Raw genomic sequence first — 57,671 nt, forward strand, 5'->3', positions numbered from 1 at the left:
TCGCCATGTCCGGACACCGACCCGCCGACCGCTGCCGGTTTGTGACCGACATTCCTTGCGTACCAACACATCCAGACCAGGATGAAAAAGGCTCACAGGGTGACCCTCGATCTCAGCTACGCAGCTCGCTCAAGAATCGATTCAAGTCGATTCAGTACTTCATTCTCTCCGAAGGCTTCCGAGGTGACGATGGCGTCATCAAACTGACCGAATGACCTAGCGGCGAACATGCCACCGGACATCTGACGCAGCACAGCTCGAAGGAGCCCCACAGCGTCATTTGGCACTGGGGCAGATGACGATATGAGTCGCTCCCAATCGAAGCCGCTTGACTGATCAATACTGCCAACGCAAATTGCATTCTCGCGTCGAGTCACTTCTAATGCCAGCGGAAGTTCGGCGGTGGTCAGTTCGATCGCCCCACAGAACCGCAGAACATCAGCGGAGGGCTCAATCTCGGATTCGGCACGACTTCCGGCCGGCAGCACAATGCCAGACTTTTCGAGAGCCACCCAGAGCTTGTCCTGCCCAGCGTTGTAGGCCGCCACACGGTTAGAACGAAGGGTCGGCCGTCCGATCCCCACGATCCAGAGTCTTCCCTGGTAAGAAGGCAGCAACTCGCCTAGAGCAGCCCCCAGAGCAGTCGCAGCTACCACGGCTGCCGAAGCGACAGACTCATCAACTCGCCGCCGCACCTCAACAGAGGTCACACCTACTGCTACCGGGATCTCCGAATCACCCACGAAGCTCGGCCAGTCACGCACAACTTCACGGCGAATGGCGATGCGCTTAGACCACGTCTCACGTGGTGTTGATGGTCGTGTCATGATCTTGGATCGTGGTTGATCGGTTGTCGTTGCGGTTGGTGCCCGATGAGTTGTGGACGTTGGCCGAGCCGTTGCTCCCGAAGTTCGCTGCCCGGCCGCAGGGCGGCGGGACGGCGCCGGTGGACGACCGGGCGGTGTTCACCGCGATCGTCTACGTGTTGACCAGCGGGTGCGGGTGGCGGGAGTTGCCGCCGTCGTTCGGTGTCACCGTGCCGACCGCGCACCGCCGGTTCACCCAGTGGACCGAGGCGGCGTTGTGGCGTCGCCTGCACCAGGCCGTACTGGACGAACTCGGCTCGCGCGGGGAGGTCGACTGGTCGCGGGCGATCCTGGACGCAGCCTCGGTCCGGGCGAAAAAAGGGGCGACATGACCGGCCCGAACCCGGTCGACCGCGGCAAGCCCGGCTCGAAGATCCACGTGGTGTCCGACCGTGCCGGTCTGCCGCTGGCCGTAGGCGTGTCCGCGGCGAACCTGCACGACAGCCAGGCACTCAAGCCCATGCTCATGGCCATCCCGCGCATCCGGTCCCGGCGCGGACCTCGGCGCTTCCGACCGGCGAAGCTGCACGCCGACAAGGCCTACGACATCGACCACCTCCGCCGATGGTTACGCCGGCGCGGCATCGTCCCGCGCATCGCACGCAAAGGCATCGAGTCCTCCGACCGACTCGGCCGACACCGCTGGGTCGTCGAACGCACCATCTCCTGGTTGACCGGCTACCGCCGACTGACCATCCGCTACGAACGCCACGCCGACAACTACTGCGCCTTCCTCACCCTCGCTGCAACACTGACCTGCTTCAAACGACTGGCGAAGATCGCCACATGAGACGTCGTCTTAGTAGTCATAGTGATCACCATTCTCTGTGTTGAAGTGCGGTCCTCGGTTTTGCGACGGGTCATCCTTGAAGGTGTGTCCACCTGCATCGTCACGGATTCTAACAGTGCGCGTGCCGCCGCCCGGGGCTGGGACGTCAAACTCGTAAATCCGACCCGGCTGCGAAGCACCTCGTTTGTCGACGTTCGGGAAAGTCCGGTCAGGCGATTGACCCGTCAGATGCTATGACCCTCTGAACCTGCCTGATGTTTCCAGGACTTCGGTTCCACCTATGATCGACAAAGCTCCACGCGAAGGATCAAATCGTTGAATTCCGGAGGTCCGATGCCATCACTGCAGCGTAGGTGCCACACCGAAGGCTCGATTTCGTCTATCAGCATGCCCGCATACCTGAGAGCGGCATCGATTCCGCCCCCTCGCCGTTTCCATGCATTCCATAGGACGACGTCCGTAGGAACGCGGTTCGTGAGCATTACGTTGGATTCGGGCGGACTGTGGTCCGCCCAGAGCACGAATCGACTGCCTTTAGTCTCACCGATTCGGAGATTTCCTTTCGTGGTCGAAATGCAAATTGCTTGGTCGACTTCTCCAGTGTGTCGCTCAAAGGTGACGCGGAGTGAGCCTCCGGGGCGAACTTGCGGAACAAGTAGGCGCCGGTGGACCTGCATCCCGTCAACATCGATCACGTCGACCTGCTCACGAATGAAGCGCTCGCCGAACTCTTCCATCGAGGCCGTCACCCCATTATTTTCTCTTCAGGTGCCGATGTGGATCCAGCATAGCGTGCTCATCCGGCCAGCGTGGAGTTACCGAGGTGCCGCCCGCTCGTAGTGGCACAGGCTCATGGCTCAACTCCATCGACTCCAGTTCGCCCGTTGTCGGGTTGGTTCGTTGAGGAGCCGAGCCGCGCTTCATTCGTGAAACATTCGCGGCACCGTACTGGTCAGCGGCACTCGGTTCATCGGCCTCGTTCTTCCAGAATCGTGCCCGCACCGTCGACCATGCCGGATTGTCCCCCGATGCTTTAGGGGCAAAGGGGTCATCGCCCGGCTTCCACCGCCCCATCCTGAAAGCGCCGGCACCACCGATGGCCGCGCCGGCCATCGACACGAGCGCGTCGGTCCCCATGCCGACATCGGGCCTTTGGAGCATCAGGTCCGACATGAAACCTGCCGAGCAGTCGGAGCTGGGCAAGGCGTCGCAGGCTCTCTCCAGCAGCATGTACACCTGCTCCTCCAGCAGGAGGCCGAACTCCGCATCCCTCCGATAAGGAACTCTGGGCAGGTCTTCTTTCGCGGCTGTCAACAATTTTCTCATTTCAGGAGCCGATGCCGGAACCTGAACTTCGTTCACGTAATACCTTCGCGCGCGCCGGTCATAGGTAACGACCAGGCCGTCGGCCGGCTTGTAACTGATAAACGGGAGCGTGTCGACGGAGGGGCCGCAACACTTGTCATAATTACGACTACCGCAGCCCGCACCGTCGACGCCGCATTGCCGGAGGAGGCCAGTTGGGTCACTGTAGGTGGTGGGATTGTTATCGGTGTAAGCGTAGCCGGTCCACTGCTGCGAGTTGTTCAAGTCAAGGATGGGATCGACGCTGATGAATCTTCCGGTGGCGGGGTCGTATTTCCGTGCACCGATGTCGGTGAGGCCGGTGATTTCGCTTACGGGTTTGTTGAGGAAGCCGTGTCGGTCGGGCCAGAGAATGCCTTCAACGAGGCCGAGCGGGTTGCCGTACGGGTCGAAGGTGCGTCGACTGACGGCGAAGCCGACGGACTGGACTGCGAGGGAGTTCGTGCCATGCAGGTCGGAGGCGAGGTAGACGGGGTTGGTGCCGGCCACGCGCAGCGCGACGGTGGTGCCGTTGTGGGTGTAGTAGCGGGTGCCGGTGACGGTGCCGTTGGTGGCGCGGGTCAGTTCCTGGCCGGGCAGGTACAGGGTGGTTTTGCCGGGGTCCCGGCGGAGGAGTTGGTTGCCGTCAGCGTCGTAGACGTACTCGGTGGTGCCTTCAGGTGAGGTGATGACGTCGAGCCGGTTCTCCTTGTCCCAGGTGAGGGTCTGCTCGCCGGTGGGCAGGGTGCGGCGGGTGGTGTTGCCCGACTGGTCGTAGCCGTAGGTCGACAGCGTGGAACCCGACGGGCCGGTCGTGGTGGCGTTGGTCAGGGAGTGAGGTTGCGCGGTCTCACTGGCCGGGTGGGTGTAAGTGGTCGTGGTGTCGCCGGTGGTGCCGGGCAGGGCGTGCTGGGTCTGGTTGGTGCGCAGACCGCCGGGTTCGAAGGTCCAGGAGGTCCAGTAGGGGGTGGGGCCGCCGATGTTGGTGTGTCCTTGGGCGGTGGACGGGGTGGCTGCGCAGTCGTCGGTCGCGGTCCATCCGTCGGTCAGGCGGCGCAGCGCGTCGTACTTGTAGCACTGGGTGCGCACCGGGGCCTGGCCCGCGCGGCCCTGGGTGTTGACGGCCTTCGTGACGTTGCCTGCGGGGTCGTACGAGTAGAGGGTGTCGTCGAGTTGGGCGTCGGCGGTCTGCGCGCTGATGTTGGTCTGGGTGAGGCGTCGTGTTTGGGCGTCGTAGTCGTAGGTGAGGCTGGCGTGGTTGTGGCTCGGCCCGAGGGTGTACTGGCGTGCCTCGCCGAACGGGGTGTACAGCGCGTTCGAGACGTAGACGTTGTTGGCGGATGAGGTGATCGTCGGTTTGCCGTGGTTGTTGTAGTTGATGCCCACGGCTTCGCTGACCAACCCGCCGCCGCTGGGGTACTGGACTGCATTGAGCAGACCGGTGGTCGTGTAGCCGTACGAGGTCGTGTAGGTGGCGTTCAGGCCGGTCTCGGCGGCCGGGATGCGGACCAGGACCTTGCCCGGCAGGCCCTGCCCGTTGTAGTGCGTCGGTCCTGAGTCGTATGCCCCGTTCGGGGTGTAACGGGTGGAGTAGTACGGCAGACCAACGCCGTTGGTAGCTCCGTCGTAGCGCCATTCGGCGAGCTTGGTGCCGCTGGTCGAGTCTGCGTGCTCGGCGGTTCTGCGGCCCAGGACGTCGTAGGCGAATGCCAGCGTCTGGCCGCGTGCGTCGGTGGTGGTGAGGACCTGTCCTGCCAGGTCGTAGGTGGTGCTCGTCGTGCCCGCGTCCGGGTCGCTCTGGCTGGTCTTGCGGCCGAGGAAGTCGTAGTCGAACGTCCAGTCGTTTCCGACCGGGTCGGTGATCTTCTTCAGTTGCCCCGCGGGGGAGTACTCGTGGGTGGTCGTCTGGAAAGCACCGCCGGTGACGGTGTCGCCGGTGATAGTCGGCAGCGCGGTGTAGTCGCGGGATTCGGTCTGCCTGCCACGGGTGTCTGTCACGACGGTTCTGGTGGTGCCGCCTTGAGGCGGGAAGACCGTGGTGCGGTCGCCACCGTGCACGGTCCTGGTCTTCCAGGTGGCTGTCGTTCCCTTGTAGGCGGTGACGAGCGTTGCGCGACCGGCACCGTCGTAGTCGGTGACCGCACGGTCGTCGATCTGCGATGCGTTGTAACCGACGAGAGCGGTAGCAGGTGCTCCGGTGGCGGTCCAGTGGTTGTAGGTGTGGCGGATCCGACCGTGGGAGTCGTAGAAGACGTCCTTGCCGACCGTGCCTCCGCCGACGGCGTCCGCTTGGGTCTGGCGGAGCTGCCCGAAAGCGTCGAACAGGTCGATCTTGGTCAGACGGTTGATTCCCGCGCCGTAGTCGACGAAGGTACTGGTGGTGACAGCGAGCGGCCCGTCGTTGCGGACCAGGTACGAGTACGTCTCGGTCGCGGGGTGGGACGCGTTCTTGCTCTGGCCCGGCTTCCACACCGCGATGAGACGGCCGAGGGCGTCGTAGTCGGCGTCGGTGCGGCGGGACCCGACGTCGATGCTGGCGGTGGGGATGCCGCGTCCGGGGTCGAGTTCGATGGTGCTGTTCTGGTTCTTCGGGTTGGTGGTGACGGACTTGGTGAGCACGCCTCCCTCGGCCGGGGTGTAGGCGGTGCTCGTGGTGCGCTGGAGCGCGTCCGTCTTGGAGAGCACACGCCCGGTGGCGTCATAGGTGAGGGTGCCGTTGGTGGCGAACGACAACTGGTCACCTGTGTTGGCGGTGGCGACGTCGGCCCGGGTGGCATCGCCGACGGTGACCTGGCCCAGGGTCGTGTGGTGGTCGAAGTAGGTGCGTGCCGAGGTGAGGATCGACGTCTGAGCGACGCCATCGGCAGGGCAGGTCTGTTGAGACACGGTCGTTTGCGCGACGCGGTCGCGGACCCAGGCGGCCGTGTTGTCCGCATAGGTTGTCCTGGTGCACAGGTCGGGGACACCGGTACCGGATTCGGTGCGATCGGCCAGCCTGCCGGTGGCGTCGTAACGGCTGGTCGTGGTGGCGGTCCGGGTGCCGCCCGCGGCGAGGTCGGTGATGCCCCTGGTGCGCGTCGGCGCGACGATGTCGGCAGTCAGCGCCGGCAGTCCGGTGCGCAGGCGTGTCGCGGTGGTGCCGATGACCGAGAGCTCGTTGATCTTGGTGGACAGACGTGCGCCGCCGTCACCGTTGAACGTCTCTTCTTCGAATGTGGTGTCGGCGAACTTGGCGTGGTCCGTGACGGTCTCGCCGAGTGAGTTGGAGACGGTCGCGGTGCGAAGCCCGCCGCCGGTCAAGGTGTCGCCGTTCATGCCGCGGAAGTAGGTGGTGCGGGTCAGGGTTCGCTTGTCGGCGACGCCGTCGTAGGTGTTGCCGGGGTCGCCGGTGCGCTTCTCGACCTTGCCGTAGCCGCGGTACTGGCCGTAGGTGCGGTGTTCGGGGCGGACGAGTTCAACGTCGTCGTAGTGCCAGGCCGGGGAACCCGGATAGGTGTAGGAGGTGACCTGGGTGGGTGACAGGGCGTTGAGGTCCTGCACCTCGATCTTCTCGACCACGTATTTGTGGAAGAAGTCCAGGGTCGGGTTCTGGTTGAACGGCTGGGTCCAGTAGACCGGGTAGCAGCGCCGGGTGTTGTTGGCCAGGTCGCTGGGAACGTCGTTTTGTGAGCAGTCCCGGGCACTGTAGGTGGGTCTGATCACCGAGCCGGTCTCGGTCCGGATCTCGGTCAGGCGCTTGTGCGCCATCGCGGGCATGTTGTGGTAGCCCACAACGCGGTTGTCCAGCGGCTGGTAGGCGAACGTGACCGGCGGCAACGCGAGCGAACTCGTACCCTTGAAACCCGTGCGGGTGATGGAGGCGAGAAGCAGTTCCTTGACCGTGTCCAGCGCGTTGGGGAACTGATGGACCAGGCGGTACTCGTCCACCTTGACCGGGCCTGCGCCGGTGTTGTACTGCGTCGTGATGGTGGTCAGTCGCTTGGTGGACCAGTACGACGGCGAGTGCAGATTGCACACCGCGCCCGCCTTGCACTCCTGGTCCTGCGGCACGTCCGGCCAGTACTTGGCGTTCTCTGCGTTGAACTTCGTCGGGTCACAATCGAATGCGCCGCCGGTCTGGCAGCGCTCCGCGCCGTCGAACACGACCTGGTTGGGCGCCGCCGTGCCGTAGATCGAATTGTTGACGATGCGCAGGCCGTAGTCGATGCGCTTGAGCGTGCCACCACGGGTGTAGGCCACGCCGGTGGTCTGGTTGTTGGCGCCGTAGCGGTTGGTCTCCGGCGAGTAGTAGTAGGCGGTGACGTTGCCGTGGGTGTCCTCGACGAAGTCGAGGTTCCAGCGCCACGCCTGCATGCACCAGGAGGAGGCGAATCCGCCGGGATTGTGGCATTGGTCGCCCGCTCGGGGCCCGTAGACCGGAATGGTCCAGGCCGAGTCGGTCTGCTCCTGGTTCGTGTAGCCTGGGCCGCGATCACGGCCGAAGTAGTAGCTGACCCCGGCGGTGTTGGTGATCTTCCAATGCTCGCCGCCGTTGGCGCCGTTGGCCGCACCGGTTAGCAGTTCGATCCGCGATCCGCGATCGTTGGCCTCATGCCAGGTGTTCGTGGCCTGTTCGTAGACCAACTCGGTGGATTGTCCGCCGAGGCTCAGGGTGACGATCTGTCCGGCCCAGCACAGGTCGCCGGTCTGCTGCTCCTGCGGCAGCGCCTTGTCCTCGGAGCAGGTGCGGTAGCTGCGTTCGATCGAGCCCGGCGAGTAGCTCCAACCTTGGCCGATCCAGGAGCCCTGGTTGTTGGTCGAGATCGTCTTACCGTCCACAGCGGACGAGCTGTACGACAGTGCGACCGATGGAGAGGCCGAGCTGCCTGCGGCAGCGGGAGGCACCGCGATCGGGTGGCTCCACGAGAACGAGCCGGAGTTACCGGACACCGACCAGGTGCCTGACGGGGACAGCGAGGATGCCTGGAACGTGCCGTTCGCGCCTTCGCCGCCGGCGGTAGCGGCGAACACCGTCGTTTCGGTGGCGACGCGCGCCGTCACGGTTCGCCCTGCGGTGTCATTCGTCGTGGGCAGGGGGGTACGGACCTGGCACTGGGGGACTTCCGGTGTGGTGAGGGCGCAGTCGGGGAGTCGTTCGAGCTTGAGCCGCGCACCGTAGTCGCCACCGACGGCGTGGTGGAACCCGGAGTAGTCCACGCCCACGGACATGCGAGTGTCGGCGCGCTCGGCCGGCTTCACCGCGAGCACCACGCCGGTGACACCGGCTTTCCGTGCGATGTCCTGGTCGGCGACCTCGACGTCGACCTGTTTCTCCTGGCCGCCCTCGACCGCAACCGTCACCGGAAGTTCGCCCGCACGCTGCGGGGCTCCTCCCGCAGAAACCGAGGCTTCGCCGGCGCGCGGCCAGGTCGCGTCGCGCAACTCCATCGGAGCCGGCTCGCGCACCGGGTCTGCCTGTGCCGGCATTGCGAGTTCCACTCGCGGGGTCAGCTTTTCCGGCTCGGGCAACGGAATCTGGGTGCTGCGCACGACATCCGAGCTCAACCCTGCCACCAGGGAGGTGGTCACAACACCGGCGAGAAGCAGGGACAGCACGCGTCTGGATCGCCCCGGCAGAGGCGGGATCACGTTCGACGGGCGCGCGGAAGTACCACCGAGCATGTCTCAAGCCCCCCGGAGAACAGGACCGCGATCGGTCACAGGCCAGCGAACACTAAGACATCCCAAGCGGCTCCGGAACCCTTGCCGTGGACGATCTTCGGTGATCCGCCGGCATGTGAATTCGGTTCACGAACGTTACTTCATCACTATGTGACTTTAACCACACTTCAACAAGTTCTCCGCAGGTAGTCGAGGTGGTTAGGGTCTGCTCCGGCCCGAATCGGGCTCATCGTGGAACCGTCCGGGGGGACCAGTGCGTCCAAGAACTTCTGGCTTCGCCATGCGCAAGCGACCCGCCGTGCTCGCGGCGCTGACCGTCTGCACGCTGGCCGTGCAGACGGTCGTCGGGCTCGCTCCCGCTGCGATCGCCCAGTCCGAGGTGACGCCACCGGTGGCTCCTCAGGCTGCGGACGTCCGCACCGCAGGGGAGAAGACCGCCCTCGTCGAGGCGCAGCGCACCGGTGAGCCGGTGCCGGTGGCGGACAAGCTCACCGAGACCAGCACGGTCCTGGTAAACCCGGACGGCACCTCCACCCTGCGGTCCCACGCGAAGCCTGTGCGCACCAGGAAGAACGATACCTGGCAGGACATCGACACGACTCTCGCACGCGCCACCGACGGCACCCTCGCACCGGCCGCGACGCCGATCGACGTGTCCTTCTCCGGCGGTGGCACCGCCCCGCTCGTGACGATGCGCGAAGGCGGCAAGGAGTTCTCGCTCAGTTGGCCGACGCCGCTACCCGCACCGGTCGTCACAGGGTCCAGCGCGACCTACCCGGAACTGCTGCCCGGCGTCGACCTCCAGCTCACCGCGAACAGCACCGGTTACTCCGAAGTCCTGATCGTGAAGGACGAGCAAGCCGCCGCAAACCCCGCGCTGTCGTCCTTCACGCTCCACGCGGCGACCGTCGGTCTCGATCTGACCAGCACCAGCGACGTACTCAGCGCCACGGATGACACCGGCCAAGTGGTGTTCCAAGGCTCCACCCCCATCATGTGGGACTCGACCAAGGACGAGAAGCGCGGTCCCGAGCCGACCGCGACCGATCCCGGCAGCGGCAAGGTGTCCACACTGGACGTCTCCGCCACCACCGTGGACAACGGGGCGTTGACGACCGCAGAACTCACGATCAGCCCCGACGCCGAGGCGCTGCGCGGCGAAGACGTCCAGTACCCGGTCTACATCGACCCGCTGATGTCCCGCCACCACGACGGGTGGGCCGAGGTCACCAGCAACGGTTGGTACTACTGGAACGCGAACATGGACGCCCAGGTCGGTCTGTGCGGCAACTGGACCGGCTGCGGCGGCAGTTGGGTCGCCAGGTCGTTCTTCCGCTTCTCCGCCGACGAACTGCGTGAGCGCAACGGTCGCGAGCCCGTGCTGTTCGGTGCCATGATCTACGCCGTGCAGAAGCACGGTACCTCGTGTACCGAGGACTACCCCGTCTCGCTGTACCAGACCGACGCATTCGACTCGGGTACCCGCTGGCCGGGCCCGAACGGCGGTGTGATCGACACCCAGTGGTCCCACGCCGGAGTTGAGTGCGGTGGTACGGGCGCCGTGGCGTTCAACGCCTGGTCCCCGGCCGCCGGCATCATCGCGAACAACTGGGACCACCTGCACGTCGGGCTCCGCTCTCCGAACGAGAACGACCGCAACCAGTGGAAGAAGTTCGCCAACAACCCCTACTTGGACGTGCTGTACGCGTTTCCGCCCAACCCCGCCACCGGTCTGTCGGTGGGCAACGCGGTGACCTGCGGCGGCAAAGTCATCACCCCGATCACCAAGCCGACGCTGTACGCGACAGCCACGGACAACAACCACTCGCCGCTTCCGCTGGAGCTGTACTACGAAGTCTGGACCGCCGACGGCACCACGATGAAGGCCAACACCGGTTCCTCGCCACCGACGGTCATCTCCTCCGGTAGCCAAGGCGCGTGGATCACCAACAACCCCCTGCCCAACGGCAACTACGCCTTCAAGGTCGCGGTGAAGAACCAGTTCCCCGGCGACCCCGGCAAGAATTTGTGGGCCGGGCCCTGGTCGGACTGGTCCTACTTCACCGCCCGCCCCAACCCGATCACCGCCACCCCCGCGATCACCAGCGCCGACTACCCCGCCGGATTCTGGGGCCGCCCGCAGAACCTGCCCGGCACGGTCACCTTCGACGCCAAGGGTGCCGCGAACATCGTCGGCTTCACCTACACCTTCAACGGTGCCGGGACCGAAGTCGTGCCCACCGCCAACGACTGCGACTACAATCGCACCTTCGGCACCACGGGCGGCTGGGCGGCCAACAACGGCGGTAAGGCCACCATCACCCTGCCCGCGAGCATGAGCCCCGGCTACCACACCGTGCACGTGCGCAGCTTCGACGACGCACACAAGCTTTCGCCGGAATCACAAGCCTACCGCTTCTACGTAGCCCCGTCTTACGTCGCACCCGCGCCCACCCAGCGGATCGAAGCGGAGACCGTCACCACGACGGGCACGGTTCCCGGCACCGTGACCATCGACGCGATCGCTTCAGGCGGCAAGTACGTCACCGCCACCGCATCGACCAGTGGCACCACCGACCGCATCCGATTCCCGTTCACCGTGCCGGCAACCGGCTACTACAACGTGGATATGGGCATGATCGACGGGACTACGCTGCCGGACAGCGCCGAGTACGAACTCGACGGTCGGTGGGTGGGCAACGTATACAGCCCTACCGCCGCGCAATCGACTGTGGTGGACAAGCAGGTCGCAAGTGCACACCTGGCCGCAGGACAACACGAACTCGCTGTCAAGATCACCAAGAAGCCCGGATCGACGGCGTCGACTTTCAAGGTGGGCATCGACTACATCGACCTGTCGCCCACGGTGAGGCTCGACGCCGAGGCCCTGCCGGTCGTGTCCAGCGACAAGCCGTTCGTGCACGTGATCAACACCTTGCCGTGGAACAGCAGCGCTCAGCGTCGGTTCGAGGGTGACGGTGTCGGACAGTCGTTCACGCTCAAGGTGACCGTGCCGATCGAAGCGGACTACGCCATCGGCGCAGCGATCACCAAAGCCGACCACTACGGCAATTACAGCGTCAGTGTCGACGGCACCCCCATCGGCAAGACCGACGTCACGCCGGTCGACGGGTACAGTCTCGCCGCCACAGCGACCTTCGTCGGGCTGGGAGGTGCGCACCTGAGCGCGGGCGAGCACGACATCACCTTCCGCACGGTCGGCACGCACCCGAACTCGACGCAACTGCGCTACCGCATCGGCTTGGACTACCTGACGTTCCAGCCGGTCAACAACGTCACCACGTCGAGCTTCATCGACGCGATGAACAACAAGGGCATCGCCGACGACGGCTCCGGCAACTTCGGTGACAGCGGCTACTCCCTCTCCACGCAGACCCTCGCCACCGCCGGACTCGCGCCCGGCAACACCGTGGCCATCAACGGTGCCGTATTCACCATGCCGATCCCCAACTCCGGGACCGGAAACGACAACGTCATCGCGATCGGCCAGACCATCCCCTTCCCCGCTGCCCAGCAGGTCAAGGCCAACTCCGTCGGGTTGCTCGTCCTCAGCACCTGCGGCACCACCAAGCCTGCCTTCGGCACCATCACCTACACCGACGAAACCACGTCCAACCCGTGGTTCCCCGAAGTCGGTGACTGGGTACAGCCGATTCCGCAGGACCACACCGGCATCACCCTGCCCTACCGCAACTACAAGCTGACCAGGCAACCGCAGCACCAGCCGGTGATCCACCCGATCTTCGTGTCCGCCGACCCCACCAAGACGATCAAGTCGATCACCTTGCCCAACTACGGCAGCGCACTGCTCGACCACGACTGCGACACCGAATTGCACGTCCTGGCCATCGCACCCCGACCGATCGACACCGGCTGGATCGGAAGCTGGGCCGCACCGGCCGACGCGGCGACCGTCCCTCCGGACGGCCACGGCTTCGGCAACAAGACCCTGCGCACAGTTCTGCACCCCACCGTTACCGGTGGCCAAGCGCGGGTGAAACTCTCCAACGCCCTCAACAACGCTCCCGTCACCATCGGTGCCGCCGCCATCGCCGCACAGAGCGGAACCGACTCCGCCACGACCACCGGCACCGCGCTCAACTTCGCGGGCAGCGCGTCGGTAACCCTCCCCGCCGGTGGTGAAGTCTTCAGTGACCCGGTTACCTTCCCCTCCGGTGGGAACGGCAATCTGGTCGTGAGCCTTCACCTGCCGAACGCGATCGCGCTCACCCCGGTGCACGGAAACGCCACCGCACCCACCTTCCTCGCGTCCGGCAACACGGTGACCAACACCGACGGCACGCCGTTCACCACAACTTTGAACGACAGCTACTTCGTCACCGGTGTCGACGTGTCGACACCGGACACCAGTCACGGCACCGTCGTCGTCCTCGGCGACCATCTCACCGCCACTGCACCGCCTGGCAGCACCCAACGCGACACGTGGGTCGACCAACTGCCCGGCAAACTCGCCGGTGTCGGGGCCACGCTCCCCGGAGGCCTGGTCAACGCCAGCCGTGCCGGCATCCCCGACGCCGCCCGCTGGCGCCTCGACGACAACACCGGCACCACCGCCCACGACACCATCGGCAGCAACCACGCCACCCTCCACGGCGGCACCAGTTGGAGCACCGACCACAACGGCTCCGTCACCCTCAACGGCACCACCGCCTACCTGGGAACCGCTGGCAAGGTCATCGACACATCCAAGAGCTTCAGCGTCTCCACTTGGCTCAAGACCAACTCGGCCGGATGGCAGACCGCCATCACTCAGGAAGGCTCCCAGTACAACGCCTTCCACCTCGGTTATGACGGAGACCAGCGGCGCTGGGCGTTCTCCGTCCTGCCCGAGGACAGTGCCACTACGCCGGTACGCCGCGCCTACTCCGACAACGAACCCGCAAGCGGCACTTGGTACCACCTCACCGCTACCTACGACCGCACGACAGGCACCATGCGGCTCTACGTCAACGGAAGCCTCGAAGACACCGTTACCGACGCCACCGCCTTCCCTTCCAACGGCCCCCTCACCATCGGCCGTGGAAAGCACGCCGGCACGTACATGCACAATTTCAGTGGCAGCGTCGCCGACGTCCGTGTTCACCAAAGAACCCTGAGCCCCGCCGATGTCCAACACACCTACCGCACTACGGGCGTCGGAACTCATATCGGAGCACTCACGGCAGCCAACGCCACCAATGAACTCCACCGCACCGCGCTCGCCGCGCCCAACGTCCGTACCGTCATCGTCGCCGCAGGAGCAACCGACATCCTCAACGGTGCCACCGACACCGAGGTCCATACCAGTCTCACCCGACTGATCAAAGAAGACAATCCGGGTGCCCTCAAGCGCCACGCCCGCTCCAACGGCGACGTCATCCACGTCATCCTCACCACCATCCCACCCTTGGGCCTGGCGGCTGACGACCCGCGAGAAATCCACCGCCGCAACCTCAACCACGCCCTGCTCGCCGCCAACCCACACGATCTGGGAGCGGACTACGTCGTCGACTACGACGCGGCCGTCCGAGACTCCACCAACCTCAACAACCTCGCACCGCAGTACCTCACCAACGGCGCACCCAACGCGGCCTACCACAGCCAAATCGCCCAATATCTGGCGGACGCGGTCAACGACTTCCCGCCCAGGGCTGAACTCTGAACTCGATGCGGTCCCTGAGCGGCTAGTTCAGAATATTTTAGTTCGCTAAAAGGCGATGACGCTCGCGCTTCGGTACAGTCGGCTTTGATGTCATCCTGAGAAAGGAATCGCTGTGTCATAGTGCGATTCCCGGTCGCTGAAGGCTGGGTTAGTGCTGCGTCCGGTTGGTGTGCTGGGGGAGCATGTGGGAGCGGGTTGTGGGAGCAGTATGGGAGCCGTTAGGCGAGTCGGACGGCGCTGAACCGGGCCCAACGGCACGTGTCGGTCATGTTTTCGTGCGGTGATGACATTTCTGCTGGTAGAGGGATTTTGCAGGCTTCATTCACACCGAAGTGCTCTTCGAACGGCGCTCAACTGCGCTGATCGGCGCGTAACCGCAGGTGAACGGCGGTGAATGGTATGTCGGTCGGGCGGTGCTTCGGGGTGAGCACTTCTGTATCTACGAAGAGTCGTGTCAGCCTCGCCGTCGGGATCGATGGCCACCTCGGGGCGTTCACCTGACTGGCGGTCGATGCTCTGGGACGTGCGGTCCCGATGTTCGAGGTTGTCGCCGGATCGTCAGGACAGGCGCTCCGCCAGGGCGAGGCGGGCCGTCGTCGGCCTGCGGCGCCGCTCTCAGGGCGTCGCACGCGGCCTTTCTGCACGTGGTCGAGTCCAGTTTCGCGTCCAAGCGCCGGTGTCATCGCAGGAGGGATTCCCGGTGTCACAGCCGGTGCTTGCACTGTGGCTGGGCGGCGCACGGTGCCGGTTGACCGTGGTCGCCGCAGGGTGTTGGCCTCCGACCTCGCTGGCGTCCGTGCCCAACCCGCCGGGGTGCTCGATGACCTCGGCCAGGGTTCGCCACCGCCGACCAGCCTCAGTCCGACAGCCCCGTTCGGCCAACGTGGGCCGGATACCGGCGAGGGCACGGGTGATCGCGGAACGACCGAGGGGCCCGCCAGCGGTTCGCCGACTTCCTACCTCGGGGCGTACGAGAGGCTTGCCGGAACAGACAGGGCTTGCCTGATCCGGCAAGCCCTCCCGATCTCACGGCACCCCCTCTGCCAGACGGGCATCGATCGTTTCCACTCGTCCGGCCCGCCGACGACCCGGCATCATGGCTGCGAGCCGATGTCCGACCTGCATGATGGTCCGGCGAGGTACTGGTTCAGGGTCGAGAGAGGTCAGGCCGTTAAGTCCGGTCTGGGAGTCGGGGGTGGCCAACGTCGACTGGCTTGTTGGGAAGTACTAGGGACGGCGGAGGTTCCACAAATGTTGCCGGCGCAGGGCGGTGAGGACGTCATGCTCCAACTGCACGGCGGCGGCGCGGTCGGCGGTTGTGGCCCAGCACAGCCACAGGCCGGCCTCCTTCACGGCCAAGGCCGCCCAGCCCTTGGCGTCCAACCGTTGTCCGGTGGTCAGTGCGGTGAGGCGTCTGGTGAGGAAGTCCTGGTCGTTGAAAGCCCGGTCGAGCACGGCACGGCCGAGGCCGGAGACAGCCGCCTTGCCGGTCCGGTAGGCGATCATCCTGCCACGCAGTCCCGCTCCCCGGCGGTCTCCGGCCATGCCCACGTAGACCAGCACTCCGGCGACGGCCGCCAGGTACACCCCCGGCAGCCGCGGGGCCGCCACGGGCAGCACGTCGAACGGAACCCAGCCGGACCAGACGGCCAACGTGGCCACGGGTGCCGGCAACTCCGCCCCGGGCAGACCGGACGTGGCCCGAGGGCTTTCCGTGTCGGTCACAGTGGCTACCTCCGCGGATGTGGTGACTGAGGCCGTCGGCCGCAAGCCGGAACCAAGGTGCGGTCCGGGCGATCGGCGGTCGTCGGAGATGTCACTGGTGGACGAGCGGCGGCAGCGGCTGGCGAGGAACTCCGGGTCCTGGGCGGTGTGTGCCCGGTGGAGGGAAAGGTCAGTTCGTCGGCGTGAGGCGTGCGGCGAGTTGTCCGAGTTCACGGTCGACGTCGACATCGAGCAGTCGTAATTTGCGTGCGGCCTGTTCCCGGACCGAGTCGTCGAAGAGTAGCTCGTACCAGGGCAGGAGGACCCACATCTCCACGCTGGCGTCCAGCCGGTGGAGGTCGCGCAGTCTCCACAGCCCGTAGGACGGCTTCGGGTCCAGTACCAACCTCCTGGCGGCCTCTACCGCGCCGAGCTCGGCGAGCATGCGGTGGAAGATCCTCGCCGGGTATCCCAGTCGGGCCAGTTCGGCGACGCCGTTGGCCATGTCTCTGCTGAACCTGCGTTTAAGGTGCGTGTACTCGCTGGTCCCGTCCATGCCTGGAGATCGCCGCCGAACGCCACCACGTTAGTGGGTACGGTCAGAGCGACGCGCCGGCTCGGCGGCGGAGACCACCATCGTGGCCGGATGGTCGCGCACCGGGTTGTGGGGGAACTGGTGCCGGCGCGGACGTGAGCCGAGGTCGGATGGGGTGGTCATGCCGACGTCCACGTCCGTCCTGGCAGCAACGGGTGTCAATCCATTGTCGGCTGTTCGGGTAGGTGTGGAGCGGATGCGGCCGGTTTGCCGTCGGGCGTGGAGATAATCAGGCAATGCCAGACGACGGTGTCCCGCAGGAGACAGACGATCTCGTCCACGATGAGGTTCTCGGCAACGTCGTGCGGGCGATGTCGGTTGGAGGTGTGCACTTCCACGGACGTGGAACCGAGCCTCCTCCGCAGCAGCTTCTCCATGACATCGCCCAGTTCACCGGACGTGGTGAGCAGGTGCAGAAGCTCTGCGCGCTCGTCGAGGAAGGGCTGCGCGGCGACTCGAGCGCGATCGTCATCTCAACCCTCACCGGGCAAGGCGGAGTCGGCAAGACGGCGTTGGCGACCCACGTGGGCCACCTGCTGCGAGAGCGCTTCCCGGACGGACAGATGTACGCGGATCTGCGGGGCGTCGCGCCCGACAGCGAGGTGCGAACCGCAGGGGACGTGCTTGGCGAGTTTCTTCGGGCCCTGCACGTGGACGGGGAGCTGATCCCCGAGGATGCGAGCGCACGAGCGAGTCTGTTCCGCAGTCAGGTCGCCGGCAAGCGGATGCTCCTCCTACTCGACAATGCGAAGGACGAAGCCCAGGTGCGACCGTTGCTGCCGGGGCGTCCCTTCGCGGTCGTGCTGGTCACCAGCCGGAAGCCGTTGGCAGGGCTGGAAGGGGCGAGGAGGGTGCGCCTGGAGGTCATGGACAGGACGGAGAGCATCAAGTTGTTCACCCGGCTCGTCGGCGCTCGGCGAGTGGCCCGGGAGAGCGGGGAGGCCGCGTCCATCGCGGACCTGTGCGGCGGACTTCCGCTGGCGATCACGATCTGCGGCGCACGCCTGGTGGCACAACCGGAGTTGACCCTGCGGCGACTGCGTATTCTTCTTCAGGACGAGAAACGGACTCTCGGCGTGCTCAGAGCCGGTGATCTGGACGTCCGTGCGTGCTTCAGTCTCAGTTACCGACACATGATCACTGATAGTGAACGGCGCGCCTTCCGCATGCTCGGGCTCATCGACGCGACTGCCTTCACCGACTGGGTGCTCGGGCCGCTGTTGGCGTGCTCCCAGGTCGCGGCCGAGGAAGCAGCCGAGGGGCTCGCTGCCGCGCACCTCATCGAGACGGTCGCGGAGACTGTCACAGGGCAATCCCGCTACCGCTTCCATGACCTGGTGCGCGCCTATGCGCGGGAGGTCGGAGCCGATCGGGACAGCCTCCAGGAGCGGATCGACGCAGTAGATCGGCTCGTCCGCGCCTACATCGAACTTACGTCGCGTGTCCTTGAATCGTATGAGCCGACGGGACCAAACGAGGTCGTGCGACACGTTCCCAGCGCCAGTTGGGACTCCCGGGCCGAGCGCCTACTAGGCGACAGACCTGCGGAGTGGTTCGCCGACGAGGTCCCCAACCTCGTAGATGTAGTGGAACTGGGGGCGCGGTTCGAGCGGTGGGAACCGACTTGGCGGCTCTGTGAGGTGCTGATCCCGTTGCTCGAGGTGTCCAGTAGGTGGACCGAATGGGAGAAGGTCGTCGCGGCGGGGCTGGTCGCCGCCAGGCACACGGACAGCGGCCTCGCCGAAGCGGCGATGCTCCGTCGCCGAGGTGACCTGATGCTGTACACGAAGCGACGCCGGGAAGGCAGGGAAGATCTCCGCAAGAGCGCCGAGATATTCCGCACGCTGGACGCGCTGGGACCCTGTGCCGCAGCCCTCGTCAGACTAGGCGAGGCACATCGCTACCTGGGTGACCGGCAAGAGGCCCTCGAGCACATGATGGCGGCAAGACTCCTGTACCGCGACCTGGGCGACGAACTCGGCGAGTCGTACGCGTGGTCGACCATCGGAGGCGTCTACCGCGCGGACACCCGATGGGACGACGCGATTGCCGCGTTCCGCGACGCACTGCCGGTACTGCGCGCCCGCCGCCACCGGCGTCAAACCGCCATCACGCTGCTGAGCCTCGGCGACGCCTACCATCTGAAAGCTCAGTGGAACGACGCGATGGAGTGTTTCAACGAGTGCAACGAGATCTTCCGTGAGCTGGGCGACACGATGTGGCAGGCCAACACCGCCCGCCACATCGGCATCATCGACTCCATCTGCGGTCGAAAGGAACTCGCGCGGAAACGCTTCGACGCGGCGATGTCCGAGTTCAAGCGGATTGGCGACGACCGGAAGCTGGCATTGACGCTCTGGAACATCGGCGAACTGCTCGCCGACGATGGAAAACTCGACGACGCCATGAGCGTCTTCGGTCAGGCACGGGAAACATTCGTCAGTCTGGGCGACCTGTTCTGCGGAGCCCTCGTGGAGGACTCCATCGCGTGGAGTCAAGCCCGCCACGGTAATTTGGACGAGGTGAAATCGTATCTGGACCGGAGCATCGAAAACGCCGATAACCTGAACCAAAGCCTGTTCCGCGCGACCGCGCACATCAGCCTCGCTCAGTACCATGTCCGTCGCGGACGCCAATCGGACGCGAAACATGCAGCCAAGGCCGGCCTCAAAACCTGTCGTGTGCTCGGAGCCCGGCGTTGGGAAGCGGTCGCGCTGGACCTCCTCGCCCAAGCCTGCCTGCAAGACGGCGACATGATCGGCGCCACCTTGCACTGGCAAGAAGCCGTCTTCATCTTCCGCTACATCGACATGCCACGAGCGGCTGCTGATGTGCAGGAGCGCTTGACCGCCATCGGTGACGGTTGAGCCCTGTAGTTCGAAGGCCAGGAGGAAGCTGGCTCACACAGAAGTTGGTCGACGGGCAGTCGGAACTCGGAGTCCGTGTACGGGATCGACCACGGGCCCGACCCCGCGCTGCCGGCAACCGAGGATCAACCCCTCGAAACGCGAGCCGGACCATCCTCCCCGGTATCGCCGGCTCCGGTCCGCGATCGACGGGACTGTCAAACGAGCGGTTCTGTCGCTGATTGCGTGATCAACGATTTGAGTTGAGTAGGCGGGATGCCACGACTGTTGCTACTGGTTGAGCAGGATCCGCTTGCGCAGCAGGGCGGAGCTTGCCCGTCCGTGGGTCTGCCGTTTGAGCAGTGTGATCTTGTTGACGACTCCTTCGGTGGGATCGTTGCCGTGGGGCAGGGTCAGTCCTGCGAGCACCGCCTCGTTGTCCTTGCGCAGACCGTGGACGAAGCGGTGCAGGGCGGGCAGGTCGTCGGCCAGGACCGCGTCGGTCCGGGCGTCGGGATCGCGCCCTCGGCGGCGGGTGAGGGTCGCGGCGAACTCGCGGACCCGCTGGGCGAGCGTCGTCATCGGTGGACAGCCGGTGATTAGGTCATCGAGGTGGCGACGGTGGTGGGCGGGCAGGTTCTCGGGCTTGCTCGTCAGCCGGGTGACCAGGCGTCGTGGCGAGGGTGGGACGCGTTCGGGTTCGGCGCGGCCTTGTGTGAGGTGGCGGACCAGGAGGTTGGCGCTGCCGGAGTAGCCCGGGGCGCGGATCTCTGCGAGCAGGTGGGTGACCGGGACGTCGGGTTGCCGTGTCAGGCGGGCACGCAGGTGGTCGCGGTAGGGGTCGACCATGCTGTGGCGGTAGGGCGGCGGGCGCCGTAGATCCTCGGCGGAGGGGATGCGGGCGTAGCGCTTGACCGTGTTGAGCGACACGCCGAGTCCTCGTGCGCATTCCAGCAGCCCGACGCCCTGGTCGAGCAGGCCGTGGACCGTGGTGTGCCGCTGCAGGGCCCGCTCCTCCGCGACCCTGGTGCGCCGTGCCGGTCCGACGTGCCGGCACGTGCTGTGGGCAGTTACCGTCTTCTCCACCGCTGCGACCTGTGGGGTGTCAAAAGTCAGCTACGTGGTCTGAGCTGCGGGTTAGGTTGCTGTGGGTTCGTACTCGTTGATGAGGCCGCCGAGGACGGGTCGGCGGTGTATCGAGGTGCAGCCTGGCTCTGCGATCGAGTGGTCCGGTCGTGGTGGGGCGAGTTGTAGTGCTTGGTGGGGTCGGCGGTGGTTGTAGTGGGCCGCGTAGCGGTTCAGCACTGTTCTCAGGTGGTGTTCGTTGATGATGAGAAGGCGGTCGGTGGCTTCGCGTCGGACGGTGCCGACGAATCGTTCGGCGTGGGCGTTGGCTCGTGGACACTGTGGTGGGATTGTCACTACCTTGATGCCGGCGTCGGCGAGGACCGCATTGAACGAGGCGGTGAACTGGCCGGCACGGTCGCGGATGAGGAACCGGAAGTCTTCTGCCTGGTCGCCGAGATCCATCAGTAGGTTGCGGGCTTGTTGCGTTGTCCAGGGGCCGTCCGGATTCGTGGTGGTGCCGAGGAGGTGGACGTCGCGCGTGGCGACCTCCAGCACGAAGAACACGTAGACCCGCTTGAGCGTCACGGCGCAGTCGACGTGGAAGAAGTCGCAGGCCAACAGGCTCGCCACCTGAGCGCGCAGGAACCGCCGCCACGAGGTGTCGCTGTCGAGTCGGGGTGCGGGCGGGTATGCGTAGGCGCTTGAGCACGCGGCGAACCGTTGAAGCGGCTGCCCGGGGCTGTCCACGTTTTCGAGGTCTATGACGAGGTTTCTGGTGGCCTGGGTGACCCAGGAGGCGGTCGGTTTGCGGTGACGCCGAGGATCTTGATCCGGCGGCTGGCGTGTTCGATGACCGCGAGCACGTATAGACGGATGCCGTTCAATGTGTGACATCGAAGAAGTCGCAGGCCAGTAGGCCGCGGCTTGTAAGCGGAGGAAGGTCGACTAGGCTATCGTGGTGCGTTCGACGGTCGGATCGATTCCGGCGTCCTTGAGGATTTGCCACGCCGTGGACGCGGCGACCTTGATGCGGAGGACGAGTAGTTCTCCGTGGATGCGGCGGTAGCCCCAGGGGGTCTCGTGCCAGGCGCAGCACCAGGAGTCGGATCTAGCGGATGGTCCGTGGCGGCCGGGCCGCTGGGACGGGACCTGGCGGCGTGGCGGATAACAACCGTGCCGTGAGCGCTTCGAGGTATTGGGCTTCGTACGTCTTCTACCTGCATGGATGAGGTGTCGGCAGACACAGAGTTCCGGCGCCGACCGCCTGAGCGCGCCGCTAGCGGATTCGGGTGGGACGCGGTGCTGAGACAATGTGTCCGATTGGTAGCACTGGCAGCAAGCAAGGAGGAACGGTGCGGATGGGACTACTCGGCAAGTTGCTTGACGGGCTGGGTGGTAGGTCGGCACCGCCCTGTCCCTCATGCGGTGTGACGCTGAACGACGAGCACCTTGTAATGGGGTCGTACTGGTGCGAGCGTTGCGGGATTCTGTTCAAGACGGTGGACGGGGAACTCTTCGACGCGAAGAGTCTTAGGAGTGGCGGCGCTGGTAGTTGTGAAGTGTGTCAGTTATCGCTATCTGAGGGCATGTCATACCTGCCCTATGAAGATGGGAGCAACTCACACGCCTGCATTGTGTGCCCATCATGCGGACACGAAAACATTCGGTACGGGCTCGGCGAGGACGACTAAGACGACGTCTCATGTGGCGATCTTCGCCAGTCGTTTGAAGCAGGTCAGTGTTGCGGCGAGGGTGAGGAAGGCTGTGCCGCTCGAAAAGTCATCGTCGCTGGTAGGGTCAACCTGTCGCGGTGTTGCGAGCATGTCTGGGTGATCGTGTCCCTGCTGTTCAAGGTGACCCGTAGGTTGCTGTCCGTCCCGTCGGTGCTTCTTCGGAGCGAGGCGGCGAAGGACGCCGAGCTGCTCGTGTTGCGGCACGGGAACGCGGTCCTTCGTCGGCAACCGGCGGGTCAGGTTCGCTACGAGCCTGCGGACCGGTTCTGGTTCGCCGCCCTGTCCGGGCTGTGGGTTGCCAAAAGTCGGTCATACCGCCTGACCTTGTGCTTGCCGAAAATGTCGTCCGTGCAGGTCAGGTGGCGTGGTGATACTCGTTGAGGATGCCGCCCAGTCGTTGCCGTCGGCGGACGTCGAGTCGGATGACCGCCGCTTGATCGGTGACGGCTGGTGGCAGCGTGCGCAATGGTCGGGCGTTGTCGATGCCCTGGTGGGGGCGGTGGTTGTTGTAGAACTTCTCGTACTCGCGCAGGACGTGGAGTAGGTGCCGTTGGTTCCAGATGAAGGTGCGGTCGAGCAGTTCTCTCCGGCAGCTGCGGATCCAGCGCTCCATGATCGCGTTCATCCGCGGGATGCGGACTCCGCTGAGGACGATCTGGATGCCAGCGTCGGCGAGGATGTCGTCGAACAGCGCGGGGTACTTTCCGTCGCGGTCGCGGATCAGGAAGCGCACGTGTCGGCCTTCGTCTTCGAGCTCCATGGCGAGGTTCTTGGCGGCTTGGGTGACCCAGGATGCGGTTGGGTGCGCGGTGGCGCCGAGGACTCGGATCCGGCGGCTGGTGTGTTCGATGACCGCGAGTACGTGCAGGCGGGTGCCGTTCAGGGTGGTGGTCTCGAAGAAGTCGCAGGCCATCAGGGCGTCGGCCTGTGAGCGGAGGAAGGCCGACCAGGTCGTCGTGGTGCGTTCGGGTGCCGGGTCGATCCCGGCGTCCTTGAGGATCTGCCACACCGCGGACGCGGCGATTGTGATGCCGAGGACCAGGAGTTCTCCGTGGATGCGTCGGTAGCCCCAGGCGGGATTCTCCCGCGCCAGGCGCAGCACCAGGAGTCGGATCGAGCGGATGGTCCGTGGTCGGCCGGAACGCTTGGGGCGGGACCTGGCAGCGTGGTGGCGCGCGAGGAGGGCGCGGTGCCATCGCAGCACCGTCTCCGGACGGACCAGCAGTCGGAGCTGACGAAGCGTGGCGGTCGGGAGGCGGTGCAGCAGGGCCGCGAGGAACGCCCGGTCGGCGGGGGAGAACGGTGTACGGGCGTCTCCGAGTTGGCGTTCCAGGATGGTGATCTGGTGCCGTAGCGCCAGGATCTCCACGTCCTTGTCCCGTTCACTCATGGGCAGCAGGCGTAGCAGCGCGAACGTGTTGGTCATGCCCAGATAGGCCAGTCGAAGCAGCACAGCCGGTCATCATGCCGCGCCAGTCGCCGAGCCAGTGGAACACGAGCACCCTCATGGGCCATTCCGAGCCCTTGTCCCGTCCGCGCTCTCACCTGCATGGATGGGGTTACCGGCAGGCACAAGGCCAGTCGGAGCAGCACAGCCGGTCATCATGCCGTGTTGGCTGACGCCGCGGTGGACCTTCGGCCGCCCCCAAGCACCTCGGTCCTACAAGCTGCACACGGCTTCAACCTGCATGGATGAAGTTGTCGGCAGGCACAGCGCCCACGACTTCGCCACCGTGCTACGCGGCGCCCGCCACCAGCGCATCACGCCTTACATCCCACGCCACAACGGCAAGGTCGAGCGCTACCAGCGCATCCTGGGCGAGGAATTCCTCTACGCCCACGCCTGGACCAGCGAACAACACCGCGCCGACGCCCTGACGGTCTGGAACGTGCACTACAACTACCATCGCCCCCACACCGCCGCCGGAAACCGACCACCGGCCACCCGGCTCCACACCGGCGTCACCAACGTCCTGGCCTCATACAACTAACCAGGGCGGCGCGGGCTGGTCGTCCACCGGTGAGCGCGGCTGGCTACCCCGCGGGACTGGGGTGGAAGTCGAACACGCACAGCCCGGACCCCGTGCCGACCACGAGCGCACCGCCGTCGGGCGACCAGGCGCAGGCGAGCGCGGTGCTGTCGACCCGCATCAGGGCCCGGGGCCGGCCGGCGAGGAGATCCCAGACCCGAACCGTCCGGTCGCTCGCGCAACTGGCCAGCCACCTCCCGTCCGGTGACACCGCCACCGCGTTCACCGGACCGGTGTGACCGGCCAGTTCGGCACGCCGCTCACCGGTCGCCACGTCCCAGACCTCCACCGCCCCTTCGGCCTCCCCCGTGATGAGCGCCGTTCCGTCCGGTGACACCGCCACCGCGTGCACGTACCCGTTCATGGCCAGGGTCCGCTGACCACCGGAGGCCAGGTCCTGGATCAGCACCGTCCGGCCCGTGGCCGCGGTGGCTATCCAGGCCCCGTCCGGCGACACCACCCGCGTCGGGTCGACGCGCTCCCCCGCCCACGGGTGATCGACACCGGTCACCGGGTCCCCGGTCCACACCGGACCGGACGCGTGGGTGACGATCACCTTGACGCCGTCCGGGGACACCGCCACCCCCGCCACGGGATCGCCGTCGCCGGGTCCGGCCCGACGCGCGCCGGCGTCGAACTCGACCCGCACCACCCCGGTGGCGAACTCCCGGACCCGCACCACCCCGTCCTGGCCACCGGTGACGATCCAGGAGCCGTCCGGGGACACCGCCACCGCGCGCACCACGTCGGCGCCGCCGGTGGCCTCGTCCTCCCCTGCGGTGGTGGGCACGTCCCAGACCCGCGCCGTTCGGTCCTGGCCGGCGGTGGCGAGCCAGGAGCCGTCGGGCGAGACCGACATCGTCGCCACTAGGCGGACGTGCCCCTCCAGTTCGGCGCGTCGAACCCCGGTGACCGGGTCCCACAGCCGCAGCGAACCGCCCAGTCCGGCGGTGGCGAGCCAGGTGCCGTCGGTCGCCACCGCCGTCACCGAACCGGGGTGGGCGGTGAACTCGACCCGCACGGCACCGGTGGCCGGGTCCCGGACCCGCACCACCCCGTCGGAATCACCCGTGGCGAACCAGGTCCCGTCCGGCGCGATGGCCAGCGCTTCGGTCCGGACCCCCTGGTCGGGGAACCTGACCCGCACCGCGCCCGTGGCCGGGTCCCAGGCGTGGACCGTCCCCTCGTCGCCCGCCGTCACCAGCCACGACCCGTCGGGTGCCACCGCCACCGCGCGCACCAGCGCGGTGTGGCCGACCAGCTCAGTACGTTGGGCGCCGGTGGTCGAGTCCCACACGCGCACCACCCCGTCGACATCACCCGTGACGAACCAGGTCCCGTCCGGGGCCACGGCCAGCTCGGACAACCGCCGCCGGCGATCCCGACCCTTGGTGAGCACGGCTCCCGGGGCACCGGTGGGCAGGTCGTAGCCGCGCACCGTCCCGTCGTGGCCGACCGCGACGAGCCGTGTGCCGGCGACCGCCACCTGCGCCGGACGCGGGTGCGCGGTGAACTCCGTCCGCACGGTCCCGGTGGCCGGGTCCCGGACCCGCACCACCCCGTCGAAGTCGACCGTGGCCAGCCAGGTGTCGCCCGCGGCCACTGCGATCGCCTGCTCCTCCAGGGTCAGGCGCAGCGCCGGGTGCGGCAGGTCCGGCAGCGACAGGCGGTTGACGAGGCGGGGTTCGGTGCGCCCGGCGGTGAGGGCGGCGGCCTGGGGACCCCAGTGCGGGTCGTGGGCCACCCGGCTGAGCAGGACGTCCAGCCGGCTGTGCGCGGGATCGGTGGGGACGAGGAGGTGGGCGGTCTGCCCGAGCACCCGGCGCAGGCGGGCGGACCGCGGGGTGTCGACCCGGGACAGGTCGGTGTAGGGCGCGGCGGGGCCCGACCGCTCCAGCCGCGCGAACACCCAGCGCAGGTCCGAGGCCAGGGCCTCCGCCTCGTCGACCCGTTCGGCGGCCACCAGGTGCTCGACCAGGTGGTCCCACAGGTAGCGGGCCGAACCGGGCAGCTCCCACCACGCCGGGTTCCCGCCATCGCCGAGGGGCAGGTCGCGCGCCACCGCGTCCAGCAGCACCCCGTGCAGTTCGGTCAGCCTCGCCGCCCCCAGCTCCCGGCGCAGGAAGTCGCGGACCACGTCGTGCAACCCCACCGCGCCGCCGTCGGCGGTGCCGGTCGTGGTGAGCAGGGCGAGGGCCGCGAGCCGGGCGCACAGCGCGCGGGTGGCCACGAGGTCCAGGCCACCGGTGGCCTCCCACAGCGCGCCCACCACGGCGACGGGCACCGCCTCGTCCTCGGCGAAGATCCCCAGCTCCGCGAACCGGGCGCGCTCCGCCGCGGTGAGCAGCCCGACGCCTGCCTCGATCGTGGCCGCCACCGCGGACTGCCGCTGCCGCGGGTCGTCGACGTCGATCGCCTGGCCGTCAGCGCCGGTGAGCCGGTCGAGGTGGAGGGCGCCCGCGTCGCGCAGCCGCGCCAGCAGTTCCTCCGCCACCCGCACCGCGTCGGGCGCGGTCCGGAGCTGGTCCAGCAGCACCCCGTTGACCAGGCGCAGGAGCAGGGGCCACCGCCGGGTGACCGCCAGCAGCCCTTCGACCAGCTCCGGCGGCAGCGGCGGGAGGCCCGCGGTCAGCAGCGCCCGCGCCTGCGCCGGGGTCATCTCGTCCACCTCGACCGGCACCACCGCGCCCGCCACCAGCGACGGGATGCGGGTGGTCACCAGCCGCGCGCACCGCCCGCCCACCCGGAACGCCGCCTCCTGCTCCGGGTACCACACGTCGTCGAGCACCAGCAGCCGCCGGGGGCCGGACGCCACCAGGGCCGTCAGGTACTCACCCGCCTGCTGGGGGTCGGTGAAGGCCACCGCGGTGCCGGGGGCGACGCGGGCGAGGAGGTCGTTGACCTTCGCCGCGATGGCCGCCGGGGTCCGGACGTCCCGACCGAGGGTCACCCAGTAGACGCCCCCGCCGAACCGGCGCAGCACCCGCCGGTCCGCCCGCACCAGCTTGGCCACGGTCGTCTTGCCGAACCCGCCCGCACCGCTGAGCGCCGTGGTGATCCCGACCGAGACCCCGCCCCGCCGGCACAGCGCGGCCACGACCCGCCGCACCGGGGCGGGCCGGTCCACCACCCAGGGTTCCGGGCGCTGCTCGGCGGGCACCAGCGCGCCCAGCCGCCGGTCGTGCGACCGCTGCCCCCACCAGACCAGCAGCGTGCACAGGACCAGCACCGCCGTCGTCCCGAGCACCCACCGCAGCGGGTGCTCCCGGACCGGCCCCAGCAACGGGACCTCCAGCTCGGTGAACACGTTGACCGAGACCGCCACCAGCGTGGTCGTGACGACCACGGCCAACGCGGGCACGCCCACCACCAACCACGACCACCAGCGACGCCACACGCGAGACCCGCCTCCCCATCAGACGGGTGCCATCCAAGCGCCTTGGGCGAGGACCCCCGCGCATGGGGGTGACTCCTCAGTCCCGCGACGTGCGCGACGGGCAGTTGATCCACCACAGCGACCGCGGGTCGACCGATTGACCTCGCCCAGTACACCTCGATCAGCTTCACCGGCCACCTGGCGGCCACCGATGTCGATGCCTCGATCGGCTCGGTGGTGCCCTTCTTGTGGTGGGCCGGGCGGGTGTGTGCCTGGCTGGTAGCCAAGACGAGTCCGAACACGAGACCGTGCCCGTGCCCGCCCGCCGCGTCTGGTCCCGGCAGTAGGCTCACGGACTGTGCGCGCGAGCTACCGGGAGCGCCCGCCCTGGTTAGCGCGGGTGGGTGACGTCGGCGCGGGCGTGCTCGTCGCACCGGACCTCGTGCTGACGTGTGCCCATGTCGTGCCCCACGATTCGGTGGATGTGACCTTGGTCCACCTCGGCGTCACGCTCGCCGCGTCGGTCGAGTTCCGCGACCCGGTCGAGGACGGCGACCTGGCCGTGCTGCGCCTGGCCACCCCGGTTCCGGGCGCTGTGTGCGCGCCGTTGCGGGCGCCGACCGCGATGAGCGACCACACGTACCTGGTGCAGGGCTTCGCGGGCGGCCACCACACCGAGTCGCGCGGCCGGATCGGCGGGCGGGTCGGTCCAGGCTGGGTGCAACTGGAACACACCTCCGGTCACCCCATCGCCCGCGGCTTCTCCGGTGCGCCGGTGTGGGACGACGACGTGCGCGCGGTCGTTGGCATCATCGTGACCGCACACAAGGCCGTCGGCGGCGGCAACCTCATCCCGGTCGACGAGATCGTCCGGCGCTGGCCGTCCGCAGCTACCTACACGGGCTGGCGAGTCGACCTGGACGACGCGTTCGACACTCACTGGCTGCCCCGTGCGCGCGGCGTCGAACCGCACGAGCCCACCGACGTCTGGCACTTCGTCGGCCGACACCGGGCGTTGACCGAGTTGGCGTCCTACCTGCAAGGACCGGCCGACGGACGAGTGCGGGCGGTGGTCGGGAGCCCCGGCTGCGGCAAGAGCGCGGTGATCGCGCGGACCGTCGTGCTGGCCGACCAGGCCGGCCGAGCACTGGTGCCTGACGACACCCTGCCGCCCGAGGTCGCGTTACCGCCGGTCGGCAGCGTGACGGTCGCCGTGCACGCCCGCGGCCGGACCTTGATGGACGTGGTGCGCGCGATCGCCGACGCCGCCGAGGTCGACGCGGCCGACCAGAACGAGCTCCTGCAACGCTGTGGCCCGATCTCGGTGGTGGTCGACGCGCTGGACGAGGCCGCGGGCGAAGCACCGATGGCCATCGCCACCATGCTCAACCGGCTGGCGGCGTACTCCGAACGGCACGTCGTCGTCGGCACCCGCGTCGGCGCTCGTGGGTCTGCGGCGAACGCACTGTCGGCCAAGCTCGGCAGCGCCGTAGTGCTCGACCTCGACTCCGAGGCCTACCTCGACCACCAGGACGTGATCGCTTATGCGCAACGCCGGGTCGGCGACCCGGAGCGTGCGGCGGCCATCGCGCAGCACGCGGGCGGCAACTTCCTGATCGCGCAACTGGCCTGCCTGACCGACTCCGATCGGCTCCCGACCAGCGTCGGCGCGGCCGTCGACGACTACCTGACCGTGCGGTTCGACCGGCCGCAGGTGGTGCGGGACCTGTTGGCGCCGTTGGCTTTCGCCGAGGGTGCGGGCCTGCTGGAAGGACCGTTGTGGCTAGCCTTGGCAAACGCCCTGAGCGCCGCCGATTACACCCCTCGGGACCTGCGTGAGGTGCTGACGTCGGCGGCGAGTTACCTGGTCGAGCAGACCGGTGGGACGTTCCGGCTGTTCCACCAGGCGTTGGACGACACGTTCCGCGCCGAGCGGCCGGGTGTGGAACCGGTGGTCTACGAGACCCTGCGCGCGCAGGTCACCGAATGGGAGAACGCGCCTGAGTACGTGCGGGCGCACCTGGCACAGCACGCCGTCGCGGCGGGCCGGCTGGACGAACTGGTGGAGGACGTAGGTTTCCTCGTCGTCGTGACGCCGGAGCGCATCGTGCCGCACCTGCCCTGGGTGACGTCCGAGCCAGCCAGGGCGCACGCGCACGTCTACCGCAAGACAAGTCACCACCTTACCGGCGTGGACGTGCTGGAACGCGCCGCATACTTGACGCTGACGGCCCGGAAGCTCGGGTTTCGCCGCTTCGCCAGCCAGCTCACCAAACGGTTCGACCTGCCCTGGCGCGCCGACGTGCTCGCGTGGAAGGGCGAGGACTCACAGCAGGTGCTCGCGCAACTGCCGGGCTCGCACCCGACCGGGTTGTGGTTCGACCCGTCCGGTGAGCCCGCCGCGTTCAGCACCCACAACGGCTGTGCCGTCCTCTACCGGTTCCGCGACCACCGACTGGTCCCGGTCGCCGAGACGCCCGGTCACACCAGAATGCGGCTCAGCCGACCCGCCTGCGTGGTGCTCGCCGACGGCACCGAGTTCGGGTTGACGACCTCAACGGACGGGGTGCTGCGCAAGTGGTCGTTCACCGGCGGTCTGCGCGAACTCGGATCGCTGGGCAACGGCGGGAACGCGGTCGCGGAGGGCGTGGCCGCAGTGCGCACCCCCGGAGGAAGGCTGCTCGCGGTCGTCACCGGTCCGCGGGAGGTGCGCCTGGTCGACTGGACCGCCGACGTGCCGGTCGTCCTCGACCGTATCGACGCCTCCCACGCCGTCATGATCATGCCGGCGACGCTGGGCGTCCAGGATGGCGTCGTGTTCGTGGCGTTCCACGGCAATACCGGCCTGTCGTTGTACCGGATGGCGGACGACCGACTGACGCCGGTCGGAGAGCCGGCCCGGATCAGTCGGCGCCACGATCCGATGGGGTTCGTGACCCGCCCCGACGGTCGCCTGCTGCTCCTCTGCCTGGACGATAAGGACCTTGCCTGCTACGGCGTGAGCGACCACGGTCTGACCCACGAATCCGTGGTGGAGGGACTGACCGCCAACCTGTTCTGCGAAGTACGGCGGCCCGACGGCCAGGTGACCGTGGTGATCGCGGACATGTTCAACGCCATCTCCGTCTGGGCATTGGACGACGTCCTGACCCGGGTGGGCCCGGACCGGTCGAGCCACAAGGCAGGCTTCACCTCGATCGCGGCTGGCCTCGACCCGAAGGGACGCCCGGTGGTGCTGTCCATGGAGCGCCCCGACAGCCGGGTACGCCTTTGGGAGGTCGACTATGACGCGCCCGAGCCGGACGCACGACCTGCGCGGTTCGGGATGTCAGGTGTTTGGTCCGTGGTGCTCTTTATGACCGGCGACGGGCGAGTCGCCGCGCTGTCTTCGTCGCCGGACGGCTCGATGCGCGCCGTCCGGGTCGAGGCGGGATTGCCGCCGTTGGGACTCGGCGCAGCGCACACAAACGGGCACTGGATTATCGGGATGGCGGTCCACACACCGCCTGGCGGTCCGGTGCTGGTGGCCGGGATCACCGCTTCCGGTCGGCTGGACGCATGGGTGTGGCGAGGCGCGAAACAGCGACGCATGGCCACCGGCGTCATCACGCGCGCCCCCTACGGGCTTACGTCACCCATCGCCGTGCACGACGGCCGAGTGGCGGCGCACCTGGACAACGAGGGGAAGGTGCGCTGCTACCGGGCGAAGTGGGGACGATGGCGGCAGTTCGCGCAGAGCTCCGACACTCTGGCCGAGAACTACCAAGGTCCCATGCGGTTGCTCTTCTACCACGGCGCGGGTGGGCGGCGGTTGCTGGCGATCCACCGGCACGGACTGCGGCTGTACGCCGTGCCCGCTCGCGGTGAGCTGCCGGTGCTCGCCAGGTCCAAGCAGCGCGTGCTGAGTTTCGCGCTCGACCAGGGTGACGACGTGCCGGTGGTTGCCACGTTCTCGTACACCGCGCAGGTGGCGTTGCACTCGTTGGCAGGGGACGTGCTCACGCCGTGGGCGCCGTCCTGGTCGGGCACGGACGGCCCGAGCCCGAAGGTGGCGCTGATGTTGCGCGACGGTCGGGCGTTCGTCGCGACCGGTGACGCGGACGGGCTCCTGGCGGTGTGGTCGTGCCCACGCGGCGGCAAAGCACGCCGCCTCGCGCTGATCGAGCTGGGATCGACGGTGCAAGAGCTGATCTGGTGCCCGGACGGCACGCTGGTGGTGTGGTGCCGGTCCGGGGTGCTGAAGCTGGACTTCGGCTAGCTGTACTGCCCTGGGAGGTTGTGGGCGGTTCGACACGTAGTCGGATGATGTTGGAATGAGGGAGGGCCTCCGGGGTCGGTGTGGATTGCGACGTCTACACCAAGCCCACGGAGGCCCTCGTGACCCACGCTAACGCACCCTTGACCGAGCTGGGACGGCTGCGTCTGGCCCGGTGTGTCGTGGACGAGGCATGGCCGTTGCGGCGGGCCGCCGAGCGGTTCCAGGTCTCGCCGACCACCGCCGCCCGCTGGGCCTCCCGCTACCGCGAGCTGGGCGAGGCGGGCATGGCCGACCGTTCCAGCCGCCCGCACCGAAGCCCGCGTCGCCTGCCCACCCGGCGCGAACGCCGGGTCGTGAAGGTCCGCCTTGTGGGGTGCCAGAAGTCGGCCACGTGGCTTGACCTGCGGTTACGCGGCTATGGGTTCGTACTCGTCGATCAGCCGTCGAGGACTGGTCGGCGGCGTGTCGACGGCAGCTCGATGACTTGCCGAGCGGTACAGCGCGACTCGGTGTGAGTGGACTCTATAATTTCAGTGTTGATTAAACCGCGCTGTTGTCGCCAGGTATTGTGACCACGACCGTGAACCTTCTGCGGTGTGGTGGTCAGCCGAGGTCTTCGAGCCAGAGGACGCGTTCGACGACGATGCGTTTCTGTTGTTCGAGGATGAGGTAGACGATCAGGCCGTTGCCGTACCCGTAGACGAGTTGGCGTAGGGCACCGTCGGGGTTGGCGCGGTGGTAGGGCTCGCCGTACCAAGGTTCGTGGGTCAGCAGGGTCATGGCCTCGGACAGCGGTTCGTCGGCCTCCGCCGGCAGTGCGTGGATCTGGTCCCAGACCTCGTCGGGGAGTTGGATCTGGTAGGTCACCTATCGGCCGCCGCGCTCCGTCTGCAGTTCGTCCCAGGTGCGCAGCCGTCCGGGTGTCTGGCCTGTGGCGCGGGTCTGGTCGATGCGGCCGAGCATCCGTCGGTGTGCGGCGGGGTCGTGTCGGGTGACGGTGGCGATGCGCCACCACTGCTCGATCACGCTGCGGACGGGTTCGAGGCTGGACTCGGCCGCGGCCCGGCCCAGGGCGTGGCGGCAGTCGGCGTCGAAGGCGTCGCGTTCCTCGGGCAGCAGCGCGGCGCGGATCGCCTCGGGGGTCTTCTCGACCTCCGGCGAGGGCGGGTGCGCGGCTGCTGCGGTCACACCGACACGATAGCGGGTCGGCGTCGACAGCGGCCCGGCGACAACGACACGACGTTGCGTGTCGTCATGCCCGCCGGTCGGCGGGCATGACCCTCGTCCTCCGCGGCGACGGATACATCCACTGTCCGGGCCGGAATGAAGGTCGGGTGCGCGACCATCGCGGTCGGCGGTCCGCAGATCGTCAGGGAGCGGGGGAGTGCGTGGGAGCGGATGCTGGGAGCAGAATGGGAGCCGTCGGACGCGTTCAACAGTATTGAACCGCATCCAACGGCACCCAATAGCGGCATTTTTCCTGCGGTAATTACATCCGCGCTGGTAGAGGAATTATTCCGGCTTCATTCACACCGAAGTGTTCTTCGAGCCTCGTTCAACCGCGCCGAACGGCGTGTAATCGCAGGTCAACAGTGGTGAACGGCATAGCGGTCGGGCTGTACTCCGGGGTGAGCACTTCTGTATCCAGGAAGAGCCGCGTCGGGCTCGTTGCCGATGTCGGTAGTCACCTCGTGGGTTCACCTGACTGGCAGTCGATGATCCGGGACGTGCGGTCCGGCTTTTCGAGGTTGTCGCCGGTTCGTCAGAACAGGCGCTCCGCCAGGGGCGACGGCCATCGGGCCGTCGTCGGCCCGCAGCATCGCTCTCGGCGTCTCGCACGCGGACCTTTCCTTGACGTGGCCCAGTCCGACTTCGGCCGCTGGCTCCGCGTCCGGGCGTCGGTGCACTCGCAGGAGAGTTTCCGGCGTTACCAGCCGGTGTTGGCGTTGTGGCGGGGGTCGGCGCATCAGCGCGGCGAGTACAGCGCGATCGGCCTACTCAAGCCGCGAGCGGGGTTGGTCCGGCGCAGCGCGGCGACCTCGTGCCGCCGGACCAGCAACTCCATGTCCTTGCCCGCCGATGACCGCCGAGCAGAATCAAACAGCCGACGACCCAGATGAAGATCAGGTACAGCAACCGTAACGCCATATCTCACGATCCTGCCCTGGAGGCACAGGGGCACGGTCGTCGCAGCTCAGCTTCCCTACGCAGGGTTCTGGCACCCGACAGGAACCGGGCCCAGGCCGTGCACATGGTGAACCGGCATAGGGGCGAGCGGCAAGGGGAAGGTGCTGTCTGTGGTCTTCCGCCACGTCGAGCAGGTCGTGCAGAGTCGGTCGACCTCTTGTGCGGTGAGCATGTCGCCGGGCCGCATGCAGTCGAGCGCGGCGGTGAGGGGGCGGGCATCGACGGCGAGCGTGCCGCTGATCTTCTCCTCGAACACCTTCACGCACAGCCCGTCGAGCGCGTCGTGCTGCCGCGCGGTCTCGATCGTCAACTTCCCCACCCTGGCCGGTTCGGACAACCCGGTCATCGCCAACCTGCCCTGGCTGCTGTCACTGGTCGCCGTGGCGGGCCTGGCGACGGCCTGGTGGCTGCGTCGCTATCGGCCGTCGGTCTACGAGGCGCTGGGTGCCGACCTGGAACGCGACCCGACCCCGTCGGACCGCGTGCCGGCGGAAACCACCGACTGACTCCGGTTTCCGGCCGGTCGGCACGCGGCCCAGCGGGCTGCGGACCGACCGGCCGCAGGGGCGGGACCTGGTTGCTGGCCTGTGTTTCCGTTTTGATGACTCGGATTCCGGCTGCACTCGCGGTCGGACATCCGGCAAATGGTCGCTGATTCCTTGTGGCGTATGAGAATTCTCGCCATCGGCGGGCGTTCGGCCCACGGCGGACGGCGGATCGACCCGCTGTCGAAGAGGTCAGGGAACGCGGTCGGCCTTTGCGCGGAACGGCCGTTTCGGACGGGTTGTCGGGCTGTCAGGATCGCCGTCATGAGACCACTCATCCTGTCGGCCGCGGTCTTCGCGGCCATGCTGCTGCCGGTTTCCGCTGCCTCCGCCGCCGACTACACGGTGCCCCGTTCCGCGTCGGGGTCCGCGACCACGCGGAGCCCGAACTCGGCCATCGAATCCGCCGGTGCCAGCGCGCGCGGTGCCGTTCTGGCGGCCGGCGTCGACTGCGTGGGCTGGCGCTACAAGATCCTCAGGCTCGAGGAGCTGCCGAGCGTGGCCCTGTACTCGGCCACCGTGGAGGCAAACGCGATCTGCGTGAGCTGACACTCGGACGACCGCGCCGGGCGACCGGGTTCAGCGGGCTTCCGGGCTCACCGGCCGGTAGACGAAACCGTTCAGCGGCGCGAGGACCTTCCAGGCGAGCACCTCGTAGAGCGCGCGGCCCTGGACTGTCGCGCCAAAGATCCCTGTGGACATGTCGTTTTCGATGGCTGCGTTGGTGGGCGTGCCCATCGTCATCGTTCCGAGGCTATGGTGCCGGTGGGCTGGTTCGGTGATGGTCTGGTCGTAGACGCAGGCGTTGTCGGTCCGGCCGGTCTGACCCGCGCGGCGAGTTCACCGTCGGCGGTCAGGGTGCGGACGTACGTGACGTAGTCGGCGGTCTCGACGGTGGTGGCGTCGGTGTCGAGCAGGATGTGCCGCACCTTCCGGTCGGCTGCCCGATCTCGATCCGCAGCCCCACGGCACGTCCATCGGCTCGGGCGTGAGCCGGCAGACGGCCCGGCCCTTGGCCCACAACCGCGCAATGTCCATCATCCGGTTCCCCCGAGACCCGCTTGCCGACATCGGCCGAGGGAGTCCACGTCCGAAGACCGACATGGACTCCCTCGTCACCGTGCCTTATGTGAAGACCTGTCACCTGATCGGCGGCTTCGCCGTACCCGGCCGGCGGTTGCGGACCCCGCCTACTCGTCCCCGGTCGGAGTGCGACGGGCGTAGGTGCGGGTGGCGCGGGCCCGGTCGTCGCAGCGGGTCGAGCACCAGTGCCTACGACCGTGGCGCAGCAGGAAGCGGTTGCAGGGCGGGAATCCGCATGCGGTGAGGCGTTCCACGTCCGGGCTGGTGAGCAGGTCCGCCGTGTTGATCGCCAGCGCCGCCAGGCGTGGTCGAGAATCTGGTTGACCGGGCGCGGCGACGCGCGGTGCGGACCGGTCTTGTCGTCCCACAGCAGCAAAGCCGCGGTGGGGACGCGGGTGAGCGCGTCGTTGACGGCGGCGATCGCCGCGGGCAGGACCGGCACGCCCGCCACCCGGGTGGCGAACAGCGACCTGACCTGCTCGCGCGGCGAGCGTAGCTGCGACGTGCACATCTCGGCGAGGCCGGCGTTGTGCATGCTGAGAATGGCATTCGTGCAGCTCAGGCGGTGTGGTGGTACTCGTTGAGGTGCCGCCCAGTCGTTGCCGTCGGCGGATGTCGAGGTGGGTGATGACTGCTTGGTCGGTTGCTGGTGGTGGCAGTGGGTGTAGCGGTCGGGCATTGGCGATGCCTCGGTGGGGTCTGTGGGTGTTGCAGAACTGCTCGTACTGACGTAGCGCATGGAGTAGGTGCTGTTGGTTCCAGATGAGAGTGTGGTCGAGGAGTTCTCGGCGGCAGCTATGGACCCAGCGTTCCATGATCGCGTTCATGCGGGGGTACGGATGCCGCTGGGGACGACTCTGATGCCCGCGTCGGTGAGGATGGCGTCGAAAAGGGCGGGGTACTTCCGTCGCGGTCACGGATCAGGAATCGTGCGGGACTGCCCGCGTCTTCGAGGTGCATGACAAGACTCCTGGCTGCTTGGGTGACCCAGGAGGCGGTCGGGTGTGTGGTGCCGTCGAGCACGCGGATCCGGCGACTGGCGTGCTCGATCACCGCGAGTACGTGCAGTCGGGTGCCGCTCGACGTGGAGGCTTCGAAGAAATCGCAGGCCGGGAGTGCGTCGGCCTGGGAACGGAGGAAGACTGTCCAGGTCGTCGTGGTGAGTTCGGGCACCGGGTCGATCCCGGCGTTCTGGAGGATCTGCCAGACGGTGGACGCGGCGATCTTGATCCCAAGGACGAGGAGTTCGCCGTGGATGCGGCGGTAGCCCCGGGCAGGGTTCTCCCGGGTCAGGCGCAGCACCAGTAGCCGGATTGAGCGGATGGTTCGTGGTCGGCCGGGCTGCTCGGGACGGGACCTGGCTGCGTGGCGACAGGCGATGAGGTCCCGGTGCCACCGCAGCACCGTATCCGGACGGACCAGCAGTCGGAGCCGACGAAGCGTGTCGACGGGACGTCGGTGCAGCAGTGCCGTGAGGAACGCCCGGTCGTCTGAGGAGAACCGCGGACGGGCGTTGCCCGGTTCGCGTTCCAGGACGGTGATTTGGTGCCGCAGCACCAGAATCTCCACGTCCTTGCTCCGGTCGCTCATGGGCAGCAGGCGCAGCAAGGCGAACGCGTTGGTCACACCGGGATAGGCCGGTCGGAGCGGCGCAGCTGCTCATCATGCCGTGCTGGACGACATCGCGGTGGATGGCAGTCGTGCCGTGAGTGCTTCGAAGACTTGGGCTTCGTATGCTCTCTACCTGCATGGATGGAGTTTTCGGCAGACACAGGGATCGCCAGCGTTGGCGACGGCCAGTGGCTTGCGCGTGGTGTGCTTGGCGGTGGTCGTCACAAGGGCCCCCGAACAGCACACCTAACGACTGCGGGTCGTAGCCAGTGCCGGGGGCGGCGGCACCGGCTCGGCACGCCGCTCGGCTTGGCGGGCGTGGTGGGCCAGCACTTCCGCCACGACTTCCTCCTTGGTGGTAATGGCAACATCGGGTATCAGAACTGTCGGAATGGGTCGGGCCTCACCGGTCAGCGAACTTGGTGATCGAGGCGAGGAATCTGTCCAGATGGGAAGGGAAGTCGGGGCGAGGCGGCTCCGGGAAGCCGGGGAGTTCCTCGCTGGCTGGCAGAACCCGCCGCAAGGAGTCGACCGTGCGCCGCTGGTGGAACGGGTTCTCCGGGGCCGATGGAAGCACGCTGACCGGCATGGTGAGCGTGGCCAGTTCGTTGTCGGTGACGCCACGCAACGTCTGCCCGTTCAGCAAGGCGCGGATATTCTGGTCCGAGGCACCAAGAGCTGCCAGACCGGCGCGGGTGTGGGAGTCCACGGTGCTGTCTCCAGCGGTGGCGGGCCAGGCCAGGAGCAGCCGTGCGATCCGGTTCGGTAAGGCCAGCGCGAGGCGGACGGCCGCTGAGCACCCGTTCGACCCGGCTATCACGGCGACTGGCTGCTCGGGCAGGAATGCCGCGAGGTGCTCAATTTCGGCGTCCCAGTCCGGTGGCCGGTAAAGGCGGTTGGGAGCCAACACCGTGAAGCCTTCTCGTCGGATGCCACCTGTGACTCCAGGCAGCGTCCAGAATCGGTCGGCGTCCATGTCCTCCCACAGTCCTCCGTGTACCAGGAGGACTGCGAGGTTGCGGCGTAGTCCGTTGCGGTGTGTCATCAGTGCTCCTGGGATGAGGTTCGGCGGCTGACGTCGGCGGCGTAGGTGGTCCAGTCTCCTGCAAAGGTCTATTGCCGGCGGACGGCGGAACTGACGCTGATGCCGAGGGTTCGGGCGAGGATTGCCGCAGGGATCTCGGTGGCGAGCTGGAACAGCGCGGTGGTGCGGGCTTGGTCGGGGCGGATGCCCAGCTGGCCCAGCCTCTGTTCGGGCTGTTGTGTGCTGTTCTGGCGGCCGAGTTGGCCGCCAGGGAACAGCCAGCGGGATGGCATGATGGCGTCAGCGCCGGACCGCAGCCCACGCTCAGTTACCAGTACACCGAACCCGCCGGCGGCAACGTCAACATGGGTGCCCGCTGGTACCAACCCGGCACCTTCACCAGCCGCGACACCCCCTCGCTCGACCCCGCTGACCAGAGCACCACTAGCGCCAATGCCGCGTAGTTGGGGCGGTGAGTCGGTCGTCAACCCGGTGGTGATCATGATGTGGATGGTGGTGCGGTGGTTGGTGCGGTCGAGGGTGCCTTTGGCGCGGTGTTTGGAGATGGCGCGTTTGACCACGCGGGGGCAGGTCCGGCTGCGGCGTGGTGGGAGTAGGTGGGTCAGGACGGCGTGGCTGATGCGTCCGACCAGGTCGACCGTGGTGCCGGTGATGACGCCGGCGGCGTGGACGACCTGGTCGCGGGCGGTGTGCGGTGCGACGGTGAACCCGGCCCGGTCCGGTGGGATCCGCAGGTGGTGGGCGGCGTCGGCCATGGCGGTGCGCAATGCCTCCATGTCGGTGCGCAATGCCTGATGGGTGATCAGCAGGGCGTGGATCTCCTGGTCGATGCCGTCGGGGGTGCGTGCGCGCAGCACCCTTCCTCCCAGGACGGTCGATTTCAGTTCCAGGTAGGCGGTCTCGATCTCCCAGCGCTGGTGGTAGAGGGCGACGAGGTCGCGGGCGGGGTGGTGGTGGTGGTGGTCGAGCAGGGTGGTGACCAGCCGGTAGCGGCCGGTGCGCCGTTCCCGCCTGTCAGGGTCACCGTGATGTCGGCGTCGACCACCCGGACGGCGACTCCGCCCATCCTGGAGAGCCGGGAACCGTCGGACAGCAGGGCGAGGTCGGGCAGTGGGCGGCTGTTCTTGCAGCGGATCAGTGCCTGCGCGCCGGTCGCGGCGATGCGGGCGAGCAGGCCGGCGACGGCGAAGTTGCGATCGGCCGACAACAGCATCCCCGGCCGCAGGCATTTCAGCAGGTGTGGGGCCTGGGTGGTCTCGCCGACACCGATCGGCCCGAACACCGCGTCGATCACCGTGCGGGTGCCGCAGGCCACCACCGCGACCAGTCTCAGCAGCGGATGGCCCGAACCGCCGTGGGAACCGGTCTGGCGGGTGTGGGCGGCCAGGTTGGCCGGGGTGTCCGGCACCGACATCGTGGTGCCGTCGATGGCACAGACCAGCAGCCCCCGCCAGCGGGCCGCCCCGGCCGCCGGACCGGCGACCAAGGCGAACAATGCCCGCAGCGGTGCCGCGCCGACCCGGCGGCGGGCCTGGGCCAGTGCGGAGGAGGTCGGCATCGCCACCGGCAGTCCGTCCAGACCGGCGACCAGCCTGGCCCACACCTGCCGGTAACCGGACTCGGCGAACAACCCGGCCGCCGGCAGCAGGTAGACCACCACCCTCGAGGGCAGGTCACGGACTCTGGCCTGCGTTTTTCCGGTCGCGGCCAAGACGTCGTCGACCATCTCGAACGGCACGATCCGGGTCAGCTCGCCCAGATGCCCCGGCGCGAACCGGCCCCCTGCCACAGTCGTGACACGGGTGATGAAACACTGATCTTCCAACGGAGTTCCTGCACTTCAGTGATCTTGGTCGACACTGAGCCCTTTCCAACCTGGTGGTGGCGGGCTGGAGACGTGGCGAAGCTCCTGGTAGATGACTTCTCGACCAAGAGCAAGGCCATCGCCAGGAGCTTCGTGTGTTTGTCCACCCATCCGCGATCGACCTGTCCGGTTCCTCGCCCGGGAACCGGCCGTGCATCGGCGCCGGATCGGCAGCAGGTGGCGCCGCCTCGACCCCGGACGCCAAGCCCTGACGGTCCTGGCCCACTTGCGCTGCGGCGACACCTACACCCGTCTCGCCGCCGGGTTCGGCATAGGCCTGGCCACCGTCTGCCGCTACATCCACGAAGCGGTCGAACTCCTGGCCGCGCTGGCACCGGACCTGGCCGACGCGGTGCAAGTCGCCTCGCGCAAGGCCTACGTCATCCTCGACGGCACCCTGCTCCGGATCGACCGAGTCGCCGCCGACCGCCCGTACCACTCGGGTAGACACAAGCGACACGGGATGAACGTCCAGGTTCTCGCCGACCCGGCCGGACGCCTGCCGTGGACCTCGCCCGCACCGCCCGGCTCGGCCCACGACCCGACCGCGGCACGCACCCACGGCATCGTCGACGCCTCGACCACACCGGACATCCCGTCCTGGACGGACAAGGCCCATCGAGGCGCGGGCGGTCCGATCCGCGTGCCCCACCGCGGCAGGTGGCACAACCTCTCGCCCGGTCAACAAACGGTCAACCGCTCCCACGCCCGCATCCGCGCACTCGGCGAACGGGCCGTCTCCACCCTGGAGACCTGGCGACCACTACACAGACTCCGCTGCTCCACCACCCGCATCACCAACCTGACCCGAGCCGTCCTTGCATTTCACCTCGCCGCCGAATGAGGTTTGGAAAGGGCTCACTGGGCCATTTTCATCGTGACGTCGCAGGTCACGGCGCAGGGTGAGGAGTGGGGAGCGTGGTGGGCGAGGCTCCCGGTAAGACAGCAGTCGACCAGGATCCGATGCCCCGACCGGGAGCCTCGCCGTGCTGTCCTATCCTGCCGCGATTGCGCTGTCCGACCGCACCCTCGTCCGCCTGGGCGACCTGATCCGCGCCGAGCGTGTGCGGCGACGATCCCGGTGGCGGTGCCTGGATCCTGGCCGTCAGGCGCTGCTGGTGCTCGCCCACCTGCGCAACGGCGACACCTGTGCTCGCCCGGCCGCCGGGTTCGGAGTTTCGCGCAGTACCGCCTGGCGCCACGTCCGGGAAGCGGTGGACCTTCTCGCCGCCCTGGCCGACGACCTGCACGCCGCCGGTGAGCGGGCCGCCCGACTGGCCTACGCGATCCTGGACGGCACCCTGGTCCCGATCGACCGCGTCGCCGACCGGAAGCCCTACTACTCGGGCAGACACCATCGCCACGGCGTCAACGTCCAGATCCTCGCCGACCCGGCCGGTCGGCTGGTGCGGGCCTCGCCGGCCCTGCCCGGCTCCGCCCACGACCTGACCGCGGCCCGCACCCACGGTCTGCTCGACGTGCCGACTGAACATGAGGTGACCACGTTCGCCGACAAGGCCTACCAAGGCGCGGGCGGCACGGTGCGCACGCCGTTCAAGCGTCACGCCACATGACCACGGCTGTCACGCGGCCAGCAGACGGTCAACCGGGCCCATGCCCGTATTCGCGCCCTCGGCGAACGCGCCGTGTCGCTGCTCAAAGGCTGGAAAGTCCTGGTCAAGCTGCGCTGCTGTCCCCGCCGGGCCACCGCGATCGTCGCGGCCATCCTCGTCCTGCACCACGTCGAAACCTGCCGCCAACCATGATGAAAAAGGCTCCTTGTGCCTCGATGCCGGTGTTGTCGCGGGATAGTGCGCGGTGTCGTCGGTTGGTGATCGAGCGGCGGCAGAGGGAAGGGGATGCCACGCCGGTGCGGCTGTCACTGCATGAACGGTCCGGGACTGGTTTGCCGCGTCACGGCAACCTCGTGCTGCGGCGCAGGTAACTCGGCATTCCTCACCACCGATGACCGGCAGGGCAGAAAGGCCAGTCAAGGAGCCCTTCGCTGGTCGGGCGTGGCGGTCGTATCTCCACGCCACATAGTCATATCTCTATGGTTCATGTGCACGATCACTCCAGCTCAGCGCCTCAGTGCAGAGTTCTGGCACCTAACAAGCCCCCGCGAGGGCAGGCCGGCAATAGTGGGGGCGTCGCGGAGTGGATGTCGGCACTGTCAGGTGCTCTGCTTGGACGACAGCGGGCGCTGCACGGCACCCAGCACGCGGTCGGTGGGGAAGTAGCCGAAGCGGGCCGAGTCGAAACTGGCGTCCCGGTTGTCGCCGAGAAGGACGAGCATGCCCAGGGGTACTCGGTCTTCCGGCACGTCGGCCAGTGCGGGGACGATGTCGCGTGGCACCGGATCGCCCGGGACCGCGACCACCCGCTTGATGAGCCATTCGATGCGGGGCACCTCGGCTCCGCCGATGCGCGTCGCGACCGGGGGAGCGGGCCATTCACCCCGGTGCATCGGTCGTTCCACCACGACCACCTTGGGGTTGCCCCGTTTTGACGGACAGGGTCGATGAGTGCGGTCAGGCTACCCGGTCCGCCGGGTGATAGCGGGTCACTTCGTAGGTGGCGGGGCTGAGGTAGCCGAGGCTGGAGTGCAGGCGGCGGGTGTTGAACCAGCCCTCGATGTATTCGAAGATCGCCTTGTGCGCGCTGGTCCTGGTGGGCCAGGGCTGCCGGTCGAGCAGTTCGGCTTTGATGGTGGCGAAGAACGACTCCGCGACGGCGTTGTCCCAGCATTGGCCCTTGCGGCCGACCGACAACCGCACGCCCAGGTCGTCGGCGAGGGCGCCGAACCGGTCGGACGTGTATTGACAGCCCCTGTCGGCGTGGAAGATCACGCCGGGCTCGGGGCGTCGTTGACGCACGGCATTGTCCAAGGCCTGGGCGACGAGGTCGGTGCGCAGGTGATCCGCGGTGGCCCAGCCGACCACCCGACGTGAGGCGATGTCGATGACGGTGGCGAGGTGGAGCCACCCCTCCCAGGTGTGGATGTAGGTGATGTCCCCGCACCACCGCGTGTCGACATCCGTTGCGGCGCAGGAGAAATCACGCCGGATCAGATCCGTCGGAACGGTCGCGGCGGGGTCGGGGACGGTGGTGGTGCGCCAACGCTTCGGTGCGCGTCCCGCGCGTCCGGTCTCGCGCAGCAGCCGGGCGACGCGTTTGCGGGAATGCCGATGACCCCGGGCTCGCAGCTCGGCGTGCACCCTGGGCGCGCCGTAGGTTCCCTTGGATTCGTCGTGGATCGCCACGACCCGCGCGCTCAGATCGGCGTCCTGTCGTGCGCGGGCGGTGGGCGTGACGGTGCGGTGGGCGTAGTAGGCGGACCGGGAGACCTTCAGCAGTGAGCACGCCCGCTGGACGTTGCCGCCGCCCGCTCGCTCCGCCTCGATGAACGGGTACGCGTTCACCGGATCTCCTTCGCGAAGAAAGCCGTGGCACGCCGAAGTATCTCCACGTCCTCCGACAACCGAAGGTTCTCCCGCCGCAGCCTTGCGAGCTCCTCCCGCTCGTCGGTGGTCAGCCCGTCGGCGCGGGTGCCGGAGTCACGTTCGGCCCGCACGACCCACTGCCGCACTGCGGTCTCGGTCAGGTCGAAGTCCTTCGCGACCTGACCCATCGAACGGTCACCCCGCGAGCACAACTCCACGATCTCGGCCTTGAACTCCGGGGGGAACGACCGCCGGGGCCGCCGCTTCTTCCTGCCCATGGGCTCCATGATGGGACATCCCTCCGGGGACATGCGTCCCCTGATCTCGGATGTCCGTCAAAACGGGTCAAGCCCACCTGTCCTGCCTTGAGAACACTACGGCGCTGCACGAGCACGCGGTCGCCGTCGCGGTAAGTGGGCTCCATGCTCACACCGCGCACGGTCACCGCGACGAGTCTGCGTCCCAACAGTGCGGCCGTGCACAGCATCACCGCGACGGCCGCCGAGAGCACACATGCGCCCAGCGTCATCACCATCCACAGGCGGGCGTTCATCGCACGACCTCTCGCGCCTGATAGCCGGAAGCCTGTAAGGCGAACAGCCGCGCGTACTCCCCACCCGATTCGATCAGGGCGTTGTGCCCGCCCCGCTCGACGACCCGCCCGCCGCCGAGCACGATGATCTCGTCGGCATCCCGGACCGCGCCGAGTCGGTGCGAGATGAGCAGGCTCGTGCGGCCACTCCGGTGTTGCCGCAGCGACGCGTGGATCTCGTGCTCCGCCTGGGCGTCGAGACCTGCGGACGGTTCGTCGAGGATCATCAGGTCGCGCCGGTGGCGGAGGAACGCGCGCGCCAGCGCGAGCCGCTGCCACTGCCCAGCGGACAGCACCACGCCTGTTTCCGGGTTGTCCCTGTCCGCGTTGGTGAAGAACATCCGGGACAGCAGGGTGTCGTAACCGTCGGGCAGTTCGGTGATCCTCTCGTGCACACCGGCCCGTCGCGCGGCTCTGGTGATCCGTTCCCGGTCGTTGATGGAGTCCAGGTCGCCGAGGCCGATGTTCTCGGCTGCGGTCATGTCGTAGTCCATGTAGTCCTGGAACACCGCGCCGATTCGTTGCCGCAGCTCGGCGGGATCGACCTCGCGGATGTCCACGCCGTCCCAACGGATCGTGCCCCGAGTCGGGTCGTACAGCCGGCACAGCAATTTCACCACCGTGGACTTGCCCGCTCCGTTCAAGCCGACCAGGGCGACCGCCTTGCCGTGCGGGATGGTCAGGGTGACCCCGCGCAACACCCACGGGTGCTCATCGGAGTAGCGGAACCACACGTCACGCAATTCGATGCCGTGTCGCATCGGCGGCAGAGCAACGGGTTCGGCCGCCACCGGGAGATCGGGCCCGGCCGCGGTGACGGCGATGTAGTGGTCGAACATCAACAGGGCCTGGTGGGCACGGGCGATCTCGGTCGCGAGAGCGCTCAACGCACTCTGGACGCCGATCACCGCTGCGGTGAAGACGGTGATGTCCCCGATGGTGAGCCGGCCCTGCTGAGCGGCCCAGACGGCCCAGACCAGGCCGCCGCCCGCCACGACGGCGGCCAGCAGGCCGAGCCCGGTCTGAACGCGCACCTCCGCGCGGTCCACGGCTCGTTTCGCCGCATTGGTGGTGTGCCGCTGGGACGACATGCGACCGCGCAGGAAGCCGCCGATCCCGAACAGCCGGATTTCTTTGGCGGCAGCCACGTCGGTGAGCAGTTGACCGTAGAAGATCTCTCGCCGCTCGGCCGGGCCGATGTCCCAGAACATCCGGGCACGCCGGCGGGAGAGCGCCGTCTGGGCGGCCAGCGCCGGTACGCCGCACAGCAGCACCAGAACTGTCATCACGGGGCTGAGCAACAGCAACGTGCCGACGAACCCCACGACGGTGATCGCGGACCTGCCCGTACCGAGAATCCCGTCCACTGCCTGGTTGGGCGTGTGACCGCCCGCCTGTTGTGCGATCCGCAGCCGGTCCAGGAAATGCGGGTCCTCGAAGCGGCCCAACCCGACGAATCCCTCCACCGACTTGAAGAGCCGGTCCTGCGCGGTGAGTCCGACAGCGCGCTCCATCTCGGCCCGCAGGTACTTGGTCACCTGCGGGGTGATCGCCACGACCGCGCCGACCAGGCCGAGCCCCGTGGCGATGACGATCAACGTGGTGCCCTGCGCGGCTCCGGTGGCCAGGTTGTCGATGACGAGCTTGGTGAGCCAAGCGCCGACCACCGGCAGGGCACCACCGACGAGGGTGAGCACCAGGTAGAGGGCGAACGCGCCGGGGGCCGCCGTCGCGGAGAGCGAACACGCCGCGACGGCCCGGTGCCAAGTCGTCCTCGCCGTGGTCCGATCCGCTCCGATCACCTTCGTCGCCGCCGGACCCGCCGACGTGGGGGTCATACCGAGGCCCAGGGCCGGTCCAGGGCCAGGTGGTCGTCGCGGACCGTCAGCAGTCCCTCGTCGCCAGGGCCGATCATGAGCACAGTCGGGAAGGCACGCGCTTTGAAGGCGGAGCTCAAGGCACCCTCGCGGCTCTCCACCACCACCCGGGCGACCGGAGACAGTTCGCTGACGAACTCGGCGGCCGCGTCCGCGTCGCCGACCACGACGGCCAGCACCCGGTCCCGCCCGCCGGGCATGGTGTTCGCGTACCGCACGAACTCGGGCATCTTGTCCTTGCACGGCTGGCAACCGGGCGAGAAGAACGCCACGACGGTTTCGCCGGTCACCAGGTCCCGGCTCACCGGACTACCGTCCATCGCGAACGTCTCGAACGCACCGACTTCCTCGCCGGCCCGGAGCGCGGGCGCGGGGTTCTCCCCGGCGGACAGCAGCTCGGTGTGCTCTCGCAGCCGCTTGACCACGCCTACTGTGAGGACCAGGTCAAGCAGGGCGACTACCCCCACGACCACCACGGCCGCGATCAGGAACTGCATGGCATCTCCTCATGATCTTCCGGAGATCGTCCATGATCTCGGAACCTTGCCGACTGGCTGGAACAACTCGACGATGTCGTCGAGCAGGATGATCACGGCCCCGGCCGGCGGACCGGCGAGCGCGGCCACGAGTGCGCCGGCCGAATCGACCGGGCCGGACGCCATCGACGTCATCACCGCACCGACGGCCGCGACGACCGCGAGGATGAGGTTGCGCACGACGTGCACCGGCCCGAGCGGCACGTTCGAGGCACCGAAGCACCGGCACGCCGCCGAAACACCTCGCCGCGCGCTCACCGCGATGGCGACCGCGAAGATCACCGACAACAGCCCGGCGACCAGCAGTCCGGTCGCTGCGGCGGGTGCCGGCGGCATGGCGAGCAGCACGCACACGGCGAGCTCGGCCGCCAGTACGAGCGATGCCACGGGTTTCACCAGTGCCGACGGCAACAGACGCATGTCGCGGACCGAGGACGCGAAGGCAGCGAACGATCCCCGGCGGGCCAGCTTGCTCACCGAGGAGGCGAGGAACACCACGCCTATCAGGCATCGCAGGCCGATGGCCAAGTACTGCATGCGAGAGCCCCTCAAATGATCGTGGTGCGGCAGGAGGGACGAGGTGGCGGGCTGCGTGACACCCCGGCCCGCCACCCGGTCACGGGCTGCTGCGGTCAGCAGTCGCAGACATACGCGCCGTTACACCCGGCGCACGGAGCGTTGTAGCCGCACGGGCCCGCGCACTGCCAGCAAGCCGGCCAGCTCCCACACGACGCGGACGAGGCCGCCGCGTCGACCTCCGGGACGAAGATCCCGAGCAGTCCGGCTCCCAGTGCCTCCAGCATTTTGTACATGCGACAACTCCTTGGTATCGACCGAGAAACGTCTCCTGATGGCTCGAGCCACCCCAAGCGTGCTGGTCGGCGTCAGCGCGGAGCAACCATGGCCAGCCGTTCCGAACGGGTGTCGAACAGACCCGGACCAACTCATCGCCGTTCAGCCACGTTCGAGCAGGAATAGCCTGGTCACGACGCTGTTCGAGTCGGTGCGCGAACATGCCTGGACACAGATCGCCGATCACCAGATTGGCGGTCGTGCGATGTGGGGCACCTGGGCCAAGGTGGGGTGATGGGGCGAGGCGAGGGGGCGGCTCGACCGAGCCGCAGAGGCACGCACCAGAGCCGGCTCACCTGAAGGACCCGGCCGAGTTCGCAGCCGAGCTGCGCGCGTTGCGAAACTGGTCCGGGCTGACGTACCGGCAGTTGGAAGGCAAGGCGAAGGCGTTCGGGAACACGCTCCCCGCCAGCACGATCGCGACCACCGTGGGCCGAAGCACGCTGCCCCGGGACTCCTTCGTCGAGGCGTTCACCCGCGCGTGCGGGCTCGGTGACGAGGACGTCCGGCAGTGGCTGGCCGCCCGCAGGCGCATCGCGGTGGGTGACCGTGCGCGGACCGGCGGCGACCCTCGCAGCGATCTGCGGGACGAGGAACCCGGCCTGACCCAACCGGACGGCTCTGCCGTGCCACACCGTGTTCCGTGGTGGCTGCGTGTGGCAAGCCTGGTCACGGCGGTGGCGGTCGGTGTCCTCGGCATGCTGGGCGTCCAGGCACTGCGGTCGGGCACCGACCCGCCGCGAGCGCAACCGCCTGTGCCGGGACTGGGCATTCCCGCCGTGGGAAGCTGGGCGAAGATCCACCCCGCGCGCAACCCCGACTTCTGCCTCACCGAAGGCCGAGATCGGACACAGCGCTATCCCACCGCCGTCGCCGCCCAGCACCCGTGCTCGCAAGCCGACCTGCCGCGCACGTACATCGAGCCGTTGGGCGACGGCGTGGTCCAGATTCAGTGGCATCACCCGAAGTACGCCATCGGCTGCCTCACCGTGCTCACCGACGGCGAGGGCCGCGATCTGGTCGAACCCCGGGACGACTGCTCGGAGAGCGATCCGGCCCAACGGTGGCGGATCGAGCCGGTCGGCTCGCCGGCGGCCGCGCACTTCCGCATCCGCCCGGAAGGCACCGGCCAGTGCCTGAGCCTGCGCGACCAGGACACCGTCGAAGGTGCCGAGATCGTCCAAGGCCGTTGCTCGGGCGCAGCCGACCAGCAGTACCTGATCGAGGTGATCCCACCGCCGTAGGCACCTCGCCGACCGGCACCGCGGCCTGTTGGTCACCGACGGCTTCATCCTGGTCGGCGGTCGGATCGTCGGCACCTGGACGGCAATGGAAGGAACCGTGGCCGTCACGCCACTGCGCCCGTTCACCAGATCCGAGCACGTCGCCGTCGCCAAGCAAGGCCGGGAACTCGCTGCATTAATCTCCGACTACGCTATCACCGCGAAGCGCAGGTGAAGGACTTTACGTCATTGACATCGCCTGATCCGTTGTACTTCGGCCAGCCGGGGAAAATGCACAGCGGTCGGGAACGCCGGCGTCATCGGTTGTGACGATGGTGTTCGCCGGATCGGTGCCTTTCTCCACCCAGTTCTCGATCGTCGCCAACTGGTCCCACTCCGGTTGAAAAGCCGACGAGGGATCTGCTGTGCCGTCCATGCCTGTGTCGGGTGGGTGGTGACGCCGATGACGGGCAGGCGTGTAGTGTCGTGTTCGAGGAATGCCAGTGCAGGCTCATCGAGGGGGTCGGACCCACAAGCTGTCGGCGCAGGGCCGCATTCTGCGTGCCGCAGCACGAGCAGCCCGGCGTCCTTCGCCGTTTTGCTGCGCAGCAGCACCCACGGCACGGGCGGCAGCTTCCGGGGCACCTGATACAGCAGGGACACGATCACCTGGGCGTGCTCTCAACACGGTGGCACTCGCGCTCTACCGGCGATGATGACTTTCCGAGTGGCACACGCGTTCGTCATTGAAGCGCCTGTTCGGCGTCGTGTTGTGATGAGCAGTCGTGCTTGCTGTGGATGGCGACGGGCGGATGGCGTCCGTGCCAGTGAGCGTTCGATGCTCTTGAGCGAGGTCTACTGGCACTAGCTGATCAACTTTATTCCGGCGGCATCGAGCGCCTGGTAGGTCAGCCGGGGCAATTCTTCCGGGGGTAGGCCGCTCAAGTCGGTCAGGTAGAAACCGTTGCTCACCTGTGCGCTGATCATGCGGCCAGAGGGGAAGTGGATGACCACAGTGGCGACGTCTGAGCGAACGGCTCCGTAGCCGATGGGCCCTCCGCCGTCGTCCAGCCAGGCCGACATCAGCACCGACTTCTGCAGGTAGTCCTGTGAGAACGCCACGGTGTGGGCACTGGGATGAGCACCGGTTCGAACGCAGGCGGTGACCTGGTTGGAAGCGCCGGTGACGGCCACGAAGCCGTTGGGACGCGTCATGACCGGACCCGTGACAGGCTCCGCACTCCTGTGTGAGCCCGGCCCGCCGACACACTTCGCCACAGTCTCCTGCACCGCGACCGGTGACACCAGGCCCCACTGCGGACTGGCCACCCCCACCACGGGAGGCTTGAACAGGAACGACAAGATCATCGTGCTACCGGCGAGGACGAGCGCGCCGAGCACCAGTTGAGCCGTGACCCGTGCCACCATTCACGCAAGTCTGCCGCCTACAGCGCTGAAGTGGTGGTGGATTCGCACAACCGGTGGGATGTCGCTCGTCCAAGCCCGTCACCGCGAAAGACGTTCTCCCGGTGTTCTGTGACCGTCTGCGGAGAGGGGGATGGCGAGCTGGCCCGATGGTGTCGCGCACGGGGCGCTCGGGGTACATCAGGACGGTGGTCGGGTCGGTGGGTCAGCAGGTCACATGGATCAGCCGAGCCCGAGTGCGGGAAACTCCACCGGGGTAGCCCTTACTCCTGCGGGTTCGCGCCACGCGCGGTAGCAGAGTTCATCAGGGCTCATGATTCCGTATGCCTCATGCAGTGCTGCGGTGCAACACTTCGCCAGCAGTACCAGTTCTTTCGTGAGCGCGGGGCGTCGAAGCGAGGACGTCCAGTTGGGTTGCGCGACGTTGGGTGCGATCCAGTCAAACCTGCGGAGCTGGAACTCGTCGGCATCCTCCACGACGTCTCTTCCCGGCGCTTCCGCGTAGAGCCGGTCAGGTGCGCCGGCGAACTGGACGTATCGCATGGGGTCCGTCGTCGCATGGACGATGAGGAAAACATGATCGATCACGTCGCGGAGCGTGTCCGCGAGTCGGTCGTTGAACAGCTCCCAGTCGTACGCGATCTTCCACGGCATCGGAACCGGTGTGATCGTGGTGGTGAACCGCAGCTCTGCGTCGTCGAACGCGATCAGCTTCTCCAACGGGCTGCGATGATCGGCCCGCTCGAAACCCTCCACGCCCGCCCTCGGGTCACGGGTGGTCACCGCGTACCCGCCTGGTCTGTCGGTGATGACCTCGACGGGCATGCCGTGGTAGGTACCGGGGCGGAAAAGGTCGTAGCACTCCAGCACGTCGTCGTGGGTGAGGCGCTTCACGAAGGAGCGTCGTCCCACCTGGGTGAACGACTCGTCGACTGCGTGGTTCGACGTGATCCACCATTTGTTGACCGAGTGCTGCAAGCGATAGTCGACGTCGCGGTAGCGGACGAATCGTCCGGGCACCGGAAGGCGGTCGTTGTTCGTGCTCATCGGTATCCGGCCTTCCGGTCGAGCTTGAATCCCTGAGGGGTTTCGAACATCGCGCGGAGGCTTCTGTAGGTGAGGTTGAACGAAATCCGTCCACCGGACGCGGTGACCCAGTGCGCGGACGTTGTCTCCTCGAAGTCGCGCATCGTCGGCACGCCCCAACGAGCTTCCGCCTCACGCACCATCAGGGCGAACGCGTCCCCGAGGAATCGCCTTGACCCGGGAGTGACCTCGCGGATGCGGTCCGCGACGTCGAGCCTGAGGTACGACAGGTCGCTCTTGGTGCTGATGGTCATCACATCCGGGACGGTGAACCCGGACACCGTGTTCATGAGATACGAGGTGCCGTTTTCGATCTCGATCGTCCACCCGAGCCACTCGACGGCCAACTGGTGCACTCGGTCACGCGTGAGCGGCCAGGCCTCAACCTCCCAGAACTCCATGAGGTCGCATGCCTCGACAGGCGTCATCGCTCTCCAGCTCACTTCTCGATCATCTCATGCCGGACTTGCGAACAGGCGGTACGCAACGAGGGCCTTGATGCCACCATCGGGTCGGTGCTGCTCCAGGATGGTGTGCTCGGTGTGCTCGGTGTGCCGGAGAGCGCGTGGGAGCGGGTTGGGGAGCAGTATGGGAGCACGTGTCTTGACCCCTATTGCCGTTCCGAAGAGGTGACGCAATTATACGCCCGTACTGCTCCCTTGATCTGTGGTGTTTCGAGCATGGTGTCGATCATGGGTTGGGTGACGTGGGAGTAGACGTCCATTTCGTGTCGGTGGATTCGAAACGGCATGGTGAAGACCTTCATGGTGGTAGTCGGTCCTGAGGGATGTCGGATATCCGTGGACGTGTGTCCCGTCACCCGGGACGGCGTTCCCGCTGGCACGGCCCGTCCCTGCGGCTCAGGCGGGGACGGGCTCTGGCTCGGCACCGTCAAAGGGTGGGTAGCTTTCGCCGCCCGTTCGCTCGGCCGCATCGATGTAGTCGGCGAGAGCGTCGCGGGATTGGGCGAGCCTGTCCATCTGCTCGTCCAGTCGCCGCAGCCGTGACCGCATCGCGGCCAGCAATTCGGGGCAGCCAAGTAGTTCCGGGAGCTCTCCGACCGCGCAGGGGAGCAGGTACGCGATGTCCTCCGAGGACAGACCGGCACCAAGCAGGTGCCGGATCTGCTTCACCCGCAGCACGGCGTCCTCGCCGTACTCGCGGTAGCCGTTCGCGCCCCGGTCCGCGTCCAGCAGGCCCTGGGCCTCGTAGTAGCGCAACTGATGGGCGTTGACGCCCGCCCGTCGACTCAGTTCCCCGATCCGCATCGAAACCTCGCTTGACCTTCACACCGGTATCAACGTTGACGATGCTGCCATGAACAACGAAACCACCACACCCGTGGCAGTCATCGGGCTCGGACTGATGGGCCAGGCACTCGCTGGCGCGTTGCTGGAAGCCGGGCATCCCACCACCGTGTGGAACCGTACGGCCGCCAAGGCCGACCGGCTGGTGGCCAGGGGTGCGCGGCTGGCACCAACGGTGGGCGACGCGCTCCAGGCGGGTTCCCTGACGATCATCTGCGTCACCGACTACCAGGCCGTGCACGAGCTGCTCGACGCGAGCGACATCACGCTGGACGGCACGACGTTGATCAACCTGACCTCGGGTGACTCGGCCCAGGCCCGCCAAGCCGCCCAGTGGGCTGAGCTGCGCGGTGCCCGTTACCTGGACGGTGCCATCATGGCCATCCCGTCGGCGATCGGGACCGCCGAGGCGGTGATTCTGCACAGCGGGCCGCAGTCGGATTTCGAGGCGCACAAGTCAACGCTCGACGCGCTCGGCACCGTCACCTACCTCGGTGCGGACCACGGGCTGGCGTCCCTGTACGACGTGGCCGGCCTGGCCATGATGTGGAGCGTCCTGAACGGCTGGCTCCAGGGCACTGCCCTGCTCAGGACGGCCGGTGTCGACGCCACGACGTACGCGCCGTTCGCACAGCAGATCGCTGCCGTTGTAGCCACCTGGCTGCCCGGGTACGCCGAGCAGATCGACAGTGGCTCCTTCCCCGCCGAGGTGTCGGCCCTGGAGACCGACGCGCGGGCGATGGCACACCTCATCGAGGAGAGCGAGGCGGTGGGCGTCAACGCCGAACTGCCGAAGTTGATCAAGGCGATGGCCGACCGCTCGATCGCCGCAGGACATGGCGGAGAGCAGTATCCCGTGCTGATCGAAGAGTTCGGCAAGTTCCGCAACGACTGACCGATCCCGACACCGGAAGCGAGCGTCTGGCATCAGGCTCGGCGGGATGGCCGAAACGGTCGAGCAGAGCCGTCTCGCGAAGTGCAGTTCGCCGATCTTGCTATGGCGTAGCAAGATCTCGCCTTGAGCGAAGAGGGGAATGTCGTAGTCATACATCCGCTCCACCCAAACCCGGTGGGTGATGTGCCTGTGGGGCCACAGCGAGCATTGTTCGGACTCCACGTATGTGATGACGGGCCGGATGAGGAGTCTTCGGTCGTGCCAGTCCAGCTCTTGGGCACACTGCTCGACGGGCGGCGCAGACAACCCGTTACCGGTTGTTGGCGGGGAATCCGTGACGGGGAAACGAGTTTCACTTCCCGGCCGGGCCGGACGACCGGTTGGGCAGGGTGTTCTTCGCCCAGTCGGCGAAGGTCGTTGTGGGTACGCCCCAGTGTGCGGCGAACTGTGGTCGCGCCGGCGCGGGGTGGGCGCTCATGTGTTGCTGTGCGTGGAGAAGTGCCGTGGGAAGGCCCTCCGCTCGGACGTGTTCCGGGCTGGGGGGAAGTTCGATGTCGGTCCCGAGTGCCTGGGACAGGATTTGTGCGGCGTCGCGGAAGCTCACGACGTCGCCGGCGAGTTCCAGTTCGACGCCGTGGAAGCGATCTGGTTGTGCGAACGCTGCGGCGGCAGCGGCTCCGATGTCGTCCACCGCCACGAAAGGGTGTGCGACGTCGGGGTCGGCGGCGACGGCAAGGCGGTTCGAGGTCATGTCGGCGAAGTAGGGCGATGGTCGGACGAAGTTCTCCATGAACGTGGCCGGCCTGAGGATCGTCCACTGTGGAAATCCTGCGGTGCGCACGAGGTTCTCGACTGTGGCCTTGCTGCGGTAGTAGTGCCGGACGAAGGAGCCCCAGCGCTGTTCGTCGAAGTTCTCGACGTCGATGGTTCCGGCACCCGAGACCGAAGTGTGCACCACGTGTCCGACCTGCGCCTCTCGGGCGGCCTTGATCAGGTTGTGGCCGTGGCGGACTTCGGAGTCGCCCGACAGGTCGGTGATGTCGGGCGTCTGCACGGAGAACACCGCGTGGGCGTTGTCGAGAGCCGCTTCCAACGACGGGACGTCGTCCAGGTCGCCTTGCACGAGAACGGCTCCGAGTTCACGCAGGGCGGCGGCCCGATCGGTGTCGGTGTCTCGCACCAGGGCCTGCACCGGGATGGTGGAGGCGAGCAGCGCGCGGACCACGGCACCTCCCTGTTTGCCGGTCGCTCCGGTGACCAGCACGAACGACTGCGATGTGGGCACGGCATCCTCCGATCGGTAAGTGGGGTGCTACCCCACTTTGCTTGGGCTACGATATGGGGTGGTACCCCGTTTGTCTAGCGAGAGGTCGTCCCGATGGCGAGCAGTGGGCTCAAGCCGCAACGGGCGGACTGGCAGCGCAACCACGAGCGGCTCCTGGCGGCGGCCCGGCCCCTCGTCGCCCGGGACGGAGCCCAGGTCTCCTTCGAGGAGGTCGCCCGCGAGGCCGGCGTGGGTTCGGCCACCCTGCACCGGCACTTCCCGTCCCGGCGCGCGTTGCTGGACGAGGTCTTCCGCGAGGCTGCCGAGCGCTTGCGCCGGCGAGGTGACGAGCTGCTCGGCGGTGACCCCGGCGCGGGACTCCTCACGTGGCTGGAAGAGCTGACCGTGGCCGCTGTCGAAACCCGTGGCCTGTCCGCTTCGTTGGAGGCCGACGCGGACGGCGGGCCGTCATCCGCTGAGGGCTGCCACGGCGTGGTGCGGACGGCGACCGTTCACCTGGTGGATCGAGCGCTCGCGGCGGGTGCCGTGCGACCGGGAATCTCACCGGACGACCTGCTTGCCCTCGTGACGGCCATTTCCCTGGCCACCGAAAGTGATTCGGCAGCGGCACGCCGTCTGCTCCGCCTCGCCTTCGACGGCGTCCGCCCCTGAGCGTCCACCGGGGCACGAGCCGAAGACCTGTCAGCCGCCGACAGCGGCGTTGGCAAACCTGGGCCGGGCGGATCTGTGCGGCGTACCGGCCGACGAGCTGCGGGTCACCTCCAGGGCCACCAGAGCGGCACCTGTGGCCAGGACCCGGATGCCGACCGGGCCGCCCGGCTGAGGACGTGGGTCCCAGGTAGGCGAGGCTGGAGAGCGGGGTCCGCCTCGATGCGATCGGTCATGGCGGGTCAGGGAGTGCTGTCGACGGGGAAGGTGACCCAGACTGTGGTGCCCTGCCCAGGTGTCGAGGTGACGCCGACCGTGCCGCCGTGTGCGGTGACGATCGCCTCTACTATGGCCAGGCCCAGACCTGATGAACCTCCGTCGCTGCCGCGGCCGGAATCGGCGCGGTAGAAGCGCTCGAAGACGTGCGGCAGGTGCTCCGGTTCGATCCCGTCGCCGTCGTCGCGCACCGCGATCGTCACTCCTCCGTCCTGGCGGGTGACGGTGACCGTGACGGGCGTGCCGGGTCGGGTGTGCTGCACCGCGTTGCCGACGAGGTTGCGCAGGACCTGTTGGATGCGGGGGCCGTCCCCGTCGATGACCGCTTCCGCCACCCCGCGCAGACTGATGGCCCGGTCGGCGCTGACGACCCGGGCGTCGTCGACCACCTCGCCCGCCAGCGCGACCACGTCCACCGGATTGCGGTCGAGCGGACGGGCCGCGTCGAGGTGGGCCAGCAGCGCCAGTTCGTCGACGAGCAGTCGCATCCGGCCGACCTCGACCTGCATTCGTTCCATGGCGTGGTCGAGTTGGCCGGGTTCGCGCAGGGCACCCTGGACGTACAAGTCCATCCAGCCCTGCATGGTCGCCAGTGGGGTGCGCAGCTCGTGGCCCGCGTCGGCGACGAAGCTGCGCAACCGGTCCTGGGCTCGCCGCTGGGCGTCGAACGCCTGCTTCACCGCGGTGGCGATGGCGGCTTCCGGCCCGGCGAGCAACAGGACGAGAGCGAGCCGCCACCGTGGGTGCCGGTTCACCGTTGCACCGCCCGCAGGTTGTACCCGAATCCCCGCACGGTCTGGATCAGCGACGGCCCGCCGGAGTCGATCTTGCGGCGCAGGTTCGAGACGAACCGCTCGACCACGCTCGTGTCGCCACCGAAGTCGTACTGCCAGACGTGGTTCAGGATCTGCGCCTTGGAGACCACCCGCCCCGAGTTGATCAACAGGAAGCGCAGCAGGCGGAACTCGGTCGGGGACAGCTCGACCGGACGCCCGCCCCGGGTCACCTCGTGCCGGGCCTCGTCCATCACCAGGTCGCCGCAGCGCCACATGCCCTCCGGCACCGCCGGCGGCACGCGGCGGGCGCGTCGCAGCAGCGCTTCCAGCCGTGCGGCGACCTCCACCACGCTGAACGGCTTGGTGAGGTAGTCGTCGCCGCCCAGGCGCAGCCCGCGCACGCGGTCGTCCAACTCGTCGCGCGCGGTCAGGAACATCACCGGCACGTGCACGCCCTGCGACCGCAGCAGGTGCAGCAGGTCGAAGCCGTTCGTACCGGGCAGCATCACGTCCAGCACGATCGCGTCGGGCGGGCGCGCCTCGATCGCGGCCAGGGCGGCCGGCACGTCGCCGGCCGCCTCGACCTCGAACCCCGAGAACCGCAGCGCGGACAGCAGGAGCGTCCGCAGGCCGAGGTCGTCGTCCACTACGAGGATCTTGTCCACGTCCTCCATCACACCACCCCGACCGGGGCGCGCGGGTGCTCCTCGGCGGTCCTGGCGAGCCGCGCGCCCTCCACGTCCAGGTTCGGCAGCACCCGGTCGAGCGACCGGGGCAGCCACCAGGCGCGGTGCCGGGTCAGCGCCAGCACTGCGGGCACGAGCGTCATCCGGATCAGGAACGCGTCCAGCACGACGCCGACCGCGAGCGCGAAGGCGATGGGTTTCAGCGTGGCGTCGCCGCCCGGGACGAAGCTCGCGAAGACCGCGCCCATGATCAGCGCCGCCGCCGTGACCACCCGTGCCGAGGCGCGGAATCCCCGGTCGACCGCCTGCCGGGGATCGCGACTGCGCGCGTACTCCTCGTGCATGCGGCTGACCAGGAAGACCTCGTAGTCCATCGCCAGGCCGAACAGCACCGCGATGAGGATGACCGGCAGGAAGCTGATCACCGGACCGGTGGCCGAGACCCCGACCAGATCGGCCGGCCAACCCCACTGGA

Annotated in this window: 41 protein-coding genes and 6 pseudogenes (1 of these 47 running past the window's edge); 14 read left to right on the plus strand and 33 right to left on the minus strand. The window is 67.7% G+C overall.

What is annotated here, in order from left to right; genetic code table 11:
- Nucleotides 1-116: 116 nt before the first annotated feature.
- Nucleotides 117-584, minus strand: a complete 468-nt coding sequence (locus tag AB0G01_RS33360) for a hypothetical protein (RefSeq protein WP_360954229.1) — start codon at nucleotides 582-584, stop codon at nucleotides 117-119.
- Between the two features lie 266 nt (nucleotides 585-850).
- On the opposite strand from AB0G01_RS33360, the gene AB0G01_RS33365 reads away from it, so the two are divergent.
- Nucleotides 851-1,656, plus strand: a protein-coding gene (locus AB0G01_RS33365; RefSeq protein ID WP_360954357.1) for an IS5 family transposase whose coding sequence is annotated in 2 segments (ribosomal slippage) — nucleotides 851-1,193 and nucleotides 1,193-1,656 — 807 coding nt in all. Because the reading frame shifts where the segments join, the coding sequence is not laid out codon by codon here.
- Between the two features lie 9 nt (nucleotides 1,657-1,665).
- Here AB0G01_RS33365 and AB0G01_RS33370 read toward each other — a convergent pair.
- Entirely contained in the window at nucleotides 1,666-1,884 is a 219-nt protein-coding gene (locus AB0G01_RS33370; protein ID WP_360954360.1) for an HNH/endonuclease VII fold putative polymorphic toxin, read from the minus strand.
- Between the two features lie 525 nt (nucleotides 1,885-2,409).
- Entirely contained in the window at nucleotides 2,410-8,595 is a 6,186-nt protein-coding gene (locus tag AB0G01_RS33375; protein ID WP_360954231.1) for an RHS repeat-associated core domain-containing protein, read from the minus strand.
- Between the two features lie 346 nt (nucleotides 8,596-8,941).
- On the opposite strand from AB0G01_RS33375, the gene AB0G01_RS33380 reads away from it, so the two are divergent.
- Complete coding sequence (locus tag AB0G01_RS33380) at nucleotides 8,942-14,344, plus strand: LamG-like jellyroll fold domain-containing protein (RefSeq protein WP_360954233.1); 5,403 nt, start codon at nucleotides 8,942-8,944, stop codon at nucleotides 14,342-14,344.
- A 1,227-nt stretch (nucleotides 14,345-15,571) separates the two neighbouring features.
- On the opposite strand, the gene AB0G01_RS33385 is transcribed toward AB0G01_RS33380, so the two are convergent.
- Both AB0G01_RS33385 and AB0G01_RS33390 read right to left on the minus strand, forming a co-directional pair.
- Nucleotides 15,572-16,069, minus strand: a complete 498-nt coding sequence (locus AB0G01_RS33385) for a hypothetical protein (RefSeq protein ID WP_360954236.1) — start codon at nucleotides 16,067-16,069, stop codon at nucleotides 15,572-15,574.
- Nucleotides 16,070-16,238: 169 nt separating this feature from the next.
- On the minus strand, nucleotides 16,239-16,604 hold the full coding sequence (locus AB0G01_RS33390) for a hypothetical protein (protein ID WP_360954239.1): 366 nt from the start codon (nucleotides 16,602-16,604) through the stop codon (nucleotides 16,239-16,241).
- Nucleotides 16,605-16,879: 275 nt separating this feature from the next.
- Here AB0G01_RS33390 and AB0G01_RS33395 point away from each other — a divergent pair, with 275 nt between their 5' ends.
- Nucleotides 16,880-19,510 (plus strand): tetratricopeptide repeat protein, encoded by a 2,631-nt coding sequence (locus tag AB0G01_RS33395; protein ID WP_360954242.1) that lies wholly within the window; start codon nucleotides 16,880-16,882, stop codon nucleotides 19,508-19,510.
- A 270-nt stretch (nucleotides 19,511-19,780) separates the two neighbouring features.
- Here AB0G01_RS33395 and AB0G01_RS33400 read toward each other — a convergent pair whose 3' ends face one another.
- From AB0G01_RS33400 to AB0G01_RS33410, 3 genes are all read right to left on the minus strand, one after another.
- Nucleotides 19,781-20,419 (minus strand): hypothetical protein, encoded by a 639-nt coding sequence (locus tag AB0G01_RS33400; RefSeq protein ID WP_360954245.1) that lies wholly within the window; start codon nucleotides 20,417-20,419, stop codon nucleotides 19,781-19,783.
- A 207-nt stretch (nucleotides 20,420-20,626) separates the two neighbouring features.
- Nucleotides 20,627-21,304 (minus strand): integrase core domain-containing protein, encoded by a 678-nt coding sequence (locus AB0G01_RS33405; protein ID WP_360954248.1) that lies wholly within the window; start codon nucleotides 21,302-21,304, stop codon nucleotides 20,627-20,629.
- Nucleotides 21,305-22,645: 1,341 nt separating this feature from the next.
- Nucleotides 22,646-23,743, minus strand: a complete 1,098-nt coding sequence (locus tag AB0G01_RS33410; protein WP_360954251.1) for an integrase core domain-containing protein — start codon at nucleotides 23,741-23,743, stop codon at nucleotides 22,646-22,648.
- A 292-nt stretch (nucleotides 23,744-24,035) separates the two neighbouring features.
- Between AB0G01_RS33410 and AB0G01_RS33415 the strand changes: the two are divergent.
- Nucleotides 24,036-24,281, plus strand: a pseudogene (locus AB0G01_RS33415) (integrase core domain-containing protein); the annotation flags it as partial.
- Nucleotides 24,282-24,324: 43 nt separating this feature from the next.
- Here the strand turns inward: AB0G01_RS33415 and AB0G01_RS33420 are convergent.
- Nucleotides 24,325-27,717 carry an NB-ARC domain-containing protein gene (locus tag AB0G01_RS33420; RefSeq protein WP_360954254.1) on the minus strand — a complete coding sequence of 1,131 codons (3,393 nt, stop codon included), beginning with the start codon at nucleotides 27,715-27,717 and terminating at the stop codon, nucleotides 24,325-24,327.
- Nucleotides 27,718-28,054: 337 nt separating this feature from the next.
- Here AB0G01_RS33420 and AB0G01_RS33425 point away from each other — a divergent pair, with 337 nt between their 5' ends.
- Nucleotides 28,055-31,954, plus strand: a complete 3,900-nt coding sequence (locus AB0G01_RS33425; RefSeq protein ID WP_360954257.1) for a serine protease — start codon at nucleotides 28,055-28,057, stop codon at nucleotides 31,952-31,954.
- 119 nt (nucleotides 31,955-32,073) lie between these two features.
- Nucleotides 32,074-32,325, plus strand: a pseudogene (locus AB0G01_RS33430) (leucine zipper domain-containing protein); the annotation flags it as partial.
- Between the two features lie 232 nt (nucleotides 32,326-32,557).
- Here AB0G01_RS33430 and AB0G01_RS33435 read toward each other — a convergent pair.
- Nucleotides 32,558-32,821: a hypothetical protein gene (locus tag AB0G01_RS33435; protein ID WP_360954260.1), complete on the minus strand. Its 264-nt coding sequence runs from the start codon at nucleotides 32,819-32,821 to the stop codon at nucleotides 32,558-32,560.
- The gene (locus AB0G01_RS33440; RefSeq protein ID WP_360954263.1) at nucleotides 32,822-33,142 is read right to left on the minus strand and encodes a DUF6247 family protein; all 321 of its coding nucleotides are present in this window, start codon (nucleotides 33,140-33,142) and stop codon (nucleotides 32,822-32,824) included.
- A 1,109-nt stretch (nucleotides 33,143-34,251) separates the two neighbouring features.
- On the opposite strand from AB0G01_RS33440, the gene AB0G01_RS33445 reads away from it, so the two are divergent.
- Complete coding sequence (locus tag AB0G01_RS33445) at nucleotides 34,252-34,647, plus strand: hypothetical protein (RefSeq protein WP_360954266.1); 396 nt, start codon at nucleotides 34,252-34,254, stop codon at nucleotides 34,645-34,647.
- Nucleotides 34,648-34,950: 303 nt separating this feature from the next.
- Nucleotides 34,951-35,235: a hypothetical protein gene (locus tag AB0G01_RS33450; protein ID WP_360954269.1), complete on the plus strand. Its 285-nt coding sequence runs from the start codon at nucleotides 34,951-34,953 to the stop codon at nucleotides 35,233-35,235.
- A gap of 30 nt (nucleotides 35,236-35,265) precedes the next feature.
- Here AB0G01_RS33450 and AB0G01_RS33455 read toward each other — a convergent pair whose 3' ends face one another.
- The 7 genes and pseudogenes from AB0G01_RS33455 to AB0G01_RS33485 all read right to left on the minus strand — a co-directional run bounded on the left by AB0G01_RS33455 (nucleotide 35,266) and on the right by AB0G01_RS33485 (nucleotide 40,214).
- Nucleotides 35,266-35,430 carry a hypothetical protein gene (locus AB0G01_RS33455; RefSeq protein WP_360954272.1) on the minus strand — a complete coding sequence of 55 codons (165 nt, stop codon included), beginning with the start codon at nucleotides 35,428-35,430 and terminating at the stop codon, nucleotides 35,266-35,268.
- A 446-nt stretch (nucleotides 35,431-35,876) separates the two neighbouring features.
- A complete protein-coding gene (locus AB0G01_RS33460; protein ID WP_360954275.1) occupies nucleotides 35,877-36,137 on the minus strand; it encodes a CGNR zinc finger domain-containing protein in 261 nt (86 codons plus the stop codon).
- 17 nt (nucleotides 36,138-36,154) lie between these two features.
- Nucleotides 36,155-36,508 (minus strand): annotated as a pseudogene (locus AB0G01_RS33465) (ABATE domain-containing protein); the annotation flags it as partial.
- A gap of 56 nt (nucleotides 36,509-36,564) precedes the next feature.
- Nucleotides 36,565-37,395, minus strand: coding sequence for a hypothetical protein (locus tag AB0G01_RS33470; RefSeq protein WP_360954278.1), 831 nt, complete (start codon nucleotides 37,393-37,395; stop codon nucleotides 36,565-36,567).
- A gap of 388 nt (nucleotides 37,396-37,783) precedes the next feature.
- Nucleotides 37,784-38,356: an alpha/beta hydrolase gene (locus AB0G01_RS33475; protein ID WP_360954281.1), complete on the minus strand. Its 573-nt coding sequence runs from the start codon at nucleotides 38,354-38,356 to the stop codon at nucleotides 37,784-37,786.
- Nucleotides 38,357-38,493: 137 nt separating this feature from the next.
- Nucleotides 38,494-39,408: a transposase gene (locus tag AB0G01_RS33480; protein ID WP_360954363.1), complete on the minus strand. Its 915-nt coding sequence runs from the start codon at nucleotides 39,406-39,408 to the stop codon at nucleotides 38,494-38,496.
- Nucleotides 39,306-40,214, minus strand: a complete 909-nt coding sequence (locus AB0G01_RS33485) for an IS4 family transposase (RefSeq protein ID WP_360954284.1) — start codon at nucleotides 40,212-40,214, stop codon at nucleotides 39,306-39,308. The genes AB0G01_RS33480 and AB0G01_RS33485 overlap by 103 nt, the downstream gene beginning before the upstream one ends.
- Nucleotides 40,215-40,405: 191 nt before the next feature.
- Between AB0G01_RS33485 and AB0G01_RS33490 the strand changes: the two are divergent.
- Together AB0G01_RS33490 and AB0G01_RS33495 are read left to right on the plus strand one after the other, a co-directional pair.
- Nucleotides 40,406-41,133, plus strand: a pseudogene (locus tag AB0G01_RS33490) (transposase family protein).
- Nucleotides 41,134-41,275: 142 nt separating this feature from the next.
- Nucleotides 41,276-42,055 (plus strand): annotated as a pseudogene (locus tag AB0G01_RS33495) (transposase family protein).
- 407 nt (nucleotides 42,056-42,462) lie between these two features.
- Here the strand turns inward: AB0G01_RS33495 and AB0G01_RS33500 are convergent.
- The 7 genes and pseudogenes from AB0G01_RS33500 to AB0G01_RS33530 form a co-directional block, all read right to left on the minus strand.
- Nucleotides 42,463-42,768, minus strand: a complete 306-nt coding sequence (locus tag AB0G01_RS33500) for a S26 family signal peptidase (RefSeq protein WP_360954287.1) — start codon at nucleotides 42,766-42,768, stop codon at nucleotides 42,463-42,465.
- Nucleotides 42,769-42,820: 52 nt separating this feature from the next.
- The gene (locus AB0G01_RS33505) at nucleotides 42,821-43,711 is read right to left on the minus strand and encodes an IS3 family transposase (protein WP_360954290.1); all 891 of its coding nucleotides are present in this window, start codon (nucleotides 43,709-43,711) and stop codon (nucleotides 42,821-42,823) included.
- Nucleotides 43,708-44,010: a transposase gene (locus AB0G01_RS33510; RefSeq protein ID WP_360954293.1), complete on the minus strand. Its 303-nt coding sequence runs from the start codon at nucleotides 44,008-44,010 to the stop codon at nucleotides 43,708-43,710. Before AB0G01_RS33510 ends, AB0G01_RS33505 begins: the two co-directional genes overlap by 4 nt.
- A 62-nt stretch (nucleotides 44,011-44,072) precedes the next feature.
- Nucleotides 44,073-44,285: pseudogene (locus AB0G01_RS33515) on the minus strand (S24 family peptidase); the annotation flags it as partial.
- A complete protein-coding gene (locus tag AB0G01_RS33520) occupies nucleotides 44,282-46,162 on the minus strand; it encodes an ABC transporter ATP-binding protein (protein ID WP_360954296.1) in 1,881 nt (626 codons plus the stop codon). The gene AB0G01_RS33520 and the pseudogene AB0G01_RS33515, both read right to left, overlap by 4 nt.
- Nucleotides 46,159-46,698 (minus strand): TlpA disulfide reductase family protein, encoded by a 540-nt coding sequence (locus AB0G01_RS33525; RefSeq protein ID WP_360954303.1) that lies wholly within the window; start codon nucleotides 46,696-46,698, stop codon nucleotides 46,159-46,161. The genes AB0G01_RS33520 and AB0G01_RS33525 overlap by 4 nt, the downstream gene beginning before the upstream one ends.
- A gap of 9 nt (nucleotides 46,699-46,707) precedes the next feature.
- Complete coding sequence (locus tag AB0G01_RS33530; RefSeq protein ID WP_360954306.1) at nucleotides 46,708-47,265, minus strand: MauE/DoxX family redox-associated membrane protein; 558 nt, start codon at nucleotides 47,263-47,265, stop codon at nucleotides 46,708-46,710.
- A 524-nt stretch (nucleotides 47,266-47,789) separates the two neighbouring features.
- Here AB0G01_RS33530 and AB0G01_RS33535 point away from each other — a divergent pair.
- Nucleotides 47,790-48,833 carry a helix-turn-helix domain-containing protein gene (locus AB0G01_RS33535; RefSeq protein WP_360954366.1) on the plus strand — a complete coding sequence of 348 codons (1,044 nt, stop codon included), beginning with the start codon at nucleotides 47,790-47,792 and terminating at the stop codon, nucleotides 48,831-48,833.
- Between the two features lie 28 nt (nucleotides 48,834-48,861).
- Nucleotides 48,862-49,047: a hypothetical protein gene (locus AB0G01_RS33540; protein ID WP_360954309.1), complete on the plus strand. Its 186-nt coding sequence runs from the start codon at nucleotides 48,862-48,864 to the stop codon at nucleotides 49,045-49,047.
- A gap of 629 nt (nucleotides 49,048-49,676) precedes the next feature.
- Here AB0G01_RS33540 and AB0G01_RS33545 read toward each other — a convergent pair.
- The 4 genes from AB0G01_RS33545 to AB0G01_RS33560 all read right to left on the minus strand — a co-directional run bounded on the left by AB0G01_RS33545 (nucleotide 49,677) and on the right by AB0G01_RS33560 (nucleotide 52,591).
- Complete coding sequence (locus AB0G01_RS33545) at nucleotides 49,677-50,240, minus strand: hypothetical protein (protein WP_360954312.1); 564 nt, start codon at nucleotides 50,238-50,240, stop codon at nucleotides 49,677-49,679.
- Nucleotides 50,241-50,459: 219 nt separating this feature from the next.
- Nucleotides 50,460-51,284 (minus strand): hypothetical protein, encoded by an 825-nt coding sequence (locus tag AB0G01_RS33550; RefSeq protein WP_360954315.1) that lies wholly within the window; start codon nucleotides 51,282-51,284, stop codon nucleotides 50,460-50,462.
- On the minus strand, nucleotides 51,281-51,751 hold the full coding sequence (locus tag AB0G01_RS33555) for a DUF6301 family protein (RefSeq protein WP_360954318.1): 471 nt from the start codon (nucleotides 51,749-51,751) through the stop codon (nucleotides 51,281-51,283). Before AB0G01_RS33555 ends, AB0G01_RS33550 begins: the two co-directional genes overlap by 4 nt.
- Nucleotides 51,752-52,183: 432 nt before the next feature.
- Complete coding sequence (locus AB0G01_RS33560; protein WP_360954321.1) at nucleotides 52,184-52,591, minus strand: MerR family transcriptional regulator; 408 nt, start codon at nucleotides 52,589-52,591, stop codon at nucleotides 52,184-52,186.
- Between the two features lie 49 nt (nucleotides 52,592-52,640).
- On the opposite strand from AB0G01_RS33560, the gene AB0G01_RS33565 reads away from it, so the two are divergent.
- Nucleotides 52,641-53,525 (plus strand): NAD(P)-binding domain-containing protein, encoded by an 885-nt coding sequence (locus tag AB0G01_RS33565; protein ID WP_360954324.1) that lies wholly within the window; start codon nucleotides 52,641-52,643, stop codon nucleotides 53,523-53,525.
- A gap of 352 nt (nucleotides 53,526-53,877) precedes the next feature.
- On the opposite strand, the gene AB0G01_RS33570 is transcribed toward AB0G01_RS33565, so the two are convergent.
- Nucleotides 53,878-54,810: an NmrA/HSCARG family protein gene (locus tag AB0G01_RS33570; protein WP_360954327.1), complete on the minus strand. Its 933-nt coding sequence runs from the start codon at nucleotides 54,808-54,810 to the stop codon at nucleotides 53,878-53,880.
- A gap of 93 nt (nucleotides 54,811-54,903) precedes the next feature.
- Here AB0G01_RS33570 and AB0G01_RS33575 point away from each other — a divergent pair, with 93 nt between their 5' ends.
- Entirely contained in the window at nucleotides 54,904-55,461 is a 558-nt protein-coding gene (locus tag AB0G01_RS33575; protein WP_360954330.1) for a helix-turn-helix domain-containing protein, read from the plus strand.
- Between the two features lie 239 nt (nucleotides 55,462-55,700).
- On the opposite strand, the gene AB0G01_RS33580 is transcribed toward AB0G01_RS33575, so the two are convergent.
- The 3 genes in view from AB0G01_RS33580 to AB0G01_RS33590 are tightly spaced (each overlapping or abutting the next) and all read right to left on the minus strand, a layout consistent with a single transcriptional unit that may run on beyond the window.
- The gene (locus AB0G01_RS33580) at nucleotides 55,701-56,489 is read right to left on the minus strand and encodes an ATP-binding protein (RefSeq protein ID WP_360954333.1); all 789 of its coding nucleotides are present in this window, start codon (nucleotides 56,487-56,489) and stop codon (nucleotides 55,701-55,703) included.
- Nucleotides 56,486-57,184: a response regulator transcription factor gene (locus AB0G01_RS33585; protein WP_360954336.1), complete on the minus strand. Its 699-nt coding sequence runs from the start codon at nucleotides 57,182-57,184 to the stop codon at nucleotides 56,486-56,488. The genes AB0G01_RS33580 and AB0G01_RS33585 overlap by 4 nt, the downstream gene beginning before the upstream one ends.
- Nucleotides 57,184-57,671 carry the final stretch of an MMPL family transporter gene (locus AB0G01_RS33590; RefSeq protein WP_360954339.1) on the minus strand. It continues 1,672 nt past the right edge of the window, so 488 of the gene's 2,160 nt are visible here — the last part of the coding sequence; the start codon falls outside the window, past its right edge — the gene reads right to left on this strand; its stop codon occupies nucleotides 57,184-57,186. Before AB0G01_RS33590 ends, AB0G01_RS33585 begins: the two co-directional genes overlap by 1 nt.

Origin of the sequence: Actinosynnema sp. NPDC023587, from assembly GCF_040640215.1 — a bacterium.
Taxonomy (GTDB): Bacteria; Actinomycetota; Actinomycetes; order Mycobacteriales; family Pseudonocardiaceae; genus Actinosynnema.

Coding starts and splice junctions, on each gene's coding strand:
- AB0G01_RS33555 (WP_360954318.1), bottom strand. CDS start 51,751: ATGACGCCTGTCGAGGCATGCGACCTCATGGAGTTCTGGGAGGTTGAG.
- AB0G01_RS33510 (WP_360954293.1), bottom strand. CDS start 44,010: ATGGGCAGGAAGAAGCGGCGGCCCCGGCGGTCGTTCCCCCCGGAGTTC.
- AB0G01_RS33565 (WP_360954324.1), top strand. CDS start 52,641: ATGAACAACGAAACCACCACACCCGTGGCAGTCATCGGGCTCGGACTG.
- AB0G01_RS33575 (WP_360954330.1), top strand. CDS start 54,904: ATGGCGAGCAGTGGGCTCAAGCCGCAACGGGCGGACTGGCAGCGCAAC.
- AB0G01_RS33455 (WP_360954272.1), bottom strand. CDS start 35,430: ATGACGATGGGCACGCCCACCAACGCAGCCATCGAAAACGACATGTCC.
- AB0G01_RS33545 (WP_360954312.1), bottom strand. CDS start 50,240: ATGGTGGCACGGGTCACGGCTCAACTGGTGCTCGGCGCGCTCGTCCTC.
- AB0G01_RS33390 (WP_360954239.1), bottom strand. CDS start 16,604: ATGGACGGGACCAGCGAGTACACGCACCTTAAACGCAGGTTCAGCAGA.
- AB0G01_RS33395 (WP_360954242.1), top strand. CDS start 16,880: ATGCCAGACGACGGTGTCCCGCAGGAGACAGACGATCTCGTCCACGAT.
- AB0G01_RS33520 (WP_360954296.1), bottom strand. CDS start 46,162: ATGACCCCCACGTCGGCGGGTCCGGCGGCGACGAAGGTGATCGGAGCG.
- AB0G01_RS33475 (WP_360954281.1), bottom strand. CDS start 38,356: ATGGACGCCGACCGATTCTGGACGCTGCCTGGAGTCACAGGTGGCATC.
- AB0G01_RS33450 (WP_360954269.1), top strand. CDS start 34,951: ATGAGACCACTCATCCTGTCGGCCGCGGTCTTCGCGGCCATGCTGCTG.
- AB0G01_RS33525 (WP_360954303.1), bottom strand. CDS start 46,698: ATGCAGTTCCTGATCGCGGCCGTGGTGGTCGTGGGGGTAGTCGCCCTG.
- AB0G01_RS33585 (WP_360954336.1), bottom strand. CDS start 57,184: ATGGAGGACGTGGACAAGATCCTCGTAGTGGACGACGACCTCGGCCTG.
- AB0G01_RS33560 (WP_360954321.1), bottom strand. CDS start 52,591: ATGCGGATCGGGGAACTGAGTCGACGGGCGGGCGTCAACGCCCATCAG.
- AB0G01_RS33380 (WP_360954233.1), top strand. CDS start 8,942: ATGCGCAAGCGACCCGCCGTGCTCGCGGCGCTGACCGTCTGCACGCTG.
- AB0G01_RS33550 (WP_360954315.1), bottom strand. CDS start 51,284: ATGAGCACGAACAACGACCGCCTTCCGGTGCCCGGACGATTCGTCCGC.